General features: G+C 71.0%; 53 protein-coding genes, 5 pseudogenes and 1 riboswitch (1 of these 59 only partly in view). Of the genes and pseudogenes, 32 read left to right on the forward strand and 26 right to left on the reverse strand.

Annotated features, from left to right (window positions below; translation table 11 throughout):
• Positions 1-1312 (reverse strand): HAMP domain-containing protein (locus ACFHWU_RS19015; RefSeq protein WP_416557540.1); only part of this gene is annotated, 1312 nt, incomplete at its 3' end.
• Between the two features lie 111 nt (positions 1313-1423).
• On the opposite strand from ACFHWU_RS19015, the pseudogene ACFHWU_RS19020 reads away from it, so the two are divergent.
• Positions 1424-3502 (forward strand): annotated as a pseudogene (locus ACFHWU_RS19020) (SpoIIE family protein phosphatase); the annotation flags it as partial.
• A gap of 764 nt (positions 3503-4266) precedes the next feature.
• On the opposite strand, the pseudogene ACFHWU_RS19025 reads toward ACFHWU_RS19020, so the two are convergent.
• Positions 4267-4749: pseudogene (locus ACFHWU_RS19025) on the reverse strand (FAD-binding oxidoreductase); the annotation flags it as partial.
• Between the two features lie 124 nt (positions 4750-4873).
• Here ACFHWU_RS19025 and ACFHWU_RS19030 point away from each other — a divergent pair.
• Together ACFHWU_RS19030 and ACFHWU_RS19035 are read left to right on the forward strand one after the other, a co-directional pair.
• Complete coding sequence (locus ACFHWU_RS19030) at positions 4874-6961, forward strand: S9 family peptidase (protein WP_416557538.1); 2088 nt, start codon at positions 4874-4876, stop codon at positions 6959-6961.
• A 160-nt stretch (positions 6962-7121) separates the two neighbouring features.
• Positions 7122-7478: an STAS domain-containing protein gene (locus ACFHWU_RS19035; protein WP_416591164.1), complete on the forward strand. Its 357-nt coding sequence runs from the start codon at positions 7122-7124 to the stop codon at positions 7476-7478.
• Here ACFHWU_RS19035 and ACFHWU_RS19040 read toward each other — a convergent pair.
• On the reverse strand, positions 7396-8862 hold the full coding sequence (locus tag ACFHWU_RS19040; RefSeq protein WP_416591165.1) for a CynX/NimT family MFS transporter: 1467 nt from the start codon (positions 8860-8862) through the stop codon (positions 7396-7398). The genes ACFHWU_RS19035 and ACFHWU_RS19040 overlap by 83 nt on opposite strands.
• Positions 8863-8912: 50 nt before the next feature.
• Here ACFHWU_RS19040 and ACFHWU_RS19045 point away from each other — a divergent pair, with 50 nt between their 5' ends.
• Positions 8913-9614, forward strand: a complete 702-nt coding sequence (locus tag ACFHWU_RS19045) for a FadR/GntR family transcriptional regulator (RefSeq protein ID WP_416591166.1) — start codon at positions 8913-8915, stop codon at positions 9612-9614.
• Positions 9615-9770: 156 nt separating this feature from the next.
• Here ACFHWU_RS19045 and ACFHWU_RS19050 read toward each other — a convergent pair whose 3' ends face one another.
• Positions 9771-10406: a hypothetical protein gene (locus tag ACFHWU_RS19050; RefSeq protein WP_416591167.1), complete on the reverse strand. Its 636-nt coding sequence runs from the start codon at positions 10404-10406 to the stop codon at positions 9771-9773.
• Positions 10407-10610: 204 nt separating this feature from the next.
• Between ACFHWU_RS19050 and mscL the strand changes: the two genes are divergently transcribed.
• The 6 genes and pseudogenes from mscL (at position 10611) to ACFHWU_RS19080 (ending at position 14176) form a co-directional block, all read left to right on the forward strand.
• Positions 10611-11015 (forward strand): large conductance mechanosensitive channel protein MscL, encoded by a 405-nt coding sequence (gene mscL / locus ACFHWU_RS19055; RefSeq protein ID WP_416591168.1) that lies wholly within the window; start codon positions 10611-10613, stop codon positions 11013-11015.
• A 446-nt stretch (positions 11016-11461) separates the two neighbouring features.
• Positions 11462-11752, forward strand: a complete 291-nt coding sequence (locus tag ACFHWU_RS19060; protein WP_416569502.1) for a hypothetical protein — start codon at positions 11462-11464, stop codon at positions 11750-11752.
• A gap of 7 nt (positions 11753-11759) precedes the next feature.
• Positions 11760-12113 (forward strand): hypothetical protein, encoded by a 354-nt coding sequence (locus ACFHWU_RS19065; RefSeq protein WP_416591169.1) that lies wholly within the window; start codon positions 11760-11762, stop codon positions 12111-12113.
• Positions 12114-12265: 152 nt separating this feature from the next.
• Positions 12266-12910: pseudogene (locus ACFHWU_RS19070) on the forward strand (DUF6642 family protein); the annotation flags it as partial.
• 317 nt (positions 12911-13227) lie between these two features.
• Positions 13228-14025 (forward strand): helix-turn-helix domain-containing protein, encoded by a 798-nt coding sequence (locus ACFHWU_RS19075; RefSeq protein WP_416591170.1) that lies wholly within the window; start codon positions 13228-13230, stop codon positions 14023-14025.
• Positions 13979-14176: a DUF397 domain-containing protein gene (locus ACFHWU_RS19080; protein ID WP_416591171.1), complete on the forward strand. Its 198-nt coding sequence runs from the start codon at positions 13979-13981 to the stop codon at positions 14174-14176. The genes ACFHWU_RS19075 and ACFHWU_RS19080 overlap by 47 nt, the downstream gene beginning before the upstream one ends.
• A gap of 87 nt (positions 14177-14263) precedes the next feature.
• Here ACFHWU_RS19080 and ACFHWU_RS19085 read toward each other — a convergent pair whose 3' ends face one another.
• Both ACFHWU_RS19085 and ACFHWU_RS19090 read right to left on the reverse strand, forming a co-directional pair.
• A complete protein-coding gene (locus ACFHWU_RS19085) occupies positions 14264-15172 on the reverse strand; it encodes a serine hydrolase (protein ID WP_416591172.1) in 909 nt (302 codons plus the stop codon).
• Between the two features lie 7 nt (positions 15173-15179).
• A complete protein-coding gene (locus ACFHWU_RS19090; RefSeq protein WP_416591174.1) occupies positions 15180-16085 on the reverse strand; it encodes a LysR family transcriptional regulator in 906 nt (301 codons plus the stop codon).
• A gap of 127 nt (positions 16086-16212) precedes the next feature.
• Here ACFHWU_RS19090 and bla point away from each other — a divergent pair, with 127 nt between their 5' ends.
• Positions 16213-17130 carry a class A beta-lactamase gene (gene bla, locus ACFHWU_RS19095; RefSeq protein ID WP_416591175.1) on the forward strand — a complete coding sequence of 306 codons (918 nt, stop codon included), beginning with the start codon at positions 16213-16215 and terminating at the stop codon, positions 17128-17130.
• Between the two features lie 77 nt (positions 17131-17207).
• Here bla and ACFHWU_RS19100 read toward each other — a convergent pair whose 3' ends face one another.
• Together ACFHWU_RS19100 and ACFHWU_RS19105 are read right to left on the reverse strand one after the other, a co-directional pair.
• Positions 17208-19445 carry an ATP-dependent RecD-like DNA helicase gene (locus ACFHWU_RS19100; RefSeq protein ID WP_416591203.1) on the reverse strand — a complete coding sequence of 746 codons (2238 nt, stop codon included), beginning with the start codon at positions 19443-19445 and terminating at the stop codon, positions 17208-17210.
• Positions 19446-19512: 67 nt separating this feature from the next.
• The gene (locus tag ACFHWU_RS19105) at positions 19513-21489 is read right to left on the reverse strand and encodes an ABC transporter ATP-binding protein (protein WP_416591176.1); all 1977 of its coding nucleotides are present in this window, start codon (positions 21487-21489) and stop codon (positions 19513-19515) included.
• Between the two features lie 200 nt (positions 21490-21689).
• Here ACFHWU_RS19105 and ACFHWU_RS19110 point away from each other — a divergent pair, with 200 nt between their 5' ends.
• Positions 21690-22268: a hypothetical protein gene (locus tag ACFHWU_RS19110; RefSeq protein ID WP_416556551.1), complete on the forward strand. Its 579-nt coding sequence runs from the start codon at positions 21690-21692 to the stop codon at positions 22266-22268.
• Between the two features lie 97 nt (positions 22269-22365).
• Positions 22366-24399, forward strand: a complete 2034-nt coding sequence (locus ACFHWU_RS19115; RefSeq protein WP_416556550.1) for an AAA family ATPase — start codon at positions 22366-22368, stop codon at positions 24397-24399.
• 22 nt (positions 24400-24421) lie between these two features.
• Here the strand turns inward: ACFHWU_RS19115 and ACFHWU_RS19120 are convergent, their stop codons facing one another.
• From ACFHWU_RS19120 to ACFHWU_RS19140, 5 genes and pseudogenes are all read right to left on the reverse strand, one after another.
• Positions 24422-26491, reverse strand: a complete 2070-nt coding sequence (locus ACFHWU_RS19120; RefSeq protein WP_416591177.1) for an AAA family ATPase — start codon at positions 26489-26491, stop codon at positions 24422-24424.
• Between the two features lie 75 nt (positions 26492-26566).
• On the reverse strand, positions 26567-26770 hold the full coding sequence (locus ACFHWU_RS19125; RefSeq protein WP_416556548.1) for a hypothetical protein: 204 nt from the start codon (positions 26768-26770) through the stop codon (positions 26567-26569).
• Between the two features lie 152 nt (positions 26771-26922).
• Positions 26923-27885 carry an SEC-C metal-binding domain-containing protein gene (locus ACFHWU_RS19130; protein WP_416591178.1) on the reverse strand — a complete coding sequence of 321 codons (963 nt, stop codon included), beginning with the start codon at positions 27883-27885 and terminating at the stop codon, positions 26923-26925.
• Positions 27836-29218 carry a sensor histidine kinase gene (locus tag ACFHWU_RS19135; RefSeq protein ID WP_416591179.1) on the reverse strand — a complete coding sequence of 461 codons (1383 nt, stop codon included), beginning with the start codon at positions 29216-29218 and terminating at the stop codon, positions 27836-27838. Before ACFHWU_RS19135 ends, ACFHWU_RS19130 begins: the two co-directional genes overlap by 50 nt.
• Positions 29215-29764 (reverse strand): annotated as a pseudogene (locus tag ACFHWU_RS19140) (response regulator transcription factor). The gene ACFHWU_RS19135 and the pseudogene ACFHWU_RS19140 overlap by 4 nt, the downstream one beginning before the upstream one ends.
• A 35-nt stretch (positions 29765-29799) precedes the next feature.
• On the opposite strand from ACFHWU_RS19140, the gene ACFHWU_RS19145 reads away from it, so the two are divergent.
• From ACFHWU_RS19145 to ACFHWU_RS19155, 3 genes are all read left to right on the forward strand, one after another.
• Positions 29800-30471 carry a methyltransferase domain-containing protein gene (locus ACFHWU_RS19145; RefSeq protein WP_416591180.1) on the forward strand — a complete coding sequence of 224 codons (672 nt, stop codon included), beginning with the start codon at positions 29800-29802 and terminating at the stop codon, positions 30469-30471.
• A gap of 654 nt (positions 30472-31125) precedes the next feature.
• Positions 31126-31371: a hypothetical protein gene (locus ACFHWU_RS19150; RefSeq protein ID WP_416569478.1), complete on the forward strand. Its 246-nt coding sequence runs from the start codon at positions 31126-31128 to the stop codon at positions 31369-31371.
• A gap of 18 nt (positions 31372-31389) precedes the next feature.
• The gene (locus ACFHWU_RS19155) at positions 31390-31641 is read left to right on the forward strand and encodes an alpha/beta fold hydrolase (RefSeq protein WP_416556558.1); all 252 of its coding nucleotides are present in this window, start codon (positions 31390-31392) and stop codon (positions 31639-31641) included.
• 1008 nt (positions 31642-32649) lie between these two features.
• Here ACFHWU_RS19155 and ACFHWU_RS19160 read toward each other — a convergent pair.
• The 4 genes from ACFHWU_RS19160 to ACFHWU_RS19175 all read right to left on the reverse strand — a co-directional run bounded on the left by ACFHWU_RS19160 (position 32650) and on the right by ACFHWU_RS19175 (position 34508).
• Complete coding sequence (locus ACFHWU_RS19160; protein WP_416591204.1) at positions 32650-32874, reverse strand: FAD-dependent oxidoreductase; 225 nt, start codon at positions 32872-32874, stop codon at positions 32650-32652.
• 339 nt (positions 32875-33213) lie between these two features.
• Complete coding sequence (locus tag ACFHWU_RS19165) at positions 33214-33402, reverse strand: DUF397 domain-containing protein (protein WP_416591181.1); 189 nt, start codon at positions 33400-33402, stop codon at positions 33214-33216.
• Between the two features lie 135 nt (positions 33403-33537).
• Positions 33538-33729 (reverse strand): DUF397 domain-containing protein, encoded by a 192-nt coding sequence (locus tag ACFHWU_RS19170; protein ID WP_416591182.1) that lies wholly within the window; start codon positions 33727-33729, stop codon positions 33538-33540.
• A complete protein-coding gene (locus tag ACFHWU_RS19175; RefSeq protein ID WP_416556538.1) occupies positions 33726-34508 on the reverse strand; it encodes a helix-turn-helix domain-containing protein in 783 nt (260 codons plus the stop codon). The genes ACFHWU_RS19170 and ACFHWU_RS19175 overlap by 4 nt, the downstream gene beginning before the upstream one ends.
• A gap of 128 nt (positions 34509-34636) precedes the next feature.
• On the opposite strand from ACFHWU_RS19175, the gene ACFHWU_RS19180 reads away from it, so the two are divergent.
• Genes ACFHWU_RS19180 through ACFHWU_RS19195 form a run of 4 tightly spaced genes read left to right on the forward strand, consistent with a single transcriptional unit; the run spans position 34637 to position 36355 of the window.
• On the forward strand, positions 34637-34948 hold the full coding sequence (locus ACFHWU_RS19180) for a hypothetical protein (RefSeq protein WP_416568579.1): 312 nt from the start codon (positions 34637-34639) through the stop codon (positions 34946-34948).
• A gap of 4 nt (positions 34949-34952) precedes the next feature.
• Positions 34953-35204 (forward strand): hypothetical protein, encoded by a 252-nt coding sequence (locus ACFHWU_RS19185; protein WP_416568578.1) that lies wholly within the window; start codon positions 34953-34955, stop codon positions 35202-35204.
• Between the two features lie 51 nt (positions 35205-35255).
• A complete protein-coding gene (locus ACFHWU_RS19190; protein WP_416568577.1) occupies positions 35256-35579 on the forward strand; it encodes a DivIVA domain-containing protein in 324 nt (107 codons plus the stop codon).
• An 11-nt stretch (positions 35580-35590) separates the two neighbouring features.
• On the forward strand, positions 35591-36355 hold the full coding sequence (locus tag ACFHWU_RS19195; RefSeq protein ID WP_416591183.1) for a GOLPH3/VPS74 family protein: 765 nt from the start codon (positions 35591-35593) through the stop codon (positions 36353-36355).
• A gap of 195 nt (positions 36356-36550) precedes the next feature.
• Here the strand turns inward: ACFHWU_RS19195 and ACFHWU_RS19200 are convergent, their stop codons facing one another.
• A complete protein-coding gene (locus ACFHWU_RS19200) occupies positions 36551-36808 on the reverse strand; it encodes a hypothetical protein (RefSeq protein ID WP_416591184.1) in 258 nt (85 codons plus the stop codon).
• Between the two features lie 257 nt (positions 36809-37065).
• Between ACFHWU_RS19200 and ACFHWU_RS19205 the strand changes: the two genes are divergently transcribed.
• Positions 37066-37245: a hypothetical protein gene (locus tag ACFHWU_RS19205; RefSeq protein WP_416591185.1), complete on the forward strand. Its 180-nt coding sequence runs from the start codon at positions 37066-37068 to the stop codon at positions 37243-37245.
• A gap of 34 nt (positions 37246-37279) precedes the next feature.
• The gene (locus ACFHWU_RS19210) at positions 37280-37744 is read left to right on the forward strand and encodes a DUF2809 domain-containing protein (RefSeq protein WP_416591186.1); all 465 of its coding nucleotides are present in this window, start codon (positions 37280-37282) and stop codon (positions 37742-37744) included.
• A gap of 1 nt (position 37745) precedes the next feature.
• Here the strand turns inward: ACFHWU_RS19210 and ACFHWU_RS19215 are convergent, their stop codons facing one another.
• From ACFHWU_RS19215 to ACFHWU_RS19225, 3 genes are all read right to left on the reverse strand, one after another.
• Complete coding sequence (locus tag ACFHWU_RS19215) at positions 37746-38111, reverse strand: GntR family transcriptional regulator (RefSeq protein ID WP_416591187.1); 366 nt, start codon at positions 38109-38111, stop codon at positions 37746-37748.
• The gene (locus ACFHWU_RS19220) at positions 38108-38887 is read right to left on the reverse strand and encodes a hypothetical protein (protein ID WP_416591188.1); all 780 of its coding nucleotides are present in this window, start codon (positions 38885-38887) and stop codon (positions 38108-38110) included. Before ACFHWU_RS19220 ends, ACFHWU_RS19215 begins: the two co-directional genes overlap by 4 nt.
• Positions 38888-38954: 67 nt before the next feature.
• Positions 38955-39449, reverse strand: coding sequence for an aminoglycoside phosphotransferase family protein (locus ACFHWU_RS19225; RefSeq protein ID WP_416591189.1), 495 nt, complete (start codon positions 39447-39449; stop codon positions 38955-38957).
• Positions 39450-39767: 318 nt separating this feature from the next.
• Here ACFHWU_RS19225 and ACFHWU_RS19230 point away from each other — a divergent pair, with 318 nt between their 5' ends.
• The 4 genes and pseudogenes from ACFHWU_RS19230 to ACFHWU_RS19245 form a co-directional block, all read left to right on the forward strand.
• Positions 39768-41669, forward strand: a complete 1902-nt coding sequence (locus ACFHWU_RS19230; RefSeq protein ID WP_416591190.1) for a M14 family zinc carboxypeptidase — start codon at positions 39768-39770, stop codon at positions 41667-41669.
• 139 nt (positions 41670-41808) lie between these two features.
• A riboswitch (cobalamin riboswitch) is annotated at positions 41809-41873 on the forward strand.
• Between the two features lie 123 nt (positions 41874-41996).
• Entirely contained in the window at positions 41997-42968 is a 972-nt protein-coding gene (locus ACFHWU_RS19235; RefSeq protein WP_416556523.1) for an ABC transporter substrate-binding protein, read from the forward strand.
• A 1-nt stretch (position 42969) separates the two neighbouring features.
• A complete protein-coding gene (locus tag ACFHWU_RS19240; protein ID WP_416591191.1) occupies positions 42970-44097 on the forward strand; it encodes a FecCD family ABC transporter permease in 1128 nt (375 codons plus the stop codon).
• Between the two features lie 68 nt (positions 44098-44165).
• Positions 44166-44942: pseudogene (locus ACFHWU_RS19245) on the forward strand (ABC transporter ATP-binding protein); the annotation flags it as partial.
• Positions 44943-44954: 12 nt separating this feature from the next.
• On the opposite strand, the gene ACFHWU_RS19250 reads toward ACFHWU_RS19245, so the two are convergent.
• Positions 44955-45722, reverse strand: a complete 768-nt coding sequence (locus ACFHWU_RS19250) for a VOC family protein (protein WP_416591192.1) — start codon at positions 45720-45722, stop codon at positions 44955-44957.
• Between the two features lie 224 nt (positions 45723-45946).
• Here ACFHWU_RS19250 and ACFHWU_RS19255 point away from each other — a divergent pair, with 224 nt between their 5' ends.
• Positions 45947-47551, forward strand: a complete 1605-nt coding sequence (locus tag ACFHWU_RS19255) for an alpha/beta hydrolase fold domain-containing protein (protein WP_416568569.1) — start codon at positions 45947-45949, stop codon at positions 47549-47551.
• A gap of 16 nt (positions 47552-47567) precedes the next feature.
• On the opposite strand, the gene ACFHWU_RS19260 is transcribed toward ACFHWU_RS19255, so the two are convergent.
• Positions 47568-48560 (reverse strand): hypothetical protein, encoded by a 993-nt coding sequence (locus ACFHWU_RS19260; protein ID WP_416591193.1) that lies wholly within the window; start codon positions 48558-48560, stop codon positions 47568-47570.
• Between the two features lie 92 nt (positions 48561-48652).
• On the reverse strand, positions 48653-50779 hold the full coding sequence (locus tag ACFHWU_RS19265) for a HelD family protein (protein ID WP_416591194.1): 2127 nt from the start codon (positions 50777-50779) through the stop codon (positions 48653-48655).
• A gap of 299 nt (positions 50780-51078) precedes the next feature.
• On the opposite strand from ACFHWU_RS19265, the gene ACFHWU_RS19270 reads away from it, so the two are divergent.
• Complete coding sequence (locus ACFHWU_RS19270; RefSeq protein WP_416556517.1) at positions 51079-51951, forward strand: menaquinone biosynthetic enzyme MqnA/MqnD family protein; 873 nt, start codon at positions 51079-51081, stop codon at positions 51949-51951.
• Positions 51952-51968: 17 nt separating this feature from the next.
• Here the strand turns inward: ACFHWU_RS19270 and ACFHWU_RS19275 are convergent, their stop codons facing one another.
• Both ACFHWU_RS19275 and ACFHWU_RS19280 read right to left on the reverse strand, forming a co-directional pair.
• On the reverse strand, positions 51969-52970 hold the full coding sequence (locus ACFHWU_RS19275) for a hypothetical protein (protein WP_416591195.1): 1002 nt from the start codon (positions 52968-52970) through the stop codon (positions 51969-51971).
• 1 nt (position 52971) lies between these two features.
• On the reverse strand, positions 52972-53958 hold the full coding sequence (locus ACFHWU_RS19280) for a serine hydrolase (RefSeq protein ID WP_416591196.1): 987 nt from the start codon (positions 53956-53958) through the stop codon (positions 52972-52974).
• A 368-nt stretch (positions 53959-54326) separates the two neighbouring features.
• Between ACFHWU_RS19280 and paaA the strand changes: the two genes are divergently transcribed.
• The 4 genes in view from paaA to paaD are tightly spaced (each overlapping or abutting the next) and all read left to right on the forward strand, a layout consistent with a single transcriptional unit that may run on beyond the window.
• On the forward strand, positions 54327-55460 hold the full coding sequence (paaA, locus tag ACFHWU_RS19285; RefSeq protein WP_416591197.1) for a 1,2-phenylacetyl-CoA epoxidase subunit PaaA: 1134 nt from the start codon (positions 54327-54329) through the stop codon (positions 55458-55460).
• Positions 55457-55759 (forward strand): 1,2-phenylacetyl-CoA epoxidase subunit PaaB, encoded by a 303-nt coding sequence (gene paaB / locus ACFHWU_RS19290; RefSeq protein WP_416556513.1) that lies wholly within the window; start codon positions 55457-55459, stop codon positions 55757-55759. The genes paaA and paaB overlap by 4 nt, the downstream gene beginning before the upstream one ends.
• Positions 55756-56541 (forward strand): 1,2-phenylacetyl-CoA epoxidase subunit PaaC, encoded by a 786-nt coding sequence (gene paaC / locus ACFHWU_RS19295; protein ID WP_416556512.1) that lies wholly within the window; start codon positions 55756-55758, stop codon positions 56539-56541. The genes paaB and paaC overlap by 4 nt, the downstream gene beginning before the upstream one ends.
• On the forward strand, positions 56535-56706 hold the 5' end (the start) of the coding sequence (gene paaD / locus ACFHWU_RS19300) for a 1,2-phenylacetyl-CoA epoxidase subunit PaaD (RefSeq protein ID WP_416568564.1). Its footprint extends 338 nt past the window's final position; only the first 172 of its 510 coding nucleotides appear in the window; the start codon lies at positions 56535-56537; its stop codon lies off the right edge, out of view. Before paaC ends, paaD begins: the two co-directional genes overlap by 7 nt.

A 56706-nucleotide genomic window follows, 5' to 3' on the forward strand; every position in this document is an offset into this window, starting at 1 on the left:
CGAAGGAGGAGAGCTGGTCGACCATGGTGTTGACGGTCGACTTGAGTTCGAGGATCTCGCCGCGTGCGTCGACGGTGATCTTCTGCGACAGGTCGCCCTTGGCGACCGCCGTCGAGACCTGGGAGATGTTACGAACCTGACTGGTCAGGTTGCCGGCCAGCTGGTTCACGTTCTGGGTGAGGTCACGCCACGTCCCGGAGAGCCCGCGGACCTGGGCCTGACCACCCAACTTGCCTTCGATACCGACCTCGCGGGCGACCCGGGTGACCTCGTCGGCGAACCACGACAGCTGGTCCACCATCGTGTTGACCGTCGATTTCAGCTCCAGGATCTCGCCCTGCGCGGCGACGGTGATTTTCTGGGACAGGTCGCCCTTGGCGACCGCCGTGGAGACCTGGGCGATGTTCCGTACCTGGGCGGTCAGGTTCGACGCCATCGAGTTGACGCTGTCGGTCAGGTCCTTCCAGGTGCCAGCCACGTTCGGCACCTGGGCCTGCCCGCCCAGCTTGCCCTCCGTACCGACCTCGCGGGCGACCCGGGTGACCTGCTCGGCGAACAACCGCAGCGTGTCGGTCAGCATGTTGATCGTGTCGGCGAGCTCGGCGACCTCACCCTTTGCCGACACGGTGATCTTCTGCGACAGGTCGCCCCGCGACATCGCGGTGGCCACCTGGGAGATCGACCGGACCTGGTGGGTCAGGTTGGAGGCCATCGAGTTGACGTTGTCGGTCAGGTCCTTCCAGGTGCCGGAGACCCCCTTGACCCGCGCCTGGCCACCCAGCTTGCCCTCGGTGCCCACCTCCCGGGCGACCCGGGTGACCTCGTCGGCGAACGACGACAGCTGGCCGACCATCGTGTTCACCGTCCGGCCGATCCGCAGGAACTCGCCGCGCAGCGGCTGTCCGTCGATCTCCAGCTCCATGTGCTGGGACAGGTCACCCTCGGCGACCGCCCGGATCACCCGGGCGATCTCGGTGGTCGGTCGACCCAGGTCGTCGATCAGCGCGTTGATCGCCTGGTGGTTGTCCGCCCAGGCACCGCCGAAGCCCTCCTCGTCGAGGCGTTCGCTGAGCCGGCCGTCCCGGCCGACGATCCGGCTGATCCGGCGCAGGTCCAGGTGCTGACGTTCCTGCAGCGAGACCACCTCGTTGAAGGCGTCGGCGACCTCGCCGGCCACCCCGACCCGGCGGGGCAGCCGTACCTTCAGATCCCCCTGCCCCACCCGGCGCAGTGCCTCGGCGAGCTCGGTCAGCAGCGCGGTCTCGTCGATCGCCGGCCGTTGGTCGGAGGACAGCTGTTTCGCGCTGGTCATAACTCCTCGCTCAGCTCTTGGAGTGGGCTGACCTCATCATTGCTCGACTACCGTGGCAGATGCGAGGCGCATGCCCGCACCAATCGGTCAGGGGATCGGAGGAACCGGCAGGTGACAGCTAGGGCCGAGCGTTCCGCCACCGGCACCGGGAGTGAGCATGTCCGGCGGGTTCGTCTGCCGGCCGACCGACGGACCCCGGCCACCGCACGTGCGGTAGTCAGATCGGTACTGTCCGAAGCCGCCCTGGATGAACTGATCAACGAGGCGCTGCTGCTCACCACCGAGCTGTCCACCAACGCGGTCGTACACGCCGGCACCGAGCTGATCATCGAGGTGGTGGCCGACCCGGTCGGGCTGACCGTCACGGTCACCGACTTCGCCGCCGGCCCGATCGAGAACGTCGCCGCGCTGCCCCGCAACGAGCGGCAGAACATCTCCGAGGTGTCCGAGCGGGGCCGGGGACTGCTCCTCGTCGACCACTTCGCCAGTCGGTGGGGCACCACCCACCTGCGGACCGGCAAGGGGGTCTGGTTCCGGCTCGACCGGCACGGCACCCCACCGGCACCGGACGACTGGTTCCCGCCGTGGCCGGCCGACACCCGGCCGGCACCCGCCGCCGACGATGATCACCACACCCGGCCGCCGGCCGCGCCCAGCGCGGGGACACTCGCCGCGCTGATGCAGGCCGGGCCGGAACCGCATGCCGACGATCCGCTCGCGGACCTGGCCGGCAGCCTGCTCGCCCGGGTCGCGGACCTGGTCGGCGCGGCCGGTGGCACTGTCCGGCTGGACCGTGGCGACGGCAACGGGGTCCAGATCCTGGCGCGGTACGGCCGGCAGCCGCGCTCCGGTGAACTGCTGCGCGTACCGCTGACCGTGCACCGGCCGTACTCCGGGGAACTCGAACTCGACGCCGCACCGTCGGACTACGCCCGGCCGCTGGCCGCGCTCGTCGCCGAACGGCTCTCGCTGCACCTGGAGAACGACCGGCTGCGCCGCGCCGACCTGCGCCGGCAGACCTGGCTGACCTTTCTGGCCGAGGCGAGTGAACTGCTCGCCCAGTCACTCGACGTCGACCTGACAATGGCGTTGATCCCGCAGCTGGTGGTGCCCCGGCTCGGCCGGTGGTGCGCGGTGCACACCGCGGACGAGTGGGGCCAGCTGCAGTTGGCCGCCGCGAGCCACGCCGACGAGACGGTCCTGCCCACGCTGCACGCCGCGCTGCGCGAGTCCGGCCCCGACTCGGTGCTGGCCCGTCTGCGGGAGGCCTGGCGCAGCGGATCACAGGTGCCGCTCGGCGCGCCGATGGAGGGCTTCGCCGTACCGCTGGTGGCCCGGGGCCAGCGTCTCGGCACCCTCGCGGTCGGCCGGCACCAGCGGCACCGGCACGACCCGGACGAGGTGTCGGTCCTGGAGGACGTGGCCCGGCGGGCCGCGCTGGCCATCGACAACGCCCGAATTCATCAGGAACGCCGACGGGTCGCGCACACCCTGCAACAGTCACTGCTGCCGCCGGGACTGCCCACCATCGGCGGGATCGGGCTGGCCGCCGAGTATGTGCCCAGCGGCGACGCGGTCGAGGTCGGCGGGGACTTCTACGACGTGGTGCCGCTGTCGGAGGGCCGCTGGCTGGTGGTGGTCGGCGACGTGTCCGGCAAAGGGGTGCAGGCCGCCACCGTCACCGGGCTGGTCCGGGACGTCATCCGGGTGCTGGTCCGCGACGGCAAGGCGTTGCCGGAGGTGCTGGCCCGGCTCAACGACACGCTCGTCGAACGGGGCGGTGGCCGCTACTGCACGCTCGCGATGGCCGCCGTGACGGTGACCGCCGACCAACAGCTGGACGTCCGGCTGCACCTGGCCGGCCACGACCGGCCGGTGCTGATCAGCGGGTACGGGCAGGCCCGGTTCGTCGGCGCCGGCGGTACGGCGCTCGGGCTGCTGGAGGAGATCGTCGCACCGTCGGTGGACCTCAGCCTGGCACCCGGCGACTCGCTGGTCTTCTACACCGACGGGATCACCGAGCGGCGCAACGGGCGGGAGCTGTTCGGAGCCGAGCGGCTGCGCCGCGCGGCGGCACCGCTGGCCGGCTTCTCCGCCGACGTGGTGGCGGCCCGGCTGCGTACCACGACGCTGGACTTCTCGGTCGAGGCACCTCGCGACGACATCGCGGTCCTGGTGGTACGCAACGAGCCGGCGGCGAACCGGCCGGGCGCCAGCCGGTGCTGCGGGTCGAACCGTTGCTTGAGCTCAAGTAGCCGGGGCAGGCCCGGCCGGTGGCCCCAGATGTCGACGGCCTGTCGGACCTCGGTGGGCGCGGTCAGCACCACGCAGCTGCCGCTGCGCGCCAGCAGCACCGCCCGAACCGTCGCCAGGGTCTCGGCGACCCGCTCCGGCGGGGTCGACTTGGGAAGTACGGCGTGCACCAGGCCGGTGCCGACCGAACCGCGAACATCGATGGGCGCGCCGACCGCGTCGCGCACCGCGTAGATCGCGGCGTGCAGGTGCGCGGCCGGTACGTCGAGCCGCAGAGCGATGTCGCTGGCGGTGAACGGGTAACGCCGCCACCAGACCGGCGGTCGGGCGGTATCGACGGCGTCGCCGCCGAGCAGTGCCGCCGCCCGGCCGGCGCGTCGCCGATTCAGACCCGGCTCACCCTCGAACAGCACCGCGAGCTGCCCGCCGGGCGGCACCTGGGGCGTCCGGACGGTGCGCGCGGCGTGTGCCGGCAGGTCCAGCTCGACCGCCACCGGGTGCAGCCCGTCGACGGTCAGCTCGCCGACCAGGTCGCGTACCTCCAGCGGGGTGTGCACGGTACGTCGCACCCAGCGTCGGTCGGCCGGCACCGGCTGCAGCCGGACCGTCGCGGCGACCAGTACCGCCAGGGCCCCCTGCGAACCGCAGAGCAGCTGGGGCAGTTCGTCACCGGCGTCAGTCTCCGATGCCGCCCGGACCAGCCGCCCGGCGGCATCGACGTAGTCGACCCCGGTCACGTGCCGGCGCGGCGGACCGTGCCGGTGGCTCAACGGTCCGGTCTCGTCGGTGGCGACGATCCCGCCGACCGTCGCCGACGCGGAGGGCGGGTCCAGCGGCATCCGCCAGCCGGCCCGGCCGACGGCCTGCTGGGCGGTGTGCAGCGGGGTGCCCGCGCCGACCCGGACGGTGCGTGATCCTGGCGGGCGGTGCCAGACGCCGGTCAGCCGGGAGGTGTCCAGCACGACGTCCACCTGGGACGGAGGAGTCCACCAGTCCAGTTTGCTGCCGGAGCCGCGGGGGATCAGGGTCAGATCCCGATCGGCGCACAGCCGCAGCACCTCGGCGGTCGCCGAGGCCGTGCCCGGTGCCGCCACCCAACGCGGAGCGGCGGCCGCCACCTCATCGTCGGGGCCAGCGTCGCGCAGGTGCGCGGCACCACAGATCTCAGCCAGTCGAGCGGCCATGTCCTGAATCACCGTCGAGTCACCCCCTCCTCGCGCTGATCGTACACGTGTTCTAATCGATCCGGATGGCCGTGCGGCGTGCCGCCGCGACCGGGCAGCCCGCTCCGGGCGGTACCGTGGCCGGGTGACGACCCAGACACCGGTTCCGCCGACCGCCAAGCGTGTCCCGACCGAGCGCGTCCACCATGGCGACACGGTCGTCGACGACTACGCATGGCTCGCCGCCAAGGACGACCCGGACACGATCGCCTACCTGCAGGCGGAGAACGCCTACACCGAGGGTGCCACGGCGCACCTCGCCGCGCTGCGCGAAACACTGTTCGGCGAGACGAAGCGGCGCACCCAGGAGACCGACCTGTCGGTGCCGACCCGCAAGGGCGACCACTGGTACTACACCCGGACCGTCGAAGGCCGGCAGTACGGCATCCACTGCCGGCTCGCGGTCCGGCCCGGCGAGTCGGCCCCGCCGGCCACTGTCGACGGCGTGTCGATCGACGGCGAGGAGATCCTGCTCGACGGCAACGCCCTCGCCGAGGGGCACGACTTCTTCGCGCTGGGCACCTTCGACGTCAGCCCGGACGGCCGCTGGCTGGCGTACTCCACCGACTTCTCCGGCGACGAGCGTTTCACCCTGCGGATCAAGGACCTGTCCACTGGCGAGGTGCTGCCCGACGAGGTGCCGTCGACCTTCTACGGCACCGCCTGGGCGGCCGACGGCAGCGCGCTGTTCTACCTGACCGTGGACGACGCGTGGCGCCCGTACCGGGTCTGGCGCCACCAGATCGGCACCGGCGCGGACCGCGACGTCGTCGTCCACCAGGAGGACGACGAACGGTTCTGGGTCGGCGTCGAGCTGACCCGCTCCGAGCGGTTCATCCTGATCGACGCGCACAGCAAGACCACCAGTGAGGTACGGGCACTACCGGCCACCGACCCGACCGCCGAGCCGGTGGTCATCGCCCCGCGTCGGCAGGGGGTGGACTACTCGGTCGAGCACCACGGGCACCGGTTCCTGATCCTGCACAACGACGGCGCCGAGGACTTCGCCCTCGCGTACACCTCTGTGGACGCCCCCGGCGACTGGGTTCCGCTGATCGGGCACACCCCCGGCACCCGGCTCGAATCGGTGGACGCGTTCGCCAGCCACCTGGTGGTGTCGCTGCGTACTGACGGACTGACCGGGCTGCGGGTGCTCCCGGTCGGCAGCACCGACACCTTCGACATCGAGTTCCCCGAACCGATCTACAGCGTCGGGCTGGACGCCAACCCCGAGTACACCACCACCAGCCTGCGGATCCGGTACACCTCGCTGATCACCCCCGACTCCATCTACGACTACGACCTGGTCACCCGTGACCTGGCGCTGCGCAAGCGCAAGCCGGTGCTCGGCGGCTACGACCCGGCCGGCTACGAGCAGCACCGGGAATGGGCGGTCGCCGATGACGGCACCCGGGTGCCGATCTCGGTGGTGTGCCGCGCCGGGACCCCCCGGGACGGTTCCGCGCCGTGCGTGATCTACGGGTACGGGTCGTACGAGATCAGCATGGACCCGTGGTTCTCGGTGCCCCGGCTGTCGCTGCTGGACCGTGGCGTGGTGTTCGCTGTCGCGCACGTGCGAGGCGGCGGTGAGCTGGGCCGGCGTTGGTACGACGACGGCAAGATGATGGCCAAGAAGAACTCGTTCACCGACTTCGTGGCCTGCGCCCGACACCTGGTGAAGGCGGGCTGGACCACCTCGGACCGGCTGATCGCCCGGGGCGGCTCGGCCGGTGGGCTGCTGATGGGCGCGGTGGTCAACCTCGCCCCGGACGCGTTCGGCGGCATCGTGGCGCAGGTGCCGTTCGTGGACGCGCTGAACACGATCCTCGACCCGACGCTGCCGTTGACGGTCACCGAATGGGAGGAATGGGGCAACCCCCTGGAGGACCCCGACGTGTACGCGTACATGCGCTCGTACACCCCGTACGAGAATGTCGCCGCCGTCGATTACCCGCCGATCCTGGCCGTGACCAGCCTCAATGACACCCGGGTCTTCTACCACGAACCGGCGAAGTGGGTGGCGAGGCTGCGCGCGGTCGCCCCCGGCGGGTCATACCTGCTGAAGACGGAGATGGGTGCCGGTCACGGTGGCCCGAGCGGGCGCTACGACGCCTGGCACGAGGAGGCCTTCGTCACGGCCTGGATTCTGGACCGGGTGGGGCTGGCCGGCTGACCCGGCCAGCCGGGTGCAACCCGCCGTCGCCGCGATGACGCCGGCTGCGGCGGGTCGCCGACCGGCCTGGGGGATTATGGTGACCGGGCAACGAACTCCCGGTCCTGCGCGGACGACAGCAAGTGGAGTACCGTTCGAGCGGAATGGCTGGAGGTCTCGAATGTCCCTGACGGTGCAGACGGAGCAGCGTGGCGACATCGTCGTCGTGTCGGTCGGTGGTGAGTTGGACATGGCCACCGCACCCCAACTCCAGGACCAGATAACGGATCTACTGGACAAAGGTCGCAGTCGGCTGGTCTTCGATCTGGCCGACGTGTCGTTCTGCGACTCCACCGGTCTGTCGGTCTTCGTCCGGGCGAAGAACGGGTGCGACGAGGCGGGCGGCGTCGTCCGGCTCGCCGCACCGCAGCGCGGGGTGCGGCGCATCCTGGAGGTCAGCGGCCTGGTCGAGGTCCTACAGACCTTCCCGACCGTCGACGAAGCGGTCTCGGCCCCCCAGCCGGCTCCGGCCGACTGACCGGGGCGGTGCCCGCCTCGTCCTCGATCCAGCGGGGCCGGGCGATCGCCCAGCCCGTACCGGTCTGCACCAGTAGCGCCACACCGAGCAGACCGATCGGCACCAACCAGCCGCCGGTCTGCTCGTACAGCAGACCCACCGAGAGCGGGCCGAGCGCGGCGATCAGGTAACCGGCGCTCTGGGTGAACGCCGACAACGACACGACGCCGGCCCCGGTCCGGGCCCGGAGCCCGATCATTGCCAGCGCCAGCGGGAAGGTGCCCTGGCCGAGCGCGAGCAGCACCATCCACGCCAGGGCACCCTCGTACGGCAGCCAGAGCAGCCCCACGTAGCTGAGCGCGGACGCCACGGCGGTACCGAGCACCAGCGGCCGCAGACTCGACATCCGGGTGGCCAGCGTCGGCATCAGCAGCGCGATCGGGACAGCGACCGCAGTGACCCCGGCCAGCAGCAGACCGGCGGTCTCCGGTCGGAAACCGGCGTCGCGGAACACCTGCGCCAGCCAACCCATCTGGGCGTACGCGCCGAACGACTGCGCGCCGAAGAAGCCGGCCATCAGCCAACCGAGCCGGGTCCGACCCGGTCGGATCACCGCCGTCGCGCCCGGCCGCGCCAGCGGCCGCAGACCGGCACCCCGCTTTGTCGCACCGACGGCCGTGGCCGCCGGGCGTCGTCGGTCCCGCCAAGCGACCGGCACCCAGAACGCCGCGGCGGCGACGGCGATCAGCGCCCAGAAGCCGAGTCCGGCCCGCCAACTGCCGGCCGCGTGGGCGATCGGGACCGCGGTGCCGGCCGACACCGACGCGCCGATCGTCAACGACATCATGTACGCACCGGTGACCAGGCCGGCCCGATGCGGGAAGTACTGCCGGACCAGCATCGGCAGCAGCACGTTCGCCACCGCGATCCCGGCCAGGGCCAGGGCGCTGGTCGCCACGAACAGCCAGGCGGAGCTGGTGGTGACCCGGAGCAGTTGACCGGCGGCGAGCGCCGCCATCGAAGCCACCAGCAGCCGTGGTGGCGAGAAGCGGCGGACCAGCCAGGGGGTGAACGCGCCGACCGAGGCGAAGGCCAACGCCGGCAGCATGGTCACCACGCCGGCAAGTAGGCCGGACAGTGCCAGGCCGGTACGGACCTCGTCCAGCAGCGGGCCGAGGCTGGTGATCGCGAGCCGCAGGTTGAGCGCGACGAGGATCATCGCGATCAGCACCACGACCGTGCCGCGCCGGCCGGCCCCGCCGGTCGCCGTCCCGGCCGGTGCAATGGCCTGCACCGGCCGGGACCGCCCTGGTGCGGCCGGCCCGGGTGAGGCCGGCCTCGACACGGTCGACCCCGGTGCGGTCCGGGTATCCGGGCGGCCGGTGAGGGCGGTTGGCGGAGTCATGTCACCCATCCTAAAATCATGGGATGATTTATGGTCGGGTGATGTAACCGATGACACCCTCGGCAGCTTCCCCGCCGGCACCTGCCGGCCAGTCCGGCACTTCCCGCAGGTCCCGGCAGACTCTGGTCCGGCAGGCGATCGATTCGCTGCGCGATCAGATCGCCGCCGGCGACTGGCCGCTCGGCACCCGGATCCCGACCGAGCCACGGCTGGCCGAGGCGCTCGGCGTTGGGCGCAACACGGTCCGGGAGGCGGTACGCGCGTTGGTGCACGCCGGTGTGCTGGAGTGTCGGCAGGGGTCCGGCACCTACGTGATCTCCACCGACGAGTTGGCCGGCGCGGTGGCCCGTCGCTGCGCCACCGCCGAGTGGCGGGAGACCGTGGAGGTCCGCCGGGCGTTCGAGGTCGAGGCGGCCCGGCTGGCGGCGCAGCGACGTACCCCGGCGGATGTGGCTTCACTGGACGCGGCGCTGGCCGACCGCGAGGCGGCCTGGCGCGGGGGCGACCTGGCCCGGTTCGTCGACGCTGACCTGACGTTGCACCGGGCGATCATGGCCGCCGCACACAACGTGATGCTGAGCGAGTTGTACGACTCGATCGGCGCGGCGATGCGGGCCACCGTCGCTGAGGCGGTCGGACCGGACCTGCACCCGGACCGGCACGTCGACCACGCCCGACTGGTCGCGGCGATCCGCGACGGGGACCCGGATCGGGCGGCCCGAGAGGCGGCCGTCTACCTCGGCACCGACTGACCGCGACCGCTTACGCAAGACCGGCCCGTGACGCTCACGCAACGAGGGGCCGGACCCCGGGGGCGGGGCCCGGCCCCTCGTGCTGACCAGCGGCGCTGCGCGGTGGTGCTGCGCTGCGGCGCGCTGCTGCGGTCCTGCTGCGGTTGGCGCAGTGGGTCAGCTGTTCCAGTGCTGGGCGACCAGCTCGGCGGCCTGGGTCTCCCACTGGGCGTAGTGGTCCGGGTACGCCGACACCTGCACGGTCTGGGCGGCCTCGGTCAACGCCATGTCCTGCCAGCCGTCGACGGCCTTGAGCCCGTCGAGGAACGCGGTGGTGGAGTACTCCACGTCGGTGATCTGCTCCACGGTGCCCCAGCCCGACGACGGGCGCTGCTGGAACAGGCCCTGCGAGTCGTGGTCGTTGCGGTCACCGAGGTGGCCGAGGTTCTCCAGCTTCGACTCCTGCAGGGCGGTGGCGATGGCGACCACGGCGGCCCGCTCGTCCATGCCGGCCTTCTCGGTGGCGGCGATGATGCCCTTGACGTTGTCGGTCTGCTCGCCGGACAGGGCGATCCGGGACTGCTCACCCTGCACGCCGTGCGGGGTCAGCTTGCCGGTGTCGACGCGGTCGCTGGTGGCGCCGGTGTCACTGGTGGTGACGGCGGTGTCCGGGGTGGTGGCCTGGACGCCGGGGGTGTGCTGGGCGGCCAGGGCGGGGGCGGCGATCGCGCCGCCGGCCAGGGCCAGCCCGGCGATGCCGAGGGCGGTGTTACGCAGCTTGTCGCGGAGCGTACCGGTGATGATCGTGTTCATGGGGGGTCCACCTCTCCGTGCCGGGGGGATCGCCGTTCCAGGTGGTCGTGCGGTGCGGGGGCGGACCACGCACAACGACAGCCGGTCACCAGGCATTCCACCCCGAGGCCGGGGTCGGGCGGCGGGGCGTGCGCCGGCGGGGCGGGCAGCTCGTCGCGGTAGGTTGTCGACCGATATTCCGCTCAGCTGCCGGGAGTGCCCCTCATGATCAACGGCTTCAAGAATTTCATCCTGCGCGGGAACGTTGTCGACCTCGCGGTCGGCATCGTCATCGGTGCGGCGTTCACCGCCGTGGTGACCCAGTTGACCAAGTCGTTCCTGGAGCCGTTCATCAGGCTGCTGTCCGTGCTGCTGACCGGCGAGGAGGGCATCGGCGGTGTCGGGTTTGAGTACCGTGGCGTGGTCTTCGACTGGCCGGCCTTCGTCAACGCGGTGATTACCTTCGTGCTCACCGCCGCCGCGCTGTACTTCCTGGTCGTCATGCCGATGAACCGGCTCGCGGAGCGTCGGCGTCGGGGCGAGGAGCCGCCGCCGGCCGCGCCGAGCGAGGAGATCAAGTTGCTCACCGAGATCCGGGACGCCCTGGTGACCCGCCGCACCGACCGGTAGGTGCCGTCCGGGGTGGTTTCCGGCGCGGACCGGATCGAGGGAACCGTCATTGTCGTCAAAGCGGCTCCGAGACAACCATGTGGGTTCCCTCGATGGTGCCAGGTGGACGAGGCGCCAGCTGGGAGAACTCTCCGTAGTTGCCCTATCACTCCCAGCAGTTGAAAAATGGCGGCGGCGGGACGTGATCTGCGTGACACTTGACGCATGGAGCAGCTAGCCGGGATCACGTCCCAGGACTGCGCAACCCCTACCCGACCCGTCGCCGACCTTGGTCGACCGACCGCCCAACCCGCTGGTGGGCGGGCGGTGGCGACCCTTGTCCGGCCCCGCTGTGACGACCCCACCTGCGGCACCTGCTACCAGCGGCCGGAGACGGACTGACCGCCGTACCCGGGTCGGTCGCCCGATCCGGTGGCCACCCACCACCGCCGTACCCACTCGAACAAATGTTCGATAGGGTCCGTCGGGTGGAGCAGCGTAAACACTGGTGGAACGGCAGTTGGGGGCGGCTGGCCCGGCGGGACGTGTTCCTCCGCGCCGACGCCGACAGGTGGTTCGTCGAGGCCCGCGTCGGCGGCGCCGAGGGCAGGTCACGGTTCACCGAGTACGACACCGAGGAGTCCGCGTACGACGCGGTCCGTCGCCTGATCGACGGCCCCGGCGCCTGGCGCGAGGTCTCCGACGGACGGTTTGTCGCACGCCGACACGGGGAACCGGACTTCCATGAACGCGGCTGACGCATCTGTGACAGACCGGATCACCACCGGCATGCCGGTGATCGACGCACGGGGTGACGAGATCGGCACCGTCGCCCTGGTCCGTCCAGCGGATCCGAACGCGGTGACGGTCGAAGGCGCCGTCGATCCGCAGGACGCGATCGGCGACGAGGTGCCCCACCCGCAGGTGGGCGACGAGCCGGCCACCGCGCCCGACGTGGCGGCCCGGCTGCTGCGTACCGGCTTCATCAAGATCAGCACGACGGAGCCGGCGGCGCTGCCGGGCGATGTCGGCTACGCCAGCGTCGAACAGTTGGCGGCGGTCGACGCCGGGGTGGTCCGTCTCGCGGTGCCCCGGTCCGAGGTGACACCACCGGCCTGACCGGCGGTATGGTCACTGACCGGACCGGCAGGTGGGTGGCGGGCCCCGACCAGCTGCGAACCGGGGCGGTCTGGCCGGCTGTGGACCTGGCCGGTCTGGCCGGCTGCGACCTTGGGCGGTCCGGCGGGTGGTCCGCGACGGTGGGAGGCGACGTGGCGCGCGGTGGTGTCTTCTGCATCGAGGGGCAGTGGCATCGCGACCTGAACGAGCGCGGCTCGGTGCTGCCGACCCTGGAGCTGCTGGAACGGCTCAGCCGGATCCGGTTCATCCACCGCGACGCCGCGACCCCCGACGAGCTGGCCTACTTCCTGGACCGCTGGCTGCTGCGCCAGTACGCCGACTACCGGGTCGGCTTCTTCGCCATGCACGGCGAGCCGACCAAACTGTGCCTGACCGAACGGCACCACGTCGACCTGGACGACGTGGCCGAGCAGATGGCCGGCCGGTGCGCCGGCAAGCGACTGTACTTCGGCAGCTGTTCGGTGCTGCGCGCCTCCGACGCCCGGATGCGCGAGTTCCTCGCCACCACCGGGGCCTCGCTGATCTGCGGCTACACCCGGGAGGTCGACTGGGTGGAGTCGGCGGCGTTCGAGACGGTGCTGCTCGACGTGCTCGCCAACGGGGTCTACAACAACGCCGCTGAGCTGCGGATGGGCTCGTCGCACTGGGCGCCGCTGGCGGCGTACCTGGGCTTCCGGATCGTCTACGCCAACGGCCGCACCTGGCGCCCGGCGGGTCGGCAACGCGCGTCAGCCGGCCGGCAGCCGGGACCGGCGGGGCCCGAGCAGGCAGCAGCCGGCACCCAGCAGGTGCCGGTACAGGGCGGCAGGGCCAGGAGCGGCGCGCGGAGCAGGCCTTCGGGCATCGCACGGAAAGATCGATAGTGAGCAAGGTCCACCTGGCCTAATCTGCTTGCGGTCGAGCGCGATTCTCCGCCGATTCCGCCGTTTCATGACACTGGTCATGATCAATTGATAAGTGGTCGGGCGGGTGCTGTCGAGTTGTCGACTTCCACCCTGGGCCGTGACGCGCCGATGCCGGAGGATCGGGGGCGTGAGTTCGCTTCCTGAATCTGTGAGGTGACACGTTGAGCGATCCGAATGAATTTCGACAAGTGCTGAAGCAAATGCGAATGCAGCTCGGGATGTCTCAGGATGCGCTCGGTGCGGAGGTGCACATCAGCGGTTCCCAGATCGGAAACTACGAGTCAGGGCGGTCGATCCCACCCGACGACGTGCTGGCTGGCCTGGTCGCTGTGCTCAAGGCGGGGCCCGAGCTGCAGGAGCTTGCCGAGCGGGCACGCGGTGAGGCGGTCGCGCCCTGGCTACGGTCCTGGGTGGAGAACGAGCGCCGAGCGGCCATCATGCGTACCTGCCATGCCAGTCTCGTCCCCGGGCTGCTGCAGACCGAGGCGTACGCCCGGTCGGTGATCGCGGCCGGGCCGCACACCGAGGTCCAAGTCGAGGAGATTACCCGGGAACGGATGGCGCGGCAGGCGGCGACCCTGGGTCGCGAGGATCCGTTGCTGTTGCACGCGATCATCGGCGAGGCGGCGCTGCGGATCGGTGACTCGGTGATCATGAAAGAGCAGCTGGATCACCTGGTCGGGGTGGGATTCCTCCCCAACGTCGTGGTGCGGGTGGTGCCGTTCTCGGCAGGGCCGCATCCCGCGCTGACCGGCGCGTTCGAGATCGCCACCCTGATCGAGGGAGCAACCGTCGTCTACCGGGACAGCGTCGACGAGGGAGAGGTGGTCACCGGGCTTGCGACCGTACGCAACGTGCAGCGAGCATGGGAGTTGGTGTCCGCACGGGCGCTACCGTGTGACCTGTCCCGTGACCTGATGATAAGGGTGGTCGATGAGCATGAGCACCGAATTGAACTGGCGAAAGAGCACCCGGAGCGGCACTAACGGCGGGTCCTGCGTGGAGGTGGCCGATAACCAGCCGGGTCGGGTGTACGTCCGGGACACGAAGGACCGCGACGGCGGAACGCTGGCCTTCGTGCCGGCGGCCTGGCGTGGGTTCGTCGACCTGGCCAAGCGGGCCGGCTCCGCAAGCTGACCGTATCAAGATCAGGTGAGCGCTATGGACCTCACCCCGCTGTTGAGAGGTCCATAGCGCTCACCTGATCTTGGGATGTCGGTCGGGTCAGCCGCCCACCAGCCGAAGCTCGTCGTGCAGACTGCGGGCGACGTACGCCATCGCGGCCTCGGCCGCCGGCTGCACCATCGCCGGTACCCGGGATTCGGTCAGCGCGGCGACCGCGTAGATCTGGCCGTTGGCGTGTTCCACGACGCCGATCTCGTGCCGCAGGTTGAGCAGGGTGCCGGTCTTCGACGACCAGCGGGCAGCATCGGAGCTGAAGTCGGGCGCGAGTCGCTGTCGCAGCACGTTGTCACCCATCAGTTCGCGGACCCGGCCGGCAACCTGTTGGTTCATCGTGGCCGGCAGCCAGAGTTCGTGCAGGAGGTCGACGAAGGCGCGGGCCGATCCGGTACTGGCCCGGCTGACGTCGAGTTGGGCGACCGGGTGGCCGTGACCGGCGGTTGCCGCGCCGATGGCCAACGACTGCGCCAGGTGACTCTCCTGCGGGGCGAACCGTTCGGCAGGGGTGTCGGTCAGGTCACTGATCGGGTGCCGGACGATAATTCCGGACAACCCGAGCCGGCGCAGCCCGATGGTGACCTCCGCTGGCGGCGTGAGGTCGAACAACGCGTCGGCGGCGGCACCGTCGCTGATCGCCGTACTGAGATAGAGCAGGTCCTCGAGGGCCACCGTGGCCGGGTGGCGGAACTTGCTCAACCCGGTCGGGCCGGGCACAGCGACCCGGTTCGGGCGCACCAGGGTCGGCGCCGCCGGATCGAGTTCCCCCCGGTGGATCCGGTCCAACGTGACTACCGCCAGTGGGACCTTGACCAGCGATGCCGCCGGGAACTCCAGGTCGGGGTCGATGCCAAGTTCGTCGCCGGTACGCAGATCTCGGACCAGGACGGAGCCACGGAGTCCCGCCTCGTCGAGGGTGGCTCGTGCCAGCCGCAGCACCTTGGCGACGCCCATACCTTCCTCACCGTTGCTCGTCGGGCGGGGCACCGAGGCAGGTCCGCACTACGGCGTCCGGTAGGTCGTGCAACCGCCGGGCGTCCTCGGCCGACCCGGCCGCGATGTCGTAGCCTCGGGCGAACACCTGCTCGCCGATCGGGTGCCAGCGCAGCCCGAGATCCCGGGCCTGACTGGCCGAGCAGAGCAACAAGTCGCCGCTGTCGCCGCCGTACACGTCGGCGAGCGCGGCGACGAGTCCGGTGGCGATCCTGACCTGCGCGGGTGCCAGACCAACGGACTGGGCGAGGCGGACCATCCGGTCCCGTACATGCGGGACGTCGTCTTCAGGCTGAATCCAGATCCGGTTGCCGGCCCGGTCACGCCGAAACCGACCAGGGCGCAGCGCGGCGAGGAAGATCGGGTCGGCGGCGTCGCCGGTGGAGCCGTCGGACGAGCCGGCAAGCCCCAGCGGCACCTGCCACCGGCTGCCGTCGGGTGCCACGGCGAGCAGCGCCGCGCGTACCTCCAGGCCGTGGACCAGGTCGGCGCGCTCCGCCGGATCGGCGGGGACCAGATCCAGTTGCAGGCCGTCGGTCCGGGCCTCGGAGACCAACCGGGCCAGCCGCCGGGGCGGGCAGATCGCCGGAACGGCCAGCCGGAGCGGGCGCAGTCGGGCCTGCTCGGCGTTGTGTTCCAGGGTGTCCGCGAAGTCGACCAAGCGCCGGGCCGAGGGCAGCACGTCCCGCCCGAAGGCGGTCAGGGTGACGGCGCGTGACGAGCGGTCGAACAGCCGGGCACCGAGGTGCTGTTCGAGGGTGGCGATCCGCCGGCTGGCCACGGACTGCGGGATGCGGGCCGCCGCAGCGCCGATGGTGAAGCTGCCGTGGGCGCTGACCGCAACGAAAGCCCGGCAGGCGGCCACCACGTCCACGGCAGCTGATTCTATGCCCGGTTCTATGCCGAATCAGCATCAGAACGCGCACCGTCGTCTTTTACCGCATCCGACTCCTCTGCCAGGCTGACTGACATCCCAAGTGCACCTGGAAAGGATGCTTCGCATGACTTTGCGTACCTGTGTCCGTATCGCCGTCGCGGTGGTGGCGCTCGTACCGCTGGCGGGCTGTGCGACCTCGGGGTCGCCCGACGCCGCCCCGAGCGCTGTCGGGCAGCCGACCACGACGGCGACCACCGGCGCACACCTGGTCGAGCTCCGACGCCTGGAGGAAAGCTTCGACGCCCGGCTCGGCGTCTACGCCGTCGACACCGGCACGGGCCAGACCGTCGAACACCGGGCAGACGAGCGATTCGCGTACGCCTCGACCTTCAAGCCACTCGCCGCAGCCGCGGTGTTCGACCAGACCACCGATGCCGAGCTCGATCAGGTGATCCGATACAGCACCGATGACCTGGTCACCTACTCACCGATCACCGAACAGCACGTCGACACCGGCATGCCGCTGCGCGACATCGCCGATGCGGCGATCCGGTACAGCGACAACACCGCCGGCAACCTGTTGCTGGAGCAGCTCGGTGGCCCTGATGGCTTCGAGAAGCGGCTGCGGGAGATCGGCGACGACGTGACCGATCCGGACCGCTGGGAGACCGAGCTGAACGACTACACCCCGGGCGACCCCCGGGACACCAGCACTCCACGGGCACTGGCCGGAAGTCTGCGGGCGTACGCCGTCGGCGACGCGCTCGCCACGGACGACCGAGACCTGCTGGTTGACCTGTTGGTGGCGAACACCACCGGTGACGAGCTGATCCGAGCCGGCGTGCCGGATGGCTGGCGCGTCGGAGACAAGACCGGTGCCGCCGGATACGGCACGCGCAACGACATCGCCGTGATCTGGCCGCCGGCCGGCCAACCGATCGTGCTGGCGGTGCTTTCCGACCGGGAAGGCCCGGATGCCGGGTACGACAACGCGCTGATCGCACAGGCCGCGCGGGTCGTCGTCGCCGAACTGCGGCCGTGAGATCCGGGTCCGGCTGTGAGACCCGGGTTCGGCCGAGAGACCCGGCCGGTCGTAAGACCGGGTGGTCCGGACCCGGGTCAGTCGGGTGCCAGGCGGTGGGTGAGTGCGGTGTGCCGGCGGCCGGCTCCGGCGGTCCGGACCGCGATCGCGATCGCCTTGCGGGAGCCGACCAGGACCACGAGCTTCTTCGCCCGGGTCACCGCCGTGTAGAGCAGGTTGCGCTGCAGCAGCGTGTACGAGCTCATCGTCACCGGGATGACCACCGCCGGATACTCGCTGCCCTGGGAGCGGTGCACGGTGATCGCGTACGCGTGCTGCAGCTCGTCCAGCTCGTCGAACTCGTACTCGATGTCCTCGTCCTCGTCGGTGCGGACGGTCAGCTTGCGATCCTCGGTGCTGACCGCGGTGACCACCCCGATGGTGCCGTTGAAGACCCCGGCGGTGCCCTTGTCGTAGTTGTTGCGGATCTGGATGACCTTGTCGTTGATCCGGAACACCCGGGCGCCGTGCCGCCGCTCCGGCCGGTCGTCGCGCGGTGGTGCGAGCGCCTCCTGCAGGGCGGTGTTCAGGTTGCCGGCGCCGGCCGGACCCCGGTGCATCGGGCTGAGTACCTGGATGTCGCGGGCCGGCACCCGGAACTTGCGCGGGATCCGCCGGGCGACGATGTCCACCACCAGGCCGGCGACCGCCTCCGGGTCGTCGGCCGCGAACAGGAAGAAGTCGGCCATGCCGTCGGTACGGGGCTGCTCGCCGGCGTTGATCCGGTGCGCATTGACCACCACCCCGGACTCCTGGGCCTGCCGGAAGATCCGGGTCAACCGCACCTGCGGTACGGCCGGGGCGGCGAGCACGTCGCGCAGCACTTCGCCGGCGCCGACCGACGGCAACTGGTCGACGTCGCCGACCAACAGCAGGTGGGCGCCGGGTGCCACCGCCTTGACCAGCTTGTTGGCCAGGATCAGGTCGAGCATCGACGCCTCGTCGACGACGATCAGGTCGGCGTCGATCGGGTTGTCCCGGTCGTACGTCGGATCCCCACCCGGCCGCAGCTGCAGCAGCCGGTGCACGGTGGCGGCCGGGTGGCCGGTGAGTTCGGTCATCCGCTTCGCCGCCCGGCCGGTCGGCGCGGCGAGCACGATCTTGGCGCCCTTGGCGGCGGCCAGCGTGATGATCGACTTGACGGTGAACGACTTGCCGCAGCCCGGCCCGCCGGTGAGCACCGCCACCTTCGAGGTCAGCGCCAGGCGTACCGCCTGCTCCTGCTCGGGGGCGAGGTCGGCGCCGGTGCCGGCGCGCAGCCAGGCAAGCGCCCGGCCCCAGTCGACGTCGGCGAACGCCGACAACCGGTCGGCGCGGTGGCGCAGCAGCCGCAGCAGGCTGCCGGCCAGTGAGCATTCGGCCCGGTGGAACGGCACCAGGTAGACGGCCGGGATGGTGCCGCCCTCACTGGTCGGGTTCGGCACCGCCTCGCGTACCACGCCTTCCTCGGCGACCAGCGCGGTGAGCGCGTCGCGGACCAGTTCGACGGCGACGCCGAGGATGCCGGCGGCGTCGGTGCACAGGTTGGGCTCCGGCAGGTAGCAGTGGCCGTTGTCGGCGGCCTCGGAGAGGGTGTACTGGATGCCGGCCTTGATCCGTTCCGGGCTGTCGTGCGGGATGCCGACCGCCTGGGCGATGGTGTCGGCGGTCTTGAATCCGATGCCCCAGACGTCGGCGGCCAGCCGGTACGGCTCGTTGCGGACGATCGAGATCGACCCGTCGCCGTACTTCTTGTAGATCCGTACGGCGAGCGAGGTGGTGACTCCGACCCCCTGCAGGAAGATCATCACTTCCTTGATCGCCTGCTGTTCGATCCACGCCTTGGCGATCAGCGACGTCCGTTTCGGCCCGAGACCGGGGACCTCGATCAGCCGGCCAGCCTCTTCCTCGATGATGCGTAGCGTGTCGGCGCCGAAGTGGGCGACGATCCGGCCGGCCATCTTCGGCCCGATCCCCTTGATCAGGCCGGAGCCGAGGTAGCGTTCGATGCCCTGCACGGTGGCCGGCAGCACGGTGGTGTACGAGTGGACCTCGAACTGTCGGCCGTACTTCGGGTGCGATCCCCACCGGCCGACCAGCCGGATACTTTCCCCGGGCTGTACGCCGAGCAGCGAGCCGACCACGGTCAGCAGGTCGGTGCCGGACCGCTCGGTGGCGACCCGGGCGATGGTGTAGCCGGTCTCCTCGTTGGCGTAGGTGATCCGTTCCAGGACCGCCTCCAGTACCGCTGCCGGAGCCCGGGTCGGCGGCGCGGCCGAGGCGGCGGCAGAGGGCATGGCTGGCGGCGCAGCCGAGGGCGTGGCCGGGGCGGCGGTGGGTCCGGTGGTGGCGGTCACCGGTCGATTATCCGACGGGCGTGTCGGCGTACCCGCTCGCCTGCAGTTCGAACAGTTCCCGGTACAGCCCGTCGGCGGCGAGTAGCTCGTCGTGCGTACCGGCCTCGATCAGCCGGCCCGACCGCAGCACGTAGATCCGGTCGGCCTGGCGGACGTTCGCCAGCCGGTGGGTGATCAGCACGACAGTCCGGTCGGGTCGGCGTTTGAGCTGCTGGAACAGGGCGTGTTCGGCGCGGGCGTCCAGCGCCGCGGACGGTTCGTCGCAGATCAGCAGCGGCGCGTCGCGGTAGATGCCACGGGCGGCGACCAGCCGCTGCCACTGGCCACCGGAGAGGTCGTGGCCCTCCCGGAAGTTGCGGTCGAGCAGCGTCTGATAGCCGCGGGGCAGGCTTTCGATCATGTCGTGGGCGGTGGCGGCGGTCGCCGCATCCACCATGGACGGCCGTACCCGGTCGCGCTCCGCCTGGTGGCGGTCCGGCTGACCGTACCCTGACCGGTCGCGGTCCGGTCGGCCGATGGTGATGTTCTGCCCGGCGGTGAACGGGAACCGCCACCAGTCCTGGCTCACCACCGCGACCTGGCCGGCGAGCCGCTGCGGGTCGATCTCGTCGATGTCGACGCCGTCCCAGCGGATGGTGCCGCTGCTCGGCCGGTACAGCCCGGCGATCAGCTTGGCCAGGGTCGACTTTCCAGAGCCGTTCTCGCCGACCAGCGCGATCACCTCACCCCGACGCAGGGTCAAGCTGACCCCGTCGACCGCCGGCCGGTCGGTGTCCGGGTAGCTCAGGCTGACGCCGTCCAGCTCGATCTCGTCGTACCCGCCGATCCGCCGGCCGCCGGCCGGCGGCACCTGTCGGTCGGCGCGGGCCAGGAAGTCGCGGTAGTCGCGGTAGTACAGCGCGTCCTCGTACAGCGCGTTGGTGGCGTGGATGGCGGTGTTGAGGTTGGCCCGGGCGGCCTGGAGCGCGATCATCGCGGTGGCGGCGGCGGCCAACGGGATCATGCCGACCAGAAGCAGACCGCCGAGTACGGCGTAGACGACGAAGGTGGCGGTGCCGCTGAACGCGCCGCCGACGACCCGGGTGCCGGTCTGTGCCCGGACCAGTCGCAGCTGGGCCCGGGTCTCGGTGGTCATCGTGCGGTGGTACTCGCCGAGCAGGAAGTCCCGCATCTGGTAGGTGCGGATCTCCGCAGCGGTGTGCCGGTTCGCCATCAGGTGGGCCAACATCCACATCCGTCGCCGGCGGGTGATCCGGGCCAGCAACGCGAGGTATTCGCGGCGGGCGATCCGGATGGCGGTGACGGCGGCCGGTACCGCCGCCAGCAGCAGACACGGCAGCAGCAGCGGTTCGATGACGGTGACCGCTGCGGCGGTGGCGGCCACCCCGACGACCCCGGTGGTGAGGTTCACCGCGTCATCGACAATGGACGCCGCTTCGACGGTCCCCCGGTCGCGGGCCCGGTCCATCTCCTCGGCAAAGCCGGCGTCGTCGAAGGCGGCCAGCTCCACCGACGTGGTGGCCTCGAACAGCCGCAGCTCGGCCCGGTAGGTGACCTGTGGCATCAGCCGGGCCTGGGCCCAGCCGGCGGCGATGGTCAGCCCGCCCCGGGCCACCACGGCGAGCGCGGCGACGGCGAGTGCTGGAGCGGCCGCGCGGATCCGGTCCGGTGTCGGACCGGAGGCGAAAAGTTCCCGCAGTACGCTGCTGGTGGCCAGCAGCCCGAACGTGGTCATCACCCCGGCCACGATGTTCAGCCCGATCGCGGCGACCGTGTCGCGTGGGCTCACCGACCAGGCCAACTGGACCGCCTCGGCGAGGATCCCGGGCAGCCGGCGGGCGACCGTCCAGAAGCTGGTCTCGGCGAACGCGCGGGCGTGGTGCATCCAGTCCGCGTCGGCGAGTTCGGGCAGCGCCTCGCGGTCGGCGGGAGAGTCGGCCGGTGGTTGCGTGGCAGCGGAAGCCTTTTGTCGAATAGGCCACATTCGTCCGATCCTTTGTTGTCGGCCTGCCGCAGGGGGCTGACGGAACGTAGCGTGGAGGCTACTGAAGGATATGTGGTCGGTGATGCCGGTGAGTGTCGTGCCGGATATCCATGGCAAACTTTCGATCCGGTGGCGCACGGCCGCCCACCGTGCCGGCGGCGAACGGCCGCCCATCCCCGACGGAAGAGAGCCACCGACCAATGGACCAGCAGCAACTGCAGACGCTGCGACAGATGCACGTACGGCAACGCATCCGGCCAATCGTCAATCAGTACGAGGTCCGCGCCGTCGGCCCGGACGGCTCATCCGGGCCGCTGCTCGCCTTCGCCCAGCAGAAGCGGCTGGCCTTCCGTGAACGGGTCACCTTCTACGCCGACGACCAGCGCCAGCAGTGCGTACTCGGGTTCAACGCCCGGCAGGTGGTCGACCTCGGGGCGACCTACGACGTGACGGACGCCGCCGGCCACCCGATCGGACTGTTCCGCAAGGACTTCACCCGGTCGCTGCTGCGCTCCACCTGGCACCTGGAGCAACCCGGCCTCGGCGTGGCGACCGGCGCGGAGCGCAACATGGTGGTCGCCGTGCTGCGCCGGATCGGCGACCTGCCCCCCTGGCTGCCGTACCACTTCGACTTCACCATCGACGGCCAACCGGCCTTCTCCGTGGTACGCAAGTGGAGCCTGCGGGACAACTACCAGGTCGACATCCACCACCCGCAACTGGACCGCCGCCTGGTGATCGCCATGGCCGTCGCACTGGACACCCTGCAGTCACGCTGACCTGCCGATCCCGCCCCGGGGCGGCCGGTGGTGCCATCCCGGCTGTCGGGCCGGGGCGGCCGCTGGCGTACCGGCTTCACTAAGATATCGATTTGTGATGGCCGGATGTGGGCAAGCGACCACCAGTCTGGACCGACGGCTGCGGCAGACCCGGGAGCACCACTTCGTTGGCCGGGCCGCCGAGCTCGCTCTGCTGCGGCAGGCGTTGGAGCGCGCCCCCGAACCGCTCGGAGTGCTCTACCTGCACGGGCCGGGCGGCATCGGCAAGTCCACCCTGCTGCGGTACTTCAGTGACGAGGCGGCCGCAGCCGGGCGACGGGTGGTGCATGTGGACGGCCGGGCGGTCAGTCCGTCACCGGGCCGGTTCGAGCTCGCCGCCGGCGACGCGCTGGCCGACGACACGGCGGTGCTGCTGGTCGACTCCTTCGAGCAATGCCAGGGGCTGGAGGACTGGCTGCGGGACCGGTTCCTGCCGCGACTGCCGGAGTCCGTCCTGGTGGTGTTGGCCGGCCGGGGCGGCCCCGGGCCGCAGTGGCGGGCCGATCCGGCCTGGCGTGATCTGCTGAAAGTGATCCCGATGGGCAACCTGTCCCGGGAGCATGCCGTCGCGCTGCTCAACCGCCGGGGCGTACCGCCGGATCTGCATCCCTCGGTGTTGTCGTTCGCCGGCGGCCACCCGCTGGCGCTGCGGCTCGCAGCCGAGGTCGCGGTCACCCACGACGCTGCCGCCACCGCCGCCTGGCGGCCCAGCCTGAACGTGGTGGAGACCCTGCTCACCCAGTTGATCGGGGAGACGCCGTCACCGCTGCACCGGCAGGCGCTGGAGATCTGCGCGCATGCCCAGACGACCACCGAAGGACTGCTGCGGGCGGCCCTGGACCGCGACCCCGGGCCGATCTTCGCGTGGCTGCGTGAGTTGCCGTTCATCGAGTCCGACGCCCGCGGCCTGCGTCCGCACGACGTGGTCCGTGACGCGCTCAACGACGACCTGCGCTGGCGTGACCCGCAGGGCTACGAGACGATGCACCGGCGGTTGCACGCCTACCTGCTCGAGCAGGCGTTGGCCGCCACCGGGCCGACGGTGCTGCCGGCGGTCGGCGCGATGATGTACCTGCAACGGCACGCGCAGGAGATCCGCCGCTACTTCACCTTCGCCGGCGAGGGCGAGGCCTACGAGGCTCCGTACCAGCCGGCGGACCGGCCGACGGTGCTGGACCTCGCCGGCGAGGCCGAAGGCCCGGGGTCCGCTGCGCTGGTCGGCCTCTGGCTGGACCGTCAGCCCGAGGGCTGCCACGTCTACCGCAGCTCCGCCACCGACGAGGTGGTGGGCTTCATGATCTGGCTGGACCTGGACGACCCACAGCCGGCCGAGCTGGAAGCCGATCCGGTCGTCGACACCGCCTGGCGGCACTGCCGGGCCAGCGCCCCGCTGCGCGGCGGCGAACACATCGGTCTGGCCCGGTTCATGGTGCATCCCCCGTCCTACCAGCGGCCGTCGCCGGTGACCGACATGATCCAGATGCGGATGCTGGCCCACTACCTGCATGACAAGGGTCTGGCCCTGCACTACCTGGTGCTGCGCGACGCCGAGTTCTGGGGGCCACACCTGGCGTACTTCGACGACCATCCGGTCGATACGGTGCCGCAGGTCGGCGGACGCCCGTACCACCTGTTCTTCCACGACTGGCGGGTCGCGCCGCTGATGCGCTGGCTCAACCACAACCAGCAGCAACTGTTGTACGGGCTGCAGCCGCGTACCGCCCGGCCCGGCGCCGACCTGCTGGTGCTGTCCCGCCCCGAGTTCGACGCGGCGGTCCGGTCCGCGATGCGGGCCTGGCGCCGCCCCGACGCGCTCGCCGCCAACCCGCTGGTCCGTACCCGGCTGGTCGCCGACCGCCCGGACGGCGACCCGGTCGACGCGCTGCGCGGCGTACTCGGTGCCGCGCTCGACGGCCTGCGCGCCGACACCCGGTCACACCGGGTACTGGTCACCACGTTCGTGCACGGCACCCCGACGCAGGAGGCGGCGGCGGACCGGCTCGGCCTGCCGTTCAGCACCTACCGGCGGCATCTGACCCGGGCGTTGGACCGGATCAGCGACGCCCTGTGGCACCGCGAACTGCACGGCTGACTCAAGCTGAGCGACGGTCGGGTCACGACTCCCGGCGCCACAACAGTTCACAGACCCGGTCGATGGCGGCCCGCAGATGCCGCTTGTACGTGCTGGCCGGCAGGCCGAGCCGGTCCGCCGCCGCCTCCTGGGTGGTCGGCCCGGTGAGGTAGGTGGCGGACAGCACCCGGTACAGCTTGGCGTCGCGGGGGTCGTGCCGCAGCGACTCCGCGGCGTCGGCCAGCAGCGTCCGCAGCGTGTCCACCGGGTCCCGGGTGCTGGTCCGATCAGCGGCGGAGCCACCTCCGGGGGCGACCACCAGCCGGCTGCGGGTCAACGGGTTGGCCCGCAGCGCCGACTCGTCGTGCAGCCGCCGCAGCGCCGACCGGACCGCCGCGTCGAAGTCGGGCCGGGACAGCACCGCGTGGACCGGGGTCGCGACGGCGGTGCTCGCGCCGGTCGACGACCGGGCCGGCGCGGCGTTCAGCGGCCACGCGGTCACCCGGGCCGCCCACCCGTGCACCGGGACCGCCCGCCAGTCGTGCGCGTACAGGTCGTACGCCCGGCCGTTCGCCACCGGCCGGGGCCGGACCGGCTGGTGGTCGATGAACTCGGCCACCCCGACCGCCTCGTCGGCCAGCGTGAGGAACGACCAGGCGAGTCGCTGCGACCGAATCCACCACTGCAGGGTCCGCACGTGCATCAGGTCCCGGACCGCGGAGCGCCGCCGCGCCGGCAGCGGGTAGCTGAACCGGGTGACCAGGATGTGTTCGCCGGCCCGCGGCGGCGCGGTCGCGGCACACCGCCACACCGCCGCGACCACCGGGTCGGCGGCGACCTCGTCCGGATCCGGGCCGGTCAGCCGCAGCGTCACCTGGAACCCGGCGACGGCCCCGTCGTGCGAGCGCCGGTACACGTCGAACGCCTCCGGTTGGCGGTCCAGCCAGAAGCCGACCAGATCGTCGGTGCCGTCGCCGGACTCCCGCACGATCCGCCGCAGGGTGGCGTGGTCGTCGGGCGTCGCCAGGTCCGGGTAGACCGCGCCGCCGCCGTGGCGCAGCGCGAACGGCGCCATCACGGCGGTGTCCTGCAGAATGTGGTACAGCGAGCGGACCGCCGGTAGGACGGCGTCGCCGCTGGCGGCCCGTGCCCGGTGCAGCAGGTGGGCCGCCACCCGGGCGTGCATCACCTGGTAGCCGTGCGGGTCCCGCCAGCGCAGATCCGCGTCCAGCACACTACGTACCACGTCGTGCGGGACGACCCCATCGCGGCCACTTTGGACGAATGGCAGCCGGCGCAGCCAGGCGAACAGCTCCGCCGCCGCCTCGCCGACGACCGAACGCAGCAGGTCCTCGGTGGTGGTCAGCGCGTGTGAGCAGGTCTCCAGCGCGAGCCGGTGCTGCGCCGACGGCACCTCGCCGACCAGGTGGTGCAGCAGGGTCGCGACGACGTCCGGGGTCGGTGTCCAGGTGGCGGAGGCCCGCCGGTCGCCGACCGCGACCGCGGCGGAGAGGTTGAGCGCGAGCGGATGGCCGCCAGCGAAGCGCAGCACCGCCTCCCAGAGTTCACGCGGTACGCCGCGCCGGTCCAGCAGTTCGGTGGCCGCGTCCGGCGGCAGACCGCCGAGGCTCTCCACCCGCAGTACGCCGGACCAACCGAGGTCGGCCTGCCACTCGCAGTCCGGTGCCTGCCGGCCGGCGACCACCACGACGACGCCGTCCGGGATGCGCGGCAGGAACCGGTCCCGCAGCCAGCCTTCCAGACCCTGGCAGCGTTCGAACGTGTCGACGAGCAGGACGGCCGGCGCGCCGCTGAGCGCGACGTAGGCGGCTGCGGTGAATCCGGCCGGGGACGGGTCGATGCCGGCGCCGTCGACCTGGACGACGATCCGGCCGGCGTCGCGGGCGAGGGTCGCGAACCGACGCAGCAACATGGACTTGCCGATGCCGCCGGGGCCGTGTACGAACCACACCGGACATCCGTCCGGCGTGCCGGCCAGTGCGGCCCTAAAGGCGTCCAGTTCGGCAGTACGGCCGACGAACGCCTCCTCGCGGGCCGTTCCCAGTCGGTTTGCCAGCCGCCCAGCCACCGTACCCCCCGTGATCTGGTCCACCCGGCATAGTACGGTGGGTTACCGCCGGTGCTGAACGACAGCCCGGCTGCTGCGTCGAGTGGTCGACCCGCGTGTTCAGGCTGACTCCCCGCACTTGTCGGTCCCTGACGGTGTCGCCCGCCCGGCGGGTCGCAACTCGTCGCCGCCGGCGGCGTCGGCGAGCCGGCCGCCGACCACCCCGGCGGCGATCCGGTCCGCGACGACCAGACTCCCGGGGATCAGCAGCGCCGCGGTGAGCAGCAGCCATCCCCGCCGGTTGCGAGGTCTCCAGATGCGCATGCCCCGATCACACCCGGCTGTGGTGCAAGCCGGACGTGAGTTCGATGAGAACCCATTATGAACTGAGTCCCTGTCGTTTCCGGCAGCGGCTCGGGCGTAGGTACGGTGGTCGAGTCGTAGCTGCAGCGAGGAGGCCGAGTCGGACTACGGCGTCACGAGCCCAGGCCTGCTCGGCCGCAGCACTTCTTGTACTTGGTGCCCGACCCGCACCAGCACGGATCGTTGCGTGCCGGTGGCCAGACGATCGTGTCCTGGTCGGCGGCCAGCTGGGCGTACCGGGTCTTCACCGCCGAGTCGAGCGGCGACGCACCGATCCGCTCGGCGAACTCCGACAACCCGGCAACCGTGGCTGGCACCACGCGGATGGCCGGCACCCCGCTTTCGGCCAGGCCGCGCCAGCGACGCTCCGCCGCCGGGAAGTACGCCTCGTCAGGGTCGACGTACGCGTCGGGCCACCGGCGGCGGGCCTCGGCCCGCTCGGCGCGCTGAAACACCAGCAGCCGCAACTGGTCAGGTATCCGACCCGACTCGAAGTGCTCACGCGCCTCGTCCAGGGTCGTCGGCAGTCCGGTCGACTCAGCCATCCGCTGTGCCGGTGCCGCCGGAGCTATCTCGTCGGTGGCGTCGGCCGGCAACCCGAGCCGGCGCCGGACCTCGCGGCGGCCCCGGACCAGCACCGACGACATCTGCATCCAGCCGTTCGGCCCGCGCAGCGCCTCGAGATCGTCCGCCGTCAGGCGAGCGACGGCCCGGTCGTACCAAACCAGCGCCGCCGGCAGGTCACCGCGTTCGGCCAGCAACTCGGCGACGAGAGTGCACTGTCCCTCACTGAGGTCGGGGTCGCGGGCGAGCCGGGCCAGCTCCGCGTACGCCTCGCTGTCCGCCCCGGCCTCGAACTCGATCCCGGCCAGGTCGCACCGCGCGTAGCAGCCGTCCACGCCGCCCGCCGCGATCAGCTCGGCGAGCAGCTTGCGTGCCCGGTCGAGCTGGCCGGCCGCCCGCCACGCCTCGGCCGCTTCCAGCAGGAGTTCGGCCCGCTCGTCCGGATACTTCTCCGCGTCGGCCTCAATCGCCGCCGCCCGCGCGGCGGCCTGGTTCGCCGGTTTCGTCGCCACGGCCGGAGACCGTACCCGTAATGCCCGTCGACGTCACCGCGACACTCCCGTTCGGCGCCGGTCCGGTGGGGACGGTGAACCAGATGGTGGTCCCGCCGCCGGGAGTGGTGCCGACACCGACCTCGCCGCCGAGAGCCCGTACCGTGCCGGCGACGATCGCCAGCCCGAGCCCGCTGCCCTCGGCTGCGCCGCCCGCCGCGTCCGCCCGGTAGAAGCGGTCGAAGATCCGCTCGGCGGCCTCCGGCGTCAGCCCCGGTCCGGTGTCCGACACCGCCACCCGCACCAACCCGGCGTCGGCGTGCACCGACACCTCGGCGTTCGCCTCGACCGGCGTGTGCGCCCGTACGTTGGCCAGCAGGTTCGCCAGCACCCGCCGTAACGCGTCCGGGTCACCGGAGACGAGCAGATGCGGCGGCGAGTCCAACGCGATCACCCGTTGCGAGCGCGACAGCGACCGCGTCGGCGACCGCGTCGCGAGCCAGCACGGCGATGTCGACCGGCTCGTCCCGCAACTGCGGCTCGGCGTCCAACCGGGCCAGAAACAGCAGGTCGGACACCCCATCTTGGACATCCGGGCGGCCTCGTCGTCGAGCCGGCGCAGCACGTCCGGCCGGCGCTGCTCGTCGACCATATCGCCGCGTAACAGCTGGGTGTAGCCGCGGATCACGGTCAGCGGGGTGCGCAGCTCATGCGACGCGTCCGCGACGAACGACCGCATCCGCTGTTCGGATCGCTCCCGCACGGCCAACGCGGCGAGGATCCGGTCCAGCATGCCGTTGACCGCCAGGGTCAGCCGGCCCGCTTCGGTACGCCGTACCCGTCGGGGGTCGTCGGTTATCGGCACCCGGCGGTCCAGCTGCCCACCGGCGATCGCGTCGGCGGTCCGCGCGATGTCGTCCAACGGCCGCATCCGGGCCACGATCAGCATCCGGGCCAGAAACGCCAGCAGTACGGCGACCGCCACCGACACCAGCACCTCGATGCCGAGCAGCCGCGCCACGGTCTCCCGGACCGGGGCCAGCGGCAGCCCCAGCATCACCACGCCGGGGCCGGCGTCGACGGTCACCACCCGGTACCCCCCTTCCGGCGTGGTGATGCTGGTCAGCGGGGACCGCCCGCCGGGCGGCGGGGCCGGTGCGGCGTCCAGCAGCGGGGTCGCCGGCACCGGCGCGGTCGACGCGAACCGGGTCAGCTCGCCGTCACCGGTCCGGAACTCCACCAGAAACTCGGTGGGGCCGATCACCGCGCGTACCGTTTGGTCCCGCAGGTCCCGCTCGCCGACCCGGGCGATCTGCCGGCTGCCGCTGGCGACCAGCGCGGCGGCACGGCTCACACCTGTACGGCGGTACGCAGCGCGTAGCCGAAGCCGCGGTGGGTGAGATCAGCGGCTCACCCAGCGGGTCCAGCTTGCGGCGCAGGTAGCCGATGTAGGTGTCGACGACGTTCGACTCACCACCGAAGTCGTAGCGCCACACCGCCTCCAGGATCTGACTGCGGGACAGTGCCCGACCCGGCGCAGCACCGCCCGTACCCGGGCCAGCAGTTCCTCCACCGCGAACGGCTTGGTCAGGTAGTCGTCACCGCCGAGGGTTAGCCCGGAGACCAGGTCGCGGCGGGCGTCGCGGGCGGTCAGGAAGACGATGCCGAACCGGTGACCGCGTTGCCGCAGCCGCCGGCACAGATCGAAGCCGTCGCCGTCGGGCAGCATCACGTCGAGTACGACGAGATCCGGTCGACCCGACTCGGCGAGCTGCTCCGCCTGCGCCACCGTGGTCGCGGAGTCGACGGCGAAACCGTGGAAGGTGAGCACGGTGACCAGCATGTCGACGATGTTCGGCTGGTCGTCGACGACCAGGATGCGCGCCGATGTGTTGCCCATGTCCGCTAAACAGATCACGCCATCATGGGAGAAGGATGAGAACGGGTAACGTGCTGCGGGTGTCCGACGCCGACTTCCTGACCACCACCCGTGACTCCTACGATGTGATCGTCGGCGAGTACGCCGAGGCGGTGAAGTCGGAGCTGGACGAGTCACCGCTGGACCGGGCCATGCTGGGCATGTTCGCCGAGCTGGTGCGTTCGACAGGTAACACGGCGGTCGCCGATGTCGGCTGCGGGCCGGGCCGGGTCACCGTGCTGTTGGCCGGGCACGGGCTGGACGCGTTCGGTGTCGACCTGTCCCCAGGCATGATCGACCATGCCCGCCGGGCGTACCCGGGGCTGCGGTTCGAGGTCGGCTCGATGCTCGATCTGGATCTGCCCGACGGTGGGCTCGGCGGGTTGCTCGCCTTCTTCTCGATCATCCATCTGCCGTGGCAGCGGCGGCCGGAGGCGTTCGCCGAGTTCCACCGGGTGCTGGTGCCGGGCGGCTACCTAATGTTGGTTTTCCAGGTCGGCGACGACATCCGGCACCGGGACGAGTTCGAGGGCAAGCGGATCGACCTGAGCTTCCACCGGCAGCGGCCGGCCGAGGTGGCGCGGTTGCTGACCAAAGCGGGCTTCCTGGTCCTGGTGACCGTCGAGCAGACCCCGCCGGCACCGGGCCGCCCGCCGCTGGGCATGCTGGTCGCCCGCCGCAAACCCTGACAGGTGGGGACGATGTCCAGCTGGTCGCCGTCCAACTTGTCTACTGAGCCTCGACGCCGGCAGCCCAGGGTCGGTGAAGGGGGCTGAGTTGTTCGGGCGGTACGGGGCAGCGTGTGCATCGCCTCTTCCCGCGCCTGTCGGTACGCGTCGAGTGGAGGGTCCAGGCACGTAATTCATCGGGGATGACGTGCCCGGACCCTCCACTCGACAACGTGCCGGGGCGTGACAGCCCGACGCACGCCGGGCTCGGCGGCGATTGGTGGGGCATGATCGGATCGGGCCGGACATCCCGGCCGCCGCACTTCCGACCGGAACGACGGCTGGGGCAGCGGTTGACTGGTGGCCGCCGAACCGCCAGAGGGCTTCCCCGCCGGCGAAGTCGCCCACCAAGCGTCCGCCCAGACCGTGTCACCCGGCGAGTACGCCGTCGAATCCTGGTCGAGCAGGACGTGGTGCTCGGCGCGGGAGCCGGCGTACGTCCCGAGCCGGTCAGCCAGTGGCTGCCAGCGCGGCGATCCCCGGAATCCGTTCCAGTAAGGCGATCGCTGGCTCAGCGCGACCCGCGGCCCGAGTATGTTACTGGCTGACCTCGTCTCGCATTGGGAGCTGCCGTCCCCACATGTCGTAGCTCACGACTACGGCGGTGCCGTCGCGTTGAGGGCCCTTCTCTTGCACGGCTGTTCGTTCGCGTCGTTGGCGCTCGTCGACGTGGTGGCACTGGCTCCCTGGGGGTCGGACTTCTTCCGGCTCGTACGCGACAACACCGAAGCTTTCAGCGCGCTGCCAAAGGCCGTCCACGAAGGAGCGATCCGGGCCTACATCGCAGGAGCCAGTCACATGGACCTGACGCCTAGCCAGATGCAGGACCTCGTTTCTCCCTGGCTGGGTACCGACGGGTAAGCCGCGTTCTACCGACAGATCGCTCAGGCGGACCAGACCTATACGGACGAGATTCAGGGTCTCTACCCGCGTCTGGACTTGCCCGTTCTGGTGGTGTGGGGCAAGAACGACACGTGGATCCCTGTCGACCGTGCTCACCTACTGACAGAACTCATCCCGGGCGCTCAACTCGAGCTGATCGATGGGGCGGGTCACCTGGTCCAGCTTGACCAGCCCGTACAATTAGCCACGAGGTTGCACGGTTGGCTCACCTCTCAGGCCACGACTTGATGCGGTTCAACATCCGCTCATCGGCACGACAGCACACCGATCGTCGTGACGCTCGGATCGCGGTATTTCCGGGCGTCGCGGAGCAGCATGGGTAGCACAGAGCGTGACAGCCCTGCCGGCGCCGCGCGCGATTAGCTCACCGAAGAGTTGCGGACTGCCGCGCAGCGGTCGCGGTTGCCGGTGCCGGCTGTCGGCCGCGGTGGCTCGCACGGCGGGCGCAGGATCCGCCGACCTAGGCGAGGGTTACGGTGGATAATCAACAATCCGACGATGAGGCTGCAAATGATCAATGTCCAGGAGTTCGCGCGACGGCTGAGTACTCTCGGAGCTGATGCGTTCACCATCGACGACGTCGTGGACCTGGCGACTGCGGCTGATGTTCGCATCAGCGCAGACCTCGAGATTGACGCCGCCCTGGCGCAGCGCTTGCTCGACCAGATCTCGCCCACCCTGCCGGTCACCGGGGCCCAGATCGCGGCGTCGCAATGGCCGCCACCGGAGTCTTGCCGTCCTGCGGCGCCTTCGGTGTTGTTCTCCAGCCCCGGTGCCGTCGACGGACCGGCTGATCAGCCGACCCGTTCCCGCAGTTCTGGGCCTGCGGGTAGCGGCCGGCGACACGGCTCTCGACGAACTGGCAGGTGAACCTGCCGTCGCAGCTTTCAGCAACAGCCAGACTGCTCGCCGCCGCCGGCTACGACGTGAGCTGCGAACCCAACCGGCTGGTATTCGCCTGACGGGCGTTGGCACCCGATCTTCGACGTAGAATCCCGCGATCTGGGTGAGCCGTGGCGACTCTGGCTCACGGGCCATGACGTGCCCGAGCCGTCTACCTGAACGGTGCACGCCCCTGATGCCGGCACATGGTCATGTCGGGAATGTTCCAGACTCGATGACCGCCTGGAACCCGAGTGCGACGACCTCATCCGCCGCCGGCCTGCAACGCGGCAGATCCGGATGGCGCTGGCGGGCAGCAGGTAAGCAGCCCACGGGGTATGGATGGGCGACGTCTTATGACAGCCCAGTTGCGTACACGCGATCGGCGAGTGGGAGGAAGCCCGGCGTGATCTTGTGGTGAAGGACGTCCGCCCCGCGTGGACCACCGATCCAAGCGAAAGAGTCTGCGGTCACTCCACAAGCTGGAACCGATTTGTCCAGCAGAACGACCTCGGCTCCAGCCCGCGCCACCTCGAACGCCACGGCAGCGCCGACGATCCCGGCGCCCACGATCACCACTCGTGTCAACTACTCTCGGATCCCTCGCTCCGCGACAAGCCGGCATCAGCCTCTCGTACGCGTCGACCCACATAGCGACCATACCTAGAAACGAGGCTTCCGCTCATCGGCATGAGCGCACGCTGGTGCCCACCCGATCCGGTGAACAGCTGATGCGTTCCAGGAGGCTCGGCCGGTCGCCCGTCCCAAGTTGTACGGACTCTCGGCGGCGAGTGCGGCCGCTCGGACGTGCTGAGGGCCGACGCCCTGCACGTCGAGCGGCGGATGCATCCGGCGGATAGGTCAGCGCTGATGCGTGCCGGCTCTGCGTCCTCCTCCAAGGAGGCCGGTGTCGGGTGGTCAATGGCCGGCGGTGCTGACCTGGGTGACGAAGGTGGACCAGGCGGTGGGGGTGAAGGTGAGGGTGCCGCCGGTGCGGTTCTTGCTGTCGCGGACCAGTACCCGGCCGGGCAGGTTGTCGGCGACTTCGACGCATTCGCCGCCGTTGCTGTTGCTGCGGCTGGCGGTGCGCCACGCTGGCTGGGTCATAGCTGCCTGCCAATCCTCGCGATCAGGCGACTGGCCCGGGTGACCAGCCGGGAGGGAAATGTCGACCGCCGCTGCGGCCCTGCCCTTGACCCGGCGTAGGTGCGCAGGACGGGGCCGCAGCGTGGTGTCGGGTGGTCAGTGGTGGTGGGTGGCGGCGGCCTGGGTGATGAAGGTTGACCAGGCGGTGGGGGTGAAGGTGAGGGTGCCGCCGGTGCGGTTCTTGCTGTCGCGGACCAGTACCCGGCCCGGCAGGTTGTCGGCGACTTCGACACATGCGCCGCCGTTGCTGTTGCTGCGGCTGGCGGTGCGCCACGCTGGCTGGGTCATAGCTCCTCTGCCATCCTCGCGATCAGGTCTCGGGACATGTCTTGGGGTAGTGCCACCGAGCGTATCGCCTCCCAGATGTTGACGAGGGCGGCGACCTTCGCCGGCTCCTCGTAGGTGCGGCCGTCCACCGGGTTCTCCGTGTAGGCGACCGTCGCCCCGTCCGGCAGCGTGGCAAGAATGAAGTTGCCGGACTGTCCGGCGTATAGTCCGGCGTCGACCGGCACCACGTGCAGCAGCACCCGGTCGCTCCGCGACATGTTGACCAGGTGCAGCAACTGCTCCTTCATCATCACCGGGTCGCCCCGCCGTAGCGCCGCCTCATCGACGATGAACGAGGTGACCGGCGGCGTTCTGCGGTCGAAGACGGTGGCCTGGCGAGCGAGCCGGTGGGCCAGCCGCTGCTCGGCCACCTCCGGCGGGTGCAGACCGACGGCGAGCACCGCGCGGGCGTACGCCTCGGTCTGCAGCAACCCGGGGACGTAGGTTGGCTCAAACCAGCGCAGCATCTCGGCCTGGGCCTCGTACTCCGGCCACGGCTGGAACCAGTCCGGCGGGACGGCATTGCGGGCGTCCGCGGCGGTCTCCTGCACCAGGGTGCCGCTGCCGAAGACATCGTCGATCTGCTCGGCGGTGTCCGGCAGTGGGATCTGCCGGGCCGTCTCGAACTTGGCGATCAGCGAGGTGGAAACGCTCAGCCGCTGCGCCAACTGCTCCTGGGTCATGCCTCCGTTGAGCGTGCGGAGGAACTTGAGAGTGCGGGGAACCCCGTTGCTGCTCACGAATTACCGGTCCTTCCCGATTCAAGATCGAAGTTTCGGAACGGGTTCTGTTGGTGGGAATCCTTCCACTGTTGGCGTCGCGGGTCCAGGGTGGATCTGCTGACAGCAGAAAAATCGGGAGGGATTCGATGATCAATAAGGTGATGGTCGCCGGGGCGGACCCGGACGACGACCCGGTGTTGCGGCACGCAAGGGAGACCGCCGAGAAGCATCTGCCGAGGCGGATCGGCGAATGCCCGACGTGCGGATCGGTGGCGTTCTGCGCGCCGTTCACCATGGCCCTGGCGATCCTCGACCGGCGGGACGTGCCGCGAGCGCGCCGGATCCGGACCGTCCTCACCGTCGCCGGCCTGTCGCCGCCGGAGTTCCCGCACCCGCCGGAGAGCGGCGACGACGGCCGGAGCGGCAACGACGGCGGGTGGTGCGAAATTGTCCGGTGAACCGTTGATCAAGGTCGGCGACGTGTTGCGTCTGCGCGCCGAAGACTGGGCATTCGGCAACGGCCCGGTGGCGATCCGGGTGTCACATCTGCGGCACGGTCACGATATTCCACACGTGACCATGATCGCGGTGATGGGCACCTTCGTCAGCGGCCCACGCACCGGCCAGATGATGCTGCTGTCGGTGTTCAAACACGCCTTGCGGCGGCCCGGCGTCGTCGAGCGTGACGGCCGTACCCCCGAATCTCGCTCCTGACCAGAAACACCCTGACAGCGATCCCGTCGAAATGCGAAAGGCGGTTCCACCGTGCGCAGGCTTCTCCACCTCGTCCTGTTCCCCCGGCGTACCCGGCGGCAGTCCCGGCCGCACACCCGCAACGCCGGTGCCCGCCACTACCGGGCTGCGGCCCGGCCGTCGATCAGCCCCGGGCTGGTCCGCGACCGCCAGTTCCTGGACCGCACCCGGCGCGGTCTCGACCCGGCCGAGGTACGCGCCTTCCTGCACCTGGTCGCCGACGAACTGGCCGCGGTGCGGGCCGAGCTGGCGATGACCCGCGACGAGAACGTACGGATCAAGCAGGCGCTGCGGGACTGGCAGTCGCGGCAGTTCCAGGCCCGGATGCCGGCGTAGGCCGTCGGCCAATGACCACGAAGGGAGCCACGATGGTCCACCACACCGGGGCCAGGGCCGGGACCGGGACCGCCGCTGGGACCGGGGCCGACGCCGCAATGACGCTGCCGTTGCCGGCGGTGCACCTGCGGAGACCGTTGCTGGCCGACGAGTTCTTCCTGCTGGCGCAGGACCCGGTGACCGGTCGGCCGCGGCTGCCGGACCGGGCGGTCGGGTTCGGTCTGGCCGCCGCGCTGCTGGTGGACCTGGTCGACGCCGGGGCGCTGCGGGTGCGCGACGGCCGGCTCTGGCTGGCGGCGCGGCACGTGCCGGTGGACGCGCTCGGCGGCTGGACCCTGCGCTGGATGGCCGCCGAGCCGGGGTACCGACGGGTGGGCACCTGGCTGGCGCTGCTGGCGCCCGGCGCTCATCAGCAGGTCGCGCGGCGGCTGGTCGCGGCGGGTGTGGTGCGGCCCCGGACGGTACGCCGTCTGCTGACCACCGCCGTGCGCCAGGTGCCGGTCGACGCGAACCGGGCCGCGTGGGCGTGGGCCCGGCTGACCGTACGGCTACAGCGCGGCGAGCCGTTGCCCGATCTGGAGGCGCGGCTCGCCGGGCTGTGTCTGGCCACCGCGCTGGACGACGCCCTGCTCGCGGGTCTCCCGGCGGCGGCCCGTCGGCATTTGCACCGGGAGACCGCCGGCCGGCTGCCGGCCGAGGTCGGCGAGCTGTTCACGATCGCCCGTAACCGTCTCGACGGTGCATCCCATCGACGCCGGGGACCAGGCCGGCGCTGAGGGTCAGGCCCGTCGCCGTCGATCATCGTGATCCCGACGACGTTGCCGAAGTGCACCGCCCGGTCTACGCAGTGTCGCGTCCCGGGTCGGGGGTGTCGGCCGAGATGCCGGAGATGAATCATGATGCACCTGTGGCATCAAGCTCTCGGGGCACATGCCCTGACTCGTCGGTGGAGCCTCCCCAGGAGCCACCTGCTAGTCGAACGTCCAGAAGAAGTAGAGGACGTTGGACGGGTTGCTGTACGTGCGGTCCTGGCAGAGGTACGAACTCCACAGGTCGTTTTGGAGCCCGTAGTTGCCGTGCGAGCGGCAGAAGTCCAGATCACTGTAGACGTTGCGGAGCGTGCCGCCCGGCGGGTCCGGGTAGTCTGCCGCCGCTGGGGCGGCGGTGGTCGCGAACAGGCCGGCCATGGCGATCATGAACGCCACCAGCAGTGTGGTCAGTCTTCGCATGCATCCTCCCATAGTGGGGGTACTCGCCGATCCTCCGCGTGTCTCCTGCATCGAGAGATCGACGCTCAACCATGACATCATGGCATCGTGGCTTGCCCAAGGGAAGGCATGAGCGCTGCGGGCCTCGGAGCGTAGGAACCCCGGGGCCGACCGCCGTCTCCCGCCGCCCACGCCCAGTTGACGGTGCGCCGGGCGGGTCAACGTAGGCCGCCTGTGGTTACCTGGCCCTTGCTGTTCAGCTTCACCGTGCCTCCAACATGTGGCGTACTGGTACCAGCTACGGCACCGCCGTCGACCTCGACGTGATCGGCGCGTGGTGGTCGCTACGCAGCCTGTCGGCGATCCGTTGGCTGGTCGAGCACGGCTTCGACCCGGCCTCGCCGGGCTGCGAGATCGACGTGCTGAGATCCGCCGGGGCCCCGCTGACCGGCCGGTGACCGACAGGGCCGGTGAACTGTAGGGTCGGGCGCCGTGGCAGGTCTCAGGTGGCGGGTACGGTTGGCGGGTCTGTCCGCCGCTGGCGGGTTCCTCGCCGTGGCACTCGGCATCCGGGTACTGGCCGGCGGGGACGGTGTGCTGGACAGTTCCGGCATGCTGCAGCAGCACTCCGGCACCGCCCTGTACGCGTCGATGGTCTACGCCGGAGTGTTCGTCCTGGCTCCGGGTGCCGGGCCGATCGCGGCCGGGACGGTCGCCGTCGCCTTCTGCTGGCTCGTCGAGTTCCTGCAGCTGACCGGCGTACCGGCGGAGCTGTCCGAGCGCAGTCTGCTGGCACGGCTGGTCCTAGGCGTCCATTTCGACCCCACCGACCTGGCCTGGTACGCGGTAGGCGTACTGCCGTTGGTGCTGCTGCACGCGGGCGTCGACCGTTGGCGGCTGCGCCACGGCGACCGGCAGCCGGCTGACGCCGGTGCCGATCGCGGGCGTGGCCGGTGAGTCACGGTGTGGCCGGGCGGCCCAGGGCCGCCTGGACGATCCGGATCGCCTCGGCGGGGTCGATGCCGCTCCGGGCGATGATCGTCGCGTAGTCGCGGGCGGCCCGGTGGGCCTGTTCGAGAGCCTGGTCGCCGGCGGCCGTGACGAACGAGCCGGCCCGCCCCCGGGTCTCGATCAGCCCGGCCTCCTCCAGCTCCCGGTACGCCCGGCCGACGGTGTTCACGGCCAGGCCGAGGTCGGCGGCGAGCCGGCGGACCGTCGGCAGCCGGGTGCCGACGGCCAGCGACCGGTCCTGGATCTGCCGGGCGAGCTGGGCCCGGAGCTGCTCGTACGGCGGCGTCGGCGAGGCAGCGTCGATGGCGATCATCGGACGATCATGGCCTGCCGTGCGGTCACCCCGACAGCCATGGTCCGGGTCTGGACCAGACCGAACGCGACGACACCGGCCAGGACGAGTCCGATAGCGACCGCATTCCACCAGCCCAGCGACTCGCCGTACAGGAAGATGACCGGCAGCGACCAGACCAGGCTGGGGGTGACGAGGGCGCGGGCGTCCTCGACCCGCATGATGACGTCGGCCGTGAGTGACGCCTCGTCCTCGGCGACGGCCGGGCTGGTCAGCACCTGACGCAGCTGCATGATCATGCCGGCACCGGCACCGACGAGACCGATCAGTACGACGGCGGCCCCGGCCCGTAGCACCGGGTCGGAAACCGGCAGTACGCTCACCGCGAGCCCCAGCGCAGCGGTGTAGGCGGCAACCGTGAAGACGGCGTACGGCCGGCCGAGCACCGCCGGCCAGCCGAACCCGACCGGATGGGCCACCCGACGGGACAGTTGCGCGCCGGCTTGCCGGTCGACGCGGCGGACCCAGTCGCGGAGCAGCCACTGCGCCACCAGCATGCCGATCACCAGCGCGGTGAGCACCAGCAACGGCAGCCAGGAGTACGCCGCGTCGGTGACCCGGACCGCCGCGTGGGTGAGCGCCGCGCCGATCAGGAACGCGGCCAGCAGGACGTCGCCAGCGAGCTTGGCCCGCCGTCGCACGGCCAGCCGCGTCGCCAGCAGCGGGGTCGACTCGGTGTCGGTCAGACCGTGCTGGTCCAGCCACTGTCTGGTCTCGCTGTGCTTCGCCTGGCGCATCGCCACCACCTCCATAGTCGCAAGCCTTGTCTTACAACCATGGGTCATAACATGCGACAAAGTCAAGTCAGTCAGGCGTCAGCCTCGAACCCGCCAGGCGACCGACTCGGAGGCGGGAACACCACGCGCCCCGAAGCCCGACCGCTAAGTAGTAGCCGGCGAGGACGTCACCAAGGCGCTCCCGGTGCCCGAGTGCCAGGGTGGCGAGGTCGAACAGGGCGTCACCTCGGCCTGCCTCGGACCAGTCGAGCATGCCGGTGACCTCGTCACCGTCGACGAACACGTGGGCGATCTGCAGGTCGCCGTGGGTGAAGACCGGTGTCCACGGCACCTGCGGAGTCGGCACCGGTGCTCTCGCCATGGCCTCGACCTCGACGTCGGCGCGCGTCTGATCGGCGTCGACCTTCAGGAACACCTCGCCGACGCGCAGGGTCGCGCGTTCGTGATGGGCGACGACGACTTCCACCTGCGCCACGTCGGCCATCATCGTGCGGCCGGCGAACGGCGTCGCCCGGGCTACCGGCGGGCCTCCGGCGCTCCGGCGGGCGAGATTCATGATCATGTGAGCGCTGTGGACCTCACAGCCACGACGAGACGTTCATAGCGCTCACATGATCATGAGTTGAGGGTTGCGCCGTCGGTCGCGGACGGCCGTGTCCGCCTGGTGCTCGCGGCGCAGTGGATCGAGGAGTCCGTGGTGGCTGAGATCCGTCATGGACAGGGCTGTCCCTCCCCGCATGGTGTCCGGTACGCGAAGTATCCGCGCCGTGTGATGATCAGCTTGGCATGGAATTGATCGCGAAAGATATTGATATGACCATGTGACAGGTGGTGCAGTTGTGCTCACCAGCGGAGTCCTCCCCACCCCCAGGAGGTCTAGATGCGATTCCGCGCACCAACTGCCAACGCCGGCTCGTGGCGCAGGACCACCGTCCTCGCCGTCGCAACCGTCGTCGGCCTGTTCGCCGTCGTGACCGGCCCGGTATCGGCCGATCCCAAGCCCAGCGGTGTCGACCGGGAGTCGATCGCCGGCCCGTACCGGGTCCTCGGACCGCGTACCTTCGCCGACCGCGACGCGGTGGCCGGGACCGGTGCCGCGATCGACTACATCGAACACGGCATCCTCAACATCACCGCGACCCGGGCCGAGGTCAGCGCGATCCAGGCGCTCGGCTTCGACGTCGAAGCGGTCCGGGCACCCACCAGGACCGACGACTCCGGCGACGTCACCACGCTGGACTTCCCACCGTCCGACTCGGCGTACCACAACTACGCAGAGTTGACCACGGTGGTCAACCAGGTGGTCTCCAGCCACTCGAACATCGCCCGGAAGATCAACATCGGGACCTCGTACGAGGGCCGCGACCTGATGGCGGTCAAGATCTCCGACAACGTCGCCACCGACGAGGACGAGCCGGAAATCCTGTTCAACTCGCAGCAGCACGCCCGCGAACACCTCACCGTCGAGATGGCGATCTACCTGCTGAACCTGTTCACTGACGGCTACGGCAGCGACTCGCGGATCACCAACATCGTCAACACCCGCGAAATCTGGATCGTGCCGACCGTCAACCCGGACGGCAGCGAGTACGACATCGCCACCGGCTCGTACCGGTCCTGGCGCAAGAACCGGCAGCCGAACAGCGGTGCGTCCGCCGTCGGCACCGACCTGAACCGCAACTGGGACTACCTGTGGGGTTGCTGCGGCGGGTCCTCCGGCTCCCCGTCGTCGTCGACCTACCGTGGCCCGTACGCCTTCTCCGCTCCGGAAACCCAGGCACTGCGCGACTTCGTCAACAGCCGGGTGGTCGGCGGTGAGCAGCAGATCAAGGCCAACATCGACTTCCACACCTACTCGGAGCTGGTCCTCTGGCCGTATGGCTGGACCACCGCCAACACGCCCTCCGGGATGACCACCGACCAGTACAACACGTTCGCCACCCTCGGTACGCGGATGGCGGCGACCAACGGCTACACCCCGCAACAGTCCTCCGACCTGTACATCACCGACGGCAGCAGCATCGACTGGATGTGGGGCGAGCACGGCATCTGGGCGTACACCTTCGAGCTGTATCCCGGCTCGTCCAGTGGCGGCGGGTTCTACCCGCCGGACGAGGTGATCCCTGTCCAAACCGCCCGCAACCGGGAAGCGGTGCTGATGTTCAGCGAGTACGCCGACTGCCCGTACCGGGTGATCGGCAAGGAATCGCAGTACTGCGGCGGCGGTCCGGTCGACCCGCCGGGCAGCACCGTCTGGGCGGACGACTTCGAGTCGGCGACCGGCTGGACGACCGACCCGAGCGGCACCGACACCGCCAGCACCGGGCAGTGGGAGCGCGGCGTCGCGCAGGCCACCAGCTCCGGCGGGGCCCTGCAGCTGACCGCCTACCAGGGCAGCAACAGCCTGGTCACCGGCCGGCTGGCCGGCTCCTCCGCCGGCTCGTACGACATCGACAGCGGGGCGACCAGCGCCCGCTCGCCGGCTGTCGCGTTGCCGTCGAGTGGCACCCTCACCCTGTCGCTCGCCTGGTACCTGGCCCACCTGAACAACTCGTCGTCGGCCGACTACCTGCGGATCAGCGTGGTGCACAGTGGCGGCACGACGACGCTGCTGAACCAGTCCGGCGCGGGGAGCAACCGGTACGGGTCCTGGTCGACCAGCAGCTACAACCTGACCCCGTACGCGGGTCAGACGGTGCGGATCCTGGTCGAGGCGGCGGACGCCTCCACCGCCAGTCTGGTCGAGGCGGCCATCGACGACGTCCGGATCACCAGGTCCTGACGGCGGGCAGGGCTGCCTGCTCCTGACGGTGGGCAGGGCTGCCGTGCGGTGAACATCACCGTACGGCAGCCCTGCGCTGTCGCGATGTCTGCCGGCCGGCGCCGGTGGGTTACCGTGCTACCGACCGCCCCGCAGCGAAGCCGGTGCGAACCCGGCGCTGTCCCGCAACTGTGATGCCCCGGCCGACAGTCGGGGCTAGCCAGGTCGCCTGCGGAGTGGTCGCGAACCGCGCTCTCGAGGAAGGGCGCCTCGCCACCTGGCCGGGGCCGGCGTCACCACCCCCGACCTGTCGGCGAAGCACCAGCCCTCGACCGACAGGAGGACCAGATGAGCAGACCCCACCCGCTGCGGGCCGCGTTGCTGCGTACCGCTGCGGTCGCCACCGCCGCGACGCTCGCCCTGACCGGCTGCGGCCAGGCCGGCGACGGCTCCGGCGGACCCGACGACGCGCAGCCCGGCGTCAGCCCGGAGGCCGCCGCCAGCTACCCGGTCACCGTCGGCGACCTCACCCTGGAAGTACGCCCGGAGCGGATCGTCGCGCTGTCGCCGACCGCCACCGAGATGCTCTTCGCGATCGGTGCCGGCGACCAGGTGGCAGCGGTCGACGACAACTCCAACCACCCGGCCGAGGCGCCGACCACCGAGCTGTCCGGGTTCACCCCGAACGTCGAGGCGATCGCCGGCTACGAACCCGACCTGGTGGTGCTCTCCGGCGACACCAACGAGGTGGTGGCCGGGCTGACCCGACTGTCGATCCCGGTCTACCTGGCCGGGGCGGCGGTCACCTTGGACGACACGTACCGCCAGATCACCGAACTTGGCGCGCTCACCGGGCACCCGGAGGCGGCGGCCGACCTGGTCGACACCATGCGGTCCGACATCGACAAGCTGATCGCCGACGTGGCGCAGCCGGCCGAGCCGCTGAGCTACTACTATGAGCTCGACCCGACTCTCTACACGGTGACCAGCGAAACCTTCGTCGGGTCGCTGTTCACCATGGTCGGGCTGACCAACATCGCCGATCCGGCGGACCCGTCCGGGGAGGCCGGTGGCTACCCGCAGCTGTCCGCCGAGGCGTTGATCGATGCCGACCCGGACCTGATCTTCCTGGCCGACACCAAGTGCTGCCAGCAGGACGCGCAGACGGTGGCGCAGCGGGCCGGCTGGTCCACCATCACCGCAGTACAGGCCGGTCAGGTGGTCGAGCTCGACGACGACGTCGCGTCCCGCTGGGGTCCCCGGGTGGTCGACCTAGTCCGGGCGATCGTCGACGCGGTCGACGCGGCGGCGGCGTCCTGACGTGCTCCGTACGCCGGTGCGACGGCCCGGCCGGCGGACCGACCCGCAACGAGCAGCCGGCTGGTCCGGGCCGACCGGCCGGCGCCGTCCGGGGCTGACCGCCGGCTGGTTCGCCGGTGCGGTGGCCGCCGTCGTGCTGTCGGCCCTGGCCGGGCTGGCGTTCGGCCCGGCCAGCCTGCCGCCGCTGGCGGTCGCCGCCGAACTGCTCAACCTGCTGCCCGGCGTCGACGTGGAGAGTGGACTCAACGAGCGGCAGGTGGCGATCGTCACCCAGCTGCGGTTGCCCCGGGTGGTGCTGGCGCTGCTGGTCGGCGGCATGCTGGCCCTGGCCGGTGGCTGCTACCAGGGGGTGTTCCGCAACCCGCTGGCCGACCCGCATCTGCTCGGCGTCGCCGCCGGGGCCGGGCTGGCGGTGACCGCGGTCATCGCGCTGCGCTCCGGCACCGGGGTGCTGACCGGGCTGCCGGTGACGGTGCCGCTGGCCGCGTTCGTCGGCGCGGTCGGGGCGGTGGCGCTGACCTACCTGCTCGGTACGGGTGCCGCCGGGCCGGACCGGTCCACCGCGACGCTGATCCTGGCCGGGGTGGCGGTATCGGCGTTCCTCGCCGCCGGGCAGACCTACCTGCTGCAGCGCCACGTCGACACCATCCGGGAGGTGTACTCGTGGCTGCTGGGCCGGCTGGCCACCGACGGCTGGCACGAGGTCCGGCTGGTCCTGCCGTACGCGGTGATCGCCGCCGTGGTGGTGTTAACGCACCGCCGCGAGCTGGATGTGCTGTCGGTCGGTGACGAGGAGGCGGCCAGCCTCGGCCTGCACCCGCAACGGTCCCGCTATCTGCTGCTCGCCGCCGCGTCGCTGGGCACCGCGGCGGCGGTGTCGGTGTCCGGGCTGATCGGCTTCGTCGGGTTGATCGTGCCGCACCTGGTCCGGCTGGTCGCCGGCAGCAGCTACCGGGTGATCCTGCCGCTGTCGATGCTGCTCGGTGGCGCGTTCCTGACCGTCACCGACGTGGTGGCCCGGACCGTGGCCGCGCCGGCCGAGATCCCGATCGGTGTGGTCACCGCCTTCTTCGGCGCCCCGTTCTTCGTGCTGGTGCTGCGCACCACCCGCCGGACGGTGGCGCTGTGACCGGGCCGGCGCCCGCGCCCGACACCGGGCCCGGGACCGGGCCGGCGCCCGCGAGCACTGCCGCCGGCATCCCGGTCGTCGGCCGTGATCTGCGGGTACGCCTCGGCGGCGCGCCGGTGCTGGACGGTGTCGACCTGACCGCGGTCGCCGGTGAGTGGGTGGCGGTGATCGGGCCGAACGGGGCCGGCAAGTCGACCCTGCTGCGGGCGGTCGGCGGGCTGCAACCGGTCGACGGCAGCCTGGAGCTGTTCGGTACGCCGATCACCCGGCTCGGCCGCCGGGCCCGGGCCCGGCTGGTCGCCACCGTCGTACAGTCACCGGTGGTGCCGGCCGGGATCGCCGTCGCCGACTACGTGCTGCTCGGCCGTACGCCGTACGTCCCGCTGCTGGGTCGGGAGTCGGCGGCCGACCTGGCGGTGGTCGACGACGTGCTGGTCCGGCTCGACCTGGCCGGGTTCGCGCACCGGCGGCTGGCCACCCTGTCCGGTGGTGAACGTCAGCGGGTGCTGCTGGCCCGCGCGCTGGCCCAGGGTGCCCCGCTGCTGCTGCTCGACGAGCCGACCAGCGCGCTGGACATCGGCCACCAGCAGGAGGTGCTGGAGCTGGTCGACGAGCTGCGCCGGGACCGTCGGCTGACCGTGCTGGCCACCATGCACGACCTGTCGGTGGCCGGCGAGTACGCCGACCGGCTGGTGCTGCTCGCCGCCGGCCGGACGGTCGCCGCCGGCCCGCCGGCCGAGGTGCTCACCGAGGAGAACCTGGCCCGGTACTACCGGGCCCGGGTGCGGGTGCTGCCAGGCGCGCACGGCCCGCTGGTCGTCCCGGTCCGCGACCGGGACGTTCCCCGTCCAGAACCGTCAGTCGCCGGCGATCCGGATCACCGAGAAGAAGGCCCCCTGCGGGTCGTTGAGCACGGCGAACCGGCCGTGCGGCAGGTCGGTGGGCGGGACTGAGACGGTGCCGCCGAGCGCGGCGGCGTGCTCGGCGGTGGCGTCGCAGTCGTTCACCGCGAAGTACACCATCCAGTGGGCCGGCAGGTCCGCCGGCCAGTCGTCGCCGACCATCGGCATCATCCCGGCGACGGGCTGCTGCTCGACCAGCCATTCGGTGTACATGATCGGTGGGAACGGGGTGTCCCGGCACTCCCAGTCGAAGACCGCGCCGTAGAACTCCTTCGCGCCCTCCGGGTCGCGGGTGGTCAGCTCGTTCCAGCACAGTGAGCCGGGCACGTTCGCCAGCTCCGCGCCGGCCATGGACAGCGGCTGCCAGACGGCGAAGCTGGCCCCGGCCGGGTCGGTGAAGACCGCCGCCCGGCCCCGGTCGAGCACGTCGAACGGCGGCATCAGCACGGTGCCGCCGGCCGACTCGACGAGCTTGGCGCTCGCCTGGGCGTCCAGCGTGCCGATGTACGTGGTCCAGGTCGGCGGCTGCCCGCCGGTGGACACCGAGCCGGCCCCGGCGACCAGTTTGTCGTCCTTGCTGAACAGGGTGTATCCCTCGGCGTCCGGATCGTCGGGCGGCTGCGCGGACCAGCCGAACAGTTCGCCGTAGAACCGGATCGCACCGAGCAGGTCGGAGGTACCGAGGTCGACCCAGGCGGGTACCCCGGCCGCGGCGACGGACATGGCGGATTTCCTCCTGCTGATCGGCTGAGTGGACCCTGCTGACCGAATCCTGGCACCCGGTCGACGACGGTCGGGGGAGATTCGCCGAAGCAATCGCCCGTCACGCGGAATCATGGCCCGCGCCGAGGGTAACCGTGCACCGGGCTGACGTCACCGACCGAAGCCAGGCGGGGACGCCGGACAGCGGCCGGGACGTGGAACAGCGGGGGAGAACGATGGTACGGGTGATCGAGGTGTTGCCGGGCGACATCGACCGGGCGATCAACGACGATCACGTCCTGCTGGACCAGCTTTTCCGGCGGCTGGAAACCGGCCAGGGCGACCGGCGGATCCTGGCAGACCAGGTGGTCTACCGGATCTCCATACACCTGGCGGCCGAGGAACAGATCCTCGACCCGGTCTTCGACGAGCCGGCGGTGACCGGCCGGTTGTCCGCCGGGGCGGTGGCGGAGCTGGTCCAGTGGGGGCGGGACACCCGTCAGCGGATCAAGGAGGCGGCGGCCGAGGTCGACCGGTCCAGACCCGGGAACCTGGACTTCGAAGAAGCACTCAACCATTTGATTGCCGACGTTCGCCGGCAGGCCGCCGACCAGGAGGGGGTGCTGTTGCCGGCGCTGCGGGCCGCGGTCGGTCCGCAGCGGATGGCCGAACTCGGGGCGCAGTTCACCGCCGCGAAGTACCGTGCACCCACCCATCCGCATCCGCAGACACCGAACACCTCCCGCAGCAGTCGGCTGCTGGGCGGCCCGGCCGCGCTGGTCGACCGGCTCCGCGACCGGACCTCGGGGCGGCGTGGCTGGTTCGCCACTGACGCGTCCGGGCTGCTGGAACCGCAGTCGCAGGCGCTGCTGGACGCGTTCGCCGCGCTCGGCCCCCGGCCCACCGAGATCCTCGACCCGGCCGAGGCGCGGCGCCAGCCGACCCTGTCCGACGCGGTGGCCCGGATCCGTACCGACCGGGGAGACCCGGCGGAACGGGAGCCGGTCGACTCGGTCTTCGACTTCGCCATCGACGGTCCCGGCGGGGAGCTGACCCTGCGGGTCTACCGGCCGACGTCGGCGTCACCGGCCGGCGGCCTGCCGGTGCTGATCTACCTGTACGCGGGTGGCTGGGTGGTCGGCAGCCTGGACACCTACGACGCCACCCCCCGTGCACTGTGCAACAAGGAACGGTGTCTGGTGGTGGCGGTGGACTACCGGCACGCCCCGGAGCATCCGTTCCCGGCTGCCCACGACGACGTGCTCGCCGCGACCCGCTGGCTGCTGGACAACGCCGGGGAGATCGGCGGTGACCCGGAGCGGATCGCCATCGCCGGCGAGGCCGCCGGCGGCAACATGGCGGTGGCTACCTGTCTGCAGTTGCGCGACGCCGGTCAGCGGCTGCCACTGCTGCAGGTGCTGATCTACCCGGTGACCAGTATGACGGTCGATGACGGCTCCGGAGTGGACGCCGCCGACGCGGCACCGCTGAACCGCCCGATGCTGAGCTGGTTCGCCCGGCACGCCTTCCCTCGCCCGGAGATGCTCGACGACCCTCGGGTGGCGTTGCTCGACCTGCCGGTGCAACGGCTCGCCGGCCTGCCGCCGGCGGTGGTGCTGACCGTGGAACGGGATCCGCTGCGCGACCAGGGGCAGGCGTTCGTGCAGCGGCTGCGGGGGGCCGGGGTGCCGGTCGAGCACATCCACTACGACGGAGTACCGCACGAGTTCTTCGGGATGGGTGCGGTGCTGGACGTGGCGGAGGCGGCCCAGGACCGGGTGGCGGCGGAGCTGCACACCGTGTACAACCCGTCCGGCCAGTCGTCGAGCGGCTGGCCGACCGGCCTGTGAGCCTACGGGACCGGAATCAGCGGTCGGCGAGGTCCGCGATGGTGTTCACCAGACCGGCTGCGGTCTGCGGCTCCCGGGTGGTCAGCACGAGATAGCGCCCACCGGACAGCTGCACCCGGATGCCCGGACCGGACCGGGTGATCAGGGCACGTCCACGCGTGTCGGGGTGGTAGCGGTAGCCCCAGCCGCCCCAATCGGACACCCGTACCGTCGTCTGGACGGCCCCGACGATCTCCCGCGCCGGTACGCTGATCCGCGGCCACCCGAACGGCCCGAAGCCGATGTGGATGCCCTGCCGGTCGATGGTCAACCGGTTCACCAGCAGCAGCATCACCAACGCCATGGTGAGCAGCACCGGGCTGGCCACCCAGACGTTGATCCAGACCGCCAGGACCCCGGCGAGCAGCAGCAACGGGACCAGGATCCACAGCCCGGTGCGGGACACCGACGTCTGCTCGGTCCACCCGGCACCGTCAGCCGGCAGCGGCACCCGGGGCAGCTCGGCGGCGGGCCGGCCGTCCGCCGCCGGCCGGGCCGGCGGCGGACCACACGCCGCGTACGCCAGCACCGTCCAACCGGTCACCCCGACCATCAGCGCGGGAATGTGCCAGCTCGGAGCCGGTGCCCGGGTCGGGTCCAGTACGTCGACCGACAGTGCCACGGTGGTCAGCCAGATCCCGGCGACGAACCCGGCGACCGCCGCGCCAATGGTGATCAGCCACCGCCGCAGCTGCCACCGCAGCCCGAGCGGCAGCACCCCGACTGCGGCGAGCACCGCCCCGGCGGCTGCGCCGATCGTGTAGCCGGTCACGCTGTTCGTCAGCGAACTGGTCGCGTCGACGACGTCGGCCGTGTTCCAGTGCATCGGTAGCCGGTCCGGCAGCCGGTGCCGCAGCACCTCGGCGGTCAACGGCACCACGGCGACTGGGAGCACAGCGAGCAGGAAACCGAGCAGCCGCCGGCCGCCGCCACCGGCGCGGTCCTGCCCGGCCGTCCCTCCATCGCTCACCTGGCGATTGTTTCCCAGCTGTCGCCGGGCCAACCTGGAGGGGGCGGGCGGTGTGGCGCGCGCCGTTCTGCTAGTGCCGCCGGTCGGTTCTGCTAATGCCGGTGGTCGGTCCGGGAATGGTCGGTCAGCGCGGGTGGCAACGGTTCGGCGTGCAGCACCGTCAACCGGGACACCGCCCGGGTCAGCACCACGTACAGCCGGTGCAGCCCACGCGGCTCGGCCGCCACGATACCGGCCGGCTCGACCACCACCACGTGGTCGTACTCCAGCCCTTTCACCTCGGTCGCGGCGACCACCGACACCCGGAACCCGGGGTCGCCGGCGGCTCCGGTGACCTTGACACCGGCGGCGGTCAGCGCGTCGCGCAGGCCGGTCACCGTGGACTCGGCGGCGATCACCCCGACCGAGCCGTCGTGGGTCAGCGCCGCGCGTACCTCGGCCACCGTGGCACCGGTCAGATCGTCGACCGTACGCAGCGACAGCGACCCGTCGCGACGCAGCGACACCGCCGGTGGTACGTCCACTGCGAGCGCCGGCAGCAGCCGGTTGGCCAGCTCGACCACCACCGCCGGCACCCGGAAGCCGACCGTCAGCGGCACCACCGCGGCGTCGGGCCGACCGAGGTGGGTCAGGGTGCGGTGCCAGTCGGTGGCCGCCCACGGGGCGGTGCCCTGCGCCAGGTCGCCGAGCAGGGTGACCGAGCCGTGTTCGCTGCGCCGGGCGATCGCCCGGCACTGCATCGGCGACAGGTCCTGCGCCTCGTCGATGACCACGTGCCCGTACCCGGTGGGCCGGTCGAGCAGCCCGGCGACCTCGTCGATCAGCACCAGGTCGGCCTCGGTCCATCTGGTGGTGCGGACCGACCTGGCCGGTGGCCGCAGCAGCGCCGCCTGTTCGGCCTCGTCGAGCAGCCCGGTGGCGGCCGTCGCCAGCCGCTGCGCATCGGTGAGCAGCGTGGACACCACCCCGGTCGGGGTGAGCGCCGGCCAGACCCGGTCCAGCAGGGCGCGTACCGGTGCCACCCGGGCCATCCGCCGCAACCAGGCGTCGCTCGGTGATTCGGCGCGCCGGGTCTCGGCTTGACGTTGCAGCAGCGCGACGATCCGGGCCTGCACCCGTTCCCGACCGATCCGGTACGGCGGATCCTCGTCGCGGACCGTCCGCACGATGCGGTGCAACGCCTCGACGCCGATTCGCCAGCGGTAGGAGCCGTCCGGCACCACGATCGACTCGTCCGGTTCGCCGAGGTACGCCTCGACGGCGCGGCGCAGCACCTGCGCCATCCTGGGGTCGTTCTTGAGCGCGGCGGCGGTCGGGGCGTCCGCTGCCCGTACCGGCACCGAGTCGATCAGGCCGGCGACCGTGCACTGGGCCACCTCGACCTCACCGAGGGCGGGCAGCACGTTGGCGATGTAGGACAGGAACACCCGGTTCGGCCCGACGATCAGCACTCCGGCCTTGCGTAGCCGTTCCCGGTGCGCGTACAGCAGGTAGGCCGCCCGGTGCAGGCCGACCGCGGTCTTGCCGGTGCCGGGCGCGCCCTGCACGCAGATCGACTCGGCCAGCGCGGCCCGGACCAGCTCGTCCTGTTCGGGCTGAATGGTGGCGACGATGTCCCGCATCGGGCCGACCCGGGGTCGTTCGATCTCGGTGGTCAGGATGCGGGAAGCGGTGCCGAGCTCCTCGCCCCGGTCGAGGTGTTCGTCCTCGAAGCTGGTGAGTTCGCCGCCGGCGAAACCGAACCGGCGGCGGACCCGCACCCGCTGCGGATCGCGGGCGCTGGCCTGGTAAAAGGCCCGGCTGATCGGCGCCCGCCAGTCGAGCACCAGTGGTTCGCCGGTGTCGTCGGCGACATGCCGGCGGCCGATGTGGGGCCGACTGATCCGCAGCCCGCCCGGATCGGGCTCACCGCCTGGCTCAAGGTCGTCGTCGAGGTCGGGATCGTCTTCGACATCGAGCCGGCCGAAGAACAGCGGCGTGTCCGGGTTGTCGGCCAGCTCGGCGACCCGGCGGGCCAGGTGCCGGCCCAGGGTCTCGGCGGTGTACGCATCCCCGGCGACCCGGTCGCCGGTGCCGAACAGGGCCTCGGCCCGGTTGCGCATCCGGGCGAGGGCGGCGCGGGACGCGGTCAGATGGGCGCGTTCGGCGGCGAGTTCGCCGTCCAAATCGGGTGCGGGGCGGCGGTCGGGTGTGGGGCGGTCGAGGTCGGGTGCGGGCATGCTGACTCCTGGCTGGGATCGCCGGCGTGCTCGCTCGCGTGTCCGGAACCGGGTCGGCCGGTGCCCGGCGCGGGGGACGTCCGCTGCGGTGCGACTCACCGCGGCCGTCAAGCGGCCATCGACATTACCCCTGGCCCGTCGCGGGTCAACCAGATTTCCCGCTCTGCCGGCGCGACGGGGTTGCCGGCCGATCTGCTCGGCAGGTGCCCGGGTCTGCTCGGCAGGTGCCCGGTGCGGGGTGCGCCACAGGCTGGGCCGCCGCCGGGCGTGGCGGCCACCCGACGGCTACCGTGGAGATCATGAGTCACGGTGACGGGGGCGAGGGCGGCGTGCTGCGCCGACCACGGGTCGGGCACATCCAGTTCCTGAACTGCCTGCCCATCTACTGGGGGCTGATGCGCTCCGGCGCGCTGCTCGACGTCGACCTGCACAAGGACTCCCCGGAACGGCTCGGTGCCGCCCTGGCCGCCGGCGACCTGGACATCGGCCCGATCTCGTTGGTCGAGTACCTGCGGCACGCCGACCAGTTCCTGCTGCTGCCGGACATCGCGGTAGGTAGCGACGGGCCGGTGCTGTCGGTGAACGTCGTCACCACCCGGCCACTGGGTGAATTGTCCGGCCGCCCGATGGCGCTCGGCTCCACCTCACGTACCGGTGTGCTGTTGGCCCGGATGCTGCTGGCCGAGCGGTACGGCGTCGAACCGGACTACTTCACCTGCCCGCCGGACGTCACCCAGATGCTGCTGGAGGCCGACGCCGCCGTGTTGATCGGCGACGTCGCATTGCGGGCCCACCACGAGGCGCCGGCGCGCGGTCTGGCCGTCATCGATCTGGGGCAGGCGTGGCGGGACTGGACCGGGCTGCCGATGGTCTTCGCCGTCTGGGCGGTCCGCCGGGACTTCGCCGCCGCCCACCCCGGCCAGGTCAAGGAGGTCCACCAGGCGTTCCTGCGGTCGCGTGACCTGTGCCTCGCCGAGCTCGACGAGGTGGCCCGGGCCGCCGCCAGGTGGGAGCCGTTCGACGCGCCGACGCTGGCGTCGTACTTCCGGGCGTTGGACTTTTCGCTCGGTGACCGGCAGGTGGCCGGGCTGCGGGAGTTCGCCCGCCGCGCGGCCCGGTCGGGTGCCGCCCCGGCGCTGCCACCGGCGGGCCCCGAGTTCTTCATGCCCTGACCGGCGCCCTCCTCGGCTCAGCCGCCGGTCGAGGTGGTTGCCGCTGCCCGCAACTGCTGAGCCACCTCACGGCAGGTCTGCCCGCCGTACGTGAAGGGCCGGTCGGCCGGGAACCGGGTCATCACCCCGATGGTCCACCCGTCGCCGATCGCCAGGCAGTTGACGTGCCAATTCCCCTCGTCGTCGCGGATCACCCAGCCGTTCTTGATGGCGATCCCGTCGGCTTCGTCTGCCGGGAATGCCTCGATCACCCCGAAATCGCCTGGACTGCGTACGCTGCGCATCTCGGTCAGCAGCCAGTCGGTCCACTCGGCGCCGGCCGCCCGGCCATCGGTGATGCACGCTCCGAGCCGGGCCACGTCGCGGGGGGAGAGCCGGGTGGTGCTCCACCGGTTCTCGGTCGAGCTGCGGCTGTCGGTGAGCCCGCAGATCCGGATCATCCGCTCGGTCGCCGCGGTTCGGCCGATCTCCTGCCACAGCTCCTCAGCGACCTGGTTGTCGCTGTCCCTGATCATGATTTCGAGCTGCCGCATCCGGAAGTCGCTCGGCGACCGGCCCGCTTCGGCTGAGGAACGCAGGTAGTCGGCGGCGATCCACGCCTTGATCAGCGACGCCGTGGTACTGGTCTCGGCCAGGTTGGCCGATCCGTGGATCTCGCCGGTGCGCTGGTCGAGCATCGCCCACGACCACCAGCCGTCGATGCCGTCCAGCCGTACCGTGGTCGGCGCGACGGCCAGCGGTGACAGCGTGGGGTCGGGCTCCGGGGTTGGGCTCTCGCTCGGGCCGGCCGTCGGCTGACGCCAGCGGGACCGCTGGTCGGCCCGCTGTTCGTCGGCGGCGGCCAACGGCGCGTCGGGAACCAGCCGCAACCCGGCGATACCAGCGGCTGCCAGTGCGACTACGCCGAGCACGATCAACGGCGTACGCCACCCGGCTCGGGCGTGGCGGGCCACGCCGCTCGGTCGGCGGGCCAGGAGCCGGAGTGGGCGGCCGCTCGGAAACCAGGAGGTGGGTGGCATCTCAGCTGGTCGGTGTCGCCGAGGTCGGCAGTACGGCGGCTGGCTGGATGGCGGCGCCAGCGTGTGGGGTGACCAGTTGCCGGGCCACCTCACGGCAGATGCCCGCCCCGTACTCGAGGCCGTAAGAGCCCGGGTAACGAGTCATCACCGCGAGGACCCAGTCGTCGTGCACGGCCAGGCAGTTGAGATGCCACATGCCGTCCGCCCAGATCAGCGTCCAGCCGTTCTTGATGCCGACCGGCGACTCCCGCAACAGGCTCTCCGGTAGTCCATCGATGATGCCCCAGCGGCCACCGCCGGAGGTGGGTTCCTGCTCGGACGCGGCGATCCCGCCCCGCACCTTGGACATCTCGTCGAGTACCCAGTCGGTCCACAACGGGCCGGCGGCGGTGCCGTTCTTGACGCACTCGCCCATCAGCACGGCATCGCGGGCGGACATCTGGGTGTAGCTCCACCAGACGTTGTCCTCCTCCGGCGGCACGACCATCCGGGTCTGCTGCAGGCCGCACATCTCGATCATCCGGGCGAGCACGTCTTCGCCGCCGGCCTGGTAGAACAGCAGGTCCGTGGCCCGGTCGTCGCTGTCGCGGATGGCCAGGCTGGCCTGCTGCAGGATCTCCGAATCAGGCTCGGCGTCATCGAGCTGCCGTAGGTAGTCCGCGACGATCCAGATTTTGATCATCGATTCGGTGGAGCTGGTCTCGGTCATGTTGGCCGAGCCGCCGATCTCGCCACTGTCGCGGTCCAGCAGCGCCCAGGTCATGAAACCGTCGACCGGGACCGAGACCGGTACGGCCCGCAACGTCGGAACGGCAGGCGGCTCGGGGGACTCGGCCATGGCGAGGGTCGGATCGATCAGCTCGACGGCGGACCGGTTGGCGTCCGAACCGGTCCCGCCGAAGAACCGGGCCGAGGCGGTGGGGATCACCAGAACGGCACCGACCACCAGGGCTGCCAACACGACAGTGAGTGTCACGCGTGAACTCATGGAAGGCGGCTCCGGGGAGTGATCGGTGATGTCAGCTCGTCGGTGCTCTGGCGGGTTACGGGTTCTTCCGGCAATCGTGCGTCAGGTGGGGCCGGTGCGCGCCTCGACGCCGCCGCGCCATTGGGCAGTTTACGGGGCGAATCTCGGAGTGCCAGCCCTCGCGCGCCGGAGATCTTCGGAACTGAGTGACGAATACAGATGATTTGTCCGAATAGCTGAGTATTTTCTTGATAATAAGTGGATAAAAGTCGCGTTCATTGCCGCACATCTAGTCACTCACTGTGTTGCTCCTATCTCTGACAGTGAAGATTCCACGAGTGCTGTTACAGGGCTTGGCTGTGACTGGGGTTTCTTGTAACACTGTGTCGGTGGACGGTGACGACCCCCAGACGGTGAGTGGCACCCGCGGCGGGATTCTCGACGAGGTCGAGGCCGCCGAAGTTGCCCTGCGCGACGCGGCGCTGCGCGGCCGGATCCCCGGCCCACGCGCCGCCGACAATCCAACCTGTCCCGACAAACCGGTTGATCCCGACCGGGACTTCATCGAGATGATCGACGCCGACCAGAAGGTCGAGCCGCGCGACTGGATGCCGGACGGCTACCGGCGCACACTGATCCGGCAGATCGCGCAACACGCGCACTCCGAGATCATTGGCATGCAGCCTGAGGGCAACTGGCTGACCCGGGCACCCAGCCTGCACCGCAAGGCGATCCTGCTGGCAAAGGTCCAGGACGAGGCCGGCCACGGGCTGTATCTGTACGCGGCGGCTGAGACCCTCGGCGTCAGTCGGGAAGAGTTGGTCGACCTGCTGCTCGCCGGCCGGCAGAAGTACAGCTCCATCTTCAACTACCCCACGCTGACCTGGGCAGATGTCGGCGCGATCGGTTGGTTGGTGGACGGCGCGGCGATCATCAACCAGGTCCCGCTGTGCCGCTGCTCGTACGGCCCGTACGCCCGCGCCATGATCCGCATCTGCAAGGAGGAGTCGTTCCACCAGCGGCAGGGCTACGAGATCCTGCACACCCTCGCGCACGGCACCCCGGCTCAGCATCAGATGGCCCAGGACGCGGTGGACCGCTGGTGGTACCCGTCGCTGGCGATGTTCGGGCCGCCGGACGCCGACTCAACCCATTCGGGAAAATCGATGCGCTGGAAGATCAAGCGGTTCTCCAACGACGAGTTGCGCCAACGCTTCGTGGACATGTGTGTCCAGCAGGTCGGCCCGCTCGGGCTCGCCCTGCCCGATCCCGGCCTACGGTGGAACGAGCAGCGTCAGGCGCACGACTTCACCCCGCCGGACTACGACGAACTGCTCCGGGTGATCCGTGGCGACGGGCCGTGCAACCGGCAGCGACTTGCCCACCGGCGGGCCGCGCACGCCGCCGGCGGCTGGGTCCGCGAGGCGTCCCGGGCGTACGCGGAGAAGCAGGCCGGCCGGCGGAAAGCCGGCGTCGCGACGGCCGGAGTGGGCGCTGCGCCGGTCGGAGCGGGTGCCGGATGAGCGGCGAACCGGCCCGGACTCCGCCCACCCCGCTGTGGGAGGTCTTCATCCGGTCCCGGCGGGGGCTTGCCCACACCCACGTCGGCAGCCTGCACGCGCCGGACGCGACGCTCGCCCTGCGGCACGCCCGCGACCTGTACACCCGCCGGCAGGAAGGCGTCTCGATCTGGGTGGTACCGGCGGAGTCGATCACCGCGTCCAGCCCCGACGAGAAGGACGCATTCTTCGACCCGGCGGCCGACAAGGTCTACCGGCACCCGACGTTCTACCAGGTGCCGGACGGGGCGCGGCACCTGTGACCACGACACCCCCCGACCAGTTGCTCTGCTGGGCCGACGACGCGTTGATCACCGCCCAGCGGCTGGCCGCGTGGTGCGCCCGCGCCCCCGAGCTGGAGGAGGACGTCGCCCTCACCAACATCGCGCTCGACCAGCTCGGCGTGGCCCGGCTGCTGCTGTCGTACGCCGCCGAGCAGCTCACCCCCGATGCGGTGCCGGCCGCGCCGGCCGACCAGCCGGTCACCGAGGACACCCTGGCCTTCCTCCGCTCCGACCAGGAGTTTCGCAACTGCCTGCTGGTGGAGCTGCCGGACGACGACTACGCGGTGACCATCGGCAAGCTGCTGTTCCTCGCCGCGTACCAGGTCCGGCTCTACGCCGTGCTGAGCGCCGGCGCCGACCAGCGGCTCGCCGCGATCGCCGGCAAGGCGGCCAAGGAGTCCGCCTACCACCTCGACCACGCGCGGCTGTGGACCCTGCGGCTCGGCGACGGCACCGAGGAGTCGCACCGCCGCATGCAGCACGCGGTCGACGAACTCTGGCCGTACACCCACGAGCTGGTCGCCCCGGTGCCCGGTAGCGGAATCGCCGACCTGTGGGCCGGCTGGCTCGCCGTCGTCGGTCCGATCCTTGCCGAAGCCACCCTGACTGTGCCCGCCGACACCGGGTCCACCGCCGCTGGCGGCGACGGTAAGGGCTGGCGGCCCGGTGGCGGTCGGCTGGGTCGGCACACCGAGCACCTGTCCTACCTGCTGGCCGAGATGCAGGTGGTGCACCGGGCCCACCCGGGTGCGCGATGGTGACCGGACGCCCAGCAGCCGTCGGCGGGGCCAGCGCGGTCGCCCAGGCGGCGGTCGAAGCCGTCGTCGATCCGGAGCTCCGCGTACTTACCATCGCCGAGCTCGGCATCCTCCGTACCGTCGAGGTCACCGAGGCCACCGGCGCGGTCCGGGTGACGGTCACCCCCA

The organism is Micromonospora sp. LOL_015 (genome assembly GCF_048060275.1).
Lineage (GTDB): Bacteria > Actinomycetota > Actinomycetes > Mycobacteriales > Micromonosporaceae > Micromonospora_E.

Coding starts and splice junctions, on each gene's coding strand:
- ACFHWU_RS19200 (WP_416591184.1), bottom strand. CDS start 36,808: ATGCGAAGACTGACCACACTGCTGGTGGCGTTCATGATCGCCATGGCC.
- ACFHWU_RS19110 (WP_416556551.1), top strand. CDS start 21,690: ATGGACCAGCAGCAACTGCAGACGCTGCGACAGATGCACGTACGGCAA.
- ACFHWU_RS19040 (WP_416591165.1), bottom strand. CDS start 8,862: ATGACTCCGCCAACCGCCCTCACCGGCCGCCCGGATACCCGGACCGCA.
- ACFHWU_RS19145 (WP_416591180.1), top strand. CDS start 29,800: ATGAGAACGGGTAACGTGCTGCGGGTGTCCGACGCCGACTTCCTGACC.
- ACFHWU_RS19115 (WP_416556550.1), top strand. CDS start 22,366: ATGGCCGGATGTGGGCAAGCGACCACCAGTCTGGACCGACGGCTGCGG.
- ACFHWU_RS19215 (WP_416591187.1), bottom strand. CDS start 38,111: ATGATCGCCATCGACGCTGCCTCGCCGACGCCGCCGTACGAGCAGCTC.
- ACFHWU_RS19085 (WP_416591172.1), bottom strand. CDS start 15,172: ATGGGCGTCGCCAAGGTGCTGCGGCTGGCACGAGCCACCCTCGACGAG.
- ACFHWU_RS19105 (WP_416591176.1), bottom strand. CDS start 21,489: ATGTGGCCTATTCGACAAAAGGCTTCCGCTGCCACGCAACCACCGGCC.
- ACFHWU_RS19280 (WP_416591196.1), bottom strand. CDS start 53,958: ATGAGTTCACGCGTGACACTCACTGTCGTGTTGGCAGCCCTGGTGGTC.
- ACFHWU_RS19195 (WP_416591183.1), top strand. CDS start 35,591: ATGACCACGAAGGGAGCCACGATGGTCCACCACACCGGGGCCAGGGCC.
- ACFHWU_RS19250 (WP_416591192.1), bottom strand. CDS start 45,722: ATGTCCGTCGCCGCGGCCGGGGTACCCGCCTGGGTCGACCTCGGTACC.
- ACFHWU_RS19060 (WP_416569502.1), top strand. CDS start 11,462: ATGTTCGATAGGGTCCGTCGGGTGGAGCAGCGTAAACACTGGTGGAAC.
- ACFHWU_RS19125 (WP_416556548.1), bottom strand. CDS start 26,770: ATGCGCATCTGGAGACCTCGCAACCGGCGGGGATGGCTGCTGCTCACC.
- bla (WP_416591175.1), top strand. CDS start 16,213: ATGACTTTGCGTACCTGTGTCCGTATCGCCGTCGCGGTGGTGGCGCTC.
- ACFHWU_RS19045 (WP_416591166.1), top strand. CDS start 8,913: ATGACACCCTCGGCAGCTTCCCCGCCGGCACCTGCCGGCCAGTCCGGC.
- ACFHWU_RS19270 (WP_416556517.1), top strand. CDS start 51,079: ATGAGTCACGGTGACGGGGGCGAGGGCGGCGTGCTGCGCCGACCACGG.
- ACFHWU_RS19100 (WP_416591203.1), bottom strand. CDS start 19,445: ATGCCCTCTGCCGCCGCCTCGGCCGCGCCGCCGACCCGGGCTCCGGCA.
- ACFHWU_RS19170 (WP_416591182.1), bottom strand. CDS start 33,729: ATGACCCAGCCAGCGTGGCGCACCGCCAGCCGCAGCAACAGCAACGGC.
- mscL (WP_416591168.1), top strand. CDS start 10,611: ATGATCAACGGCTTCAAGAATTTCATCCTGCGCGGGAACGTTGTCGAC.
- ACFHWU_RS19225 (WP_416591189.1), bottom strand. CDS start 39,449: ATGATCATGAATCTCGCCCGCCGGAGCGCCGGAGGCCCGCCGGTAGCC.
- paaB (WP_416556513.1), top strand. CDS start 55,457: ATGAGCGGCGAACCGGCCCGGACTCCGCCCACCCCGCTGTGGGAGGTC.
- ACFHWU_RS19235 (WP_416556523.1), top strand. CDS start 41,997: ATGAGCAGACCCCACCCGCTGCGGGCCGCGTTGCTGCGTACCGCTGCG.
- ACFHWU_RS19180 (WP_416568579.1), top strand. CDS start 34,637: ATGATCAATAAGGTGATGGTCGCCGGGGCGGACCCGGACGACGACCCG.
- ACFHWU_RS19275 (WP_416591195.1), bottom strand. CDS start 52,970: ATGCCACCCACCTCCTGGTTTCCGAGCGGCCGCCCACTCCGGCTCCTG.
- ACFHWU_RS19205 (WP_416591185.1), top strand. CDS start 37,066: ATGTGGCGTACTGGTACCAGCTACGGCACCGCCGTCGACCTCGACGTG.
- ACFHWU_RS19165 (WP_416591181.1), bottom strand. CDS start 33,402: ATGACCCAGCCAGCGTGGCGCACCGCCAGCCGCAGCAACAGCAACGGC.
- ACFHWU_RS19080 (WP_416591171.1), top strand. CDS start 13,979: ATGAGCACCGAATTGAACTGGCGAAAGAGCACCCGGAGCGGCACTAAC.
- ACFHWU_RS19220 (WP_416591188.1), bottom strand. CDS start 38,887: ATGCGCCAGGCGAAGCACAGCGAGACCAGACAGTGGCTGGACCAGCAC.
- ACFHWU_RS19230 (WP_416591190.1), top strand. CDS start 39,768: ATGCGATTCCGCGCACCAACTGCCAACGCCGGCTCGTGGCGCAGGACC.
- ACFHWU_RS19035 (WP_416591164.1), top strand. CDS start 7,122: ATGTCCCTGACGGTGCAGACGGAGCAGCGTGGCGACATCGTCGTCGTG.
- ACFHWU_RS19050 (WP_416591167.1), bottom strand. CDS start 10,406: ATGAACACGATCATCACCGGTACGCTCCGCGACAAGCTGCGTAACACC.
- ACFHWU_RS19265 (WP_416591194.1), bottom strand. CDS start 50,779: ATGCCCGCACCCGACCTCGACCGCCCCACACCCGACCGCCGCCCCGCA.